The organism is Allobosea sp. GW821-FHT12C12 (genome assembly GCF_058807355.1).
The window spans coordinates 1-54,801 of record NZ_JBXAQP010000018.1; the positions used below are offsets into that span (position 1 = coordinate 1).

Below are 54,801 nucleotides of genomic sequence, written 5' to 3' on the forward strand. Positions count from 1 at the left end.
GGGCCCTGATGTCGAGCAGGCCGAGCTCGAACACCGCAAACAACCCGCACGGACCCGCGCCAACGATCACGACGTCGCACTGGATGATGGTGTCGTTCGTCATCGCCGTCAGGCCTTCCCGATCCGTCGCCGCGCTTCCTGCCGTCGCCAACCGAAGCGCAACCAAGCCCGTCCCTGATTATTGTTAGTATACAAATGAATTTCCGCAAGCGGATTTTGCAGGCACGGCCAGCTCAATCGAGTCGCGCCAGCAGCCCGAGCAGGCGCTCCGCCTCCTCGCGCGAGAGTGGCGCCAGGGTCGCGGCCGAGATCGCCTTGGCCTTGTCGAGCAGCGCGGGCATCGCCTCCTGGCCCCTGGCGCTGAGCCGCACCCGCACCCGGCGCTGGTCGTCCGGGTCGGGCAGGCGCTCGACCAGCCCGCGCTCCTCCAGCCGCGCGATCACGCCCTTGATGGTGGCGGGGTCCATCGCCGTCATGCGTCCGAGCAGATTCTGCGAAATCTCTTCGCCGGCCGCGAGCCTGGCCATCGCGGCGAACTGCGTCGGCGTCGGACCGTCATCGCCCATGATGCGCTGGAAGATCGCGATATGGCGCTGCTGCGCGCGCCGCATCAGGAAGCCGACCTGCTCGTCGAGGACATAGTCGCCGGCCCCGGCGGCGGCAGTCGGGCTCTTGCGTCCGCGCCCGGCCGGGCGCGGACGCTCGTCCACGCCGCTCTCGATCGTCGCCGTCTCGTCCCGCCCCATTGCCAACTGCCGTCTCCCGCCGGGCATCTGGCCTCTTGCCAGCGCCCTTCAGCCTGTCCATGATTGTTATTACACGTTCAATCCAATTATGTCTGCAATCGTCGCCTGTCCCGCAGGCTTTGCTCCGGCGGCGATCCAGCGCGGAGACCGACATGGCAGTCGAGGCGGCGTCAGGCCCGGCCAAGGGCAAGCTCGTCATCCGCAATCTCGGCCTCGTGCTGTCGGGCGACCTGAACCAGCCGGTCCTCGACGCCGACACGATCGTCGCGATCGACGGCCGCATCAGCGCCATCGGCAAGGCGGCCGATCTCGATCGCGAGCGGGCCGACATGGTCATCGACGCGCAAGGGTCGCCGGTCGCGCCGGGCCTGATCGACAGCCATTGCCACCCCGTCTTCGGCGACTGGACGCCGCGGCAGGGCCAGATGGGCTGGATCGATTCCTGCGTGAACGGGGGCGTCACCACCTTCGTCTCGGCCGGCGAGGTGCATCTGCCCGGCCGGCCGAAGGACCCGGTCGGCGTCAAGGCGCTCGCCATCACGGCGCAACGCACCTTCGCGAATTTCCGTCCGACGGGGGCGAAGATCCATGCCGGCGCGCCGATCGCCGAGACCAGCCTGGTCGAGGAGGACTATGCCGAGATGGCGCGCGCCGGCGTCAGGATGATCGGCGAGATCGGGCTCGGCACCGTCAACACCGGCCCCGAGGCGAAGAAGCATGTCGACTGGGCCCGGAAATACGGGCTGGAGACGATCATCCATACCGGCGGCCCCTCGATCGCCGGCTCCAGCCTGATCGACGAGGACATCGTGCTGGAGGCCCAGCCCGACGTGGTCAGCCACATCAACGGCGGCCACACCTCGATCCGCTTCTCCGGCATCTGCCGGCTCTGCGAGGAGGCGAGGGGAGCGATCGAGATCGTCCACAACGGCAACGAGCGCGCCGCTCTGGAGGCGGTGAAGACCGCGGCCGAGCTCAACCTGACCTACAAGGTCATCCTCGGCACCGATGCGCCGGCGGGCTCGGGCGTGCAGCCGCTAGGCATCCTCAGGATGATCGCCTTCCTGTCGAGCCTCGGCGGCGTGCCGCCGGAAGTCGCCTTCTGCATGGCGACCGGCAACACGGCGCGCGTGCGAAAACTCGACGCCGGCTTCATCGCGGTCGGCCAGCCGGCCGATCTCGTCTTCCTCGACAAGCCGCAGCATTCGGCGGGAAAGCATCTGCTCGACGCCGTTTCGCTCGGTGACATTCCAGGCATCGGCATGGTGATGATCGACGGGATCGTCCGCACCGGCCGTTCGCGCAACACGCCGCCGTCGCACACCGCGCCCGTCATCCTCGGGCATTGAGGCCATCATGAGCGAATTGATCGAGATCCGCCGCGTCCAGACCTCGGTCGAGGAGATCTTCCACGAGTTCGGGCCGTCGCCCGGCCGCACCGAGCACATCGCGTCCGTCTGCGCCGTGCTGACCAACCCCTATGCCGGCCGCTACGAGCCCGACATCCTGCCGATGATGGAGGCGCTGAAGCCCGCCGGGCTCGAAATGGCGACGCGTTGCCTGACCGCGCTCGGCGGCGATCCGAAGACGGTCGAAGGCTATGGCAAGGGCGCGATCGTCGGCTCGGCCGGCGAACTGGAGCACGGCGCGCTCTGGCATGTGCCGGGCGGCTACGCCATGCGCGAGATCCTCGGCAATGCGAAAGCGATCGTGCCCTCGACCAAGAAGGTCGCGGGGCCGGGCGCCCGCATCGACATACCTGTCACCCATGTCAATGCCTGTTACGTCCGCAGCCATTTCGGCGCGGTCGAGATCGGCATCCCAGGCTCGCCCTGGGCCGACGAGCTGGTCTTCTTGCTGGTGATGACGACCGGCGCGCGCATCCATGAGCGGGTCGGCGGCTTGCGGGCCGACCAGATCAGCGTCTGGGACGGGCAGCGATGATCGCTCGTTTCACCATATCCTCACCGTCATGCCCGCCCTTGTGGCGAGCATCCGCGTCTTGACCACGCGCCTCGCTGAGGAAAGACGTGGATGGCCGGCACAAGGCCGGCCATGAGGTGAAAGTTTCGCAAGCCGCTTGCCTGGAGCCATCCCGCCATGTCCGCCAATATCCGCAAGATCCTGACCCAGGTCGATGAAACTCTTGTCGAATCCGGCAAGGCCGTCAGCCCGGCGACGCGCCGCGCCGTCGCGGTCGCGGTGATCGCGAACCCCTTCGCCGGACGCTATCAGGAAGACCTCTCCGAACTCGCCGAAATCGGCGTCGAACTCGGCGACCTTCTGACGAAGCGCTGCCTGACGGCGCTCGGCATCGGCCCCGACAGCGCCGAGAGCTTCGGCAAGGCCGCGATCGTCGGCGAGGGCGGCGAGCTGGAGCACGCCGCCGCCATACTCCATCCCAAGATGGGCGCGCCGGTGCGGGCCGCGCTCGGCAAGGGCCCGGCGCTGATTCCGTCCGCCAAGAAGCGCGGCGGGCTCGGCACCCCGATCGACGTGCCGCTCGGCCACAAGGACGCGGCCTTCGTGCGCTCGCATTTCGACGCCGTCGAGGTCCGCGTCACGGACGCGCCGCGAACAGGCGAAATCCTGGTCGCGATCGCGATCACCGATTCAGGTCGGCCGCTGCCGCGCATCGGCGGGCTGACCAAGGATCAGATCAAGGGCGAGGACGGCTTGCGCTGACGCTTGACGCACGACCAATAAGCTGGACGTCATGCGGCATGATCAGACCGCCCGGCACCCGACCCCGTTTCATCCCGCGCCGCGCGGCGCATAGCCGGCTCGGGCCCGCGCGATGAACAAGACCGACCATCTCGCCGCCTTCCTCAAGAAGCTGGAGAGCATCACCGAACTGTCGGGTGACGAGCGCCAGGCCATCCTGGACCTGCCGGTGAGCCTGAAGCGGTTCGAGGCCTATACCGACATCGTCGGCGAGGGCGAGGTCACGAAGCAGTGCTGCCTCGTGCTGGAAGGGCTGGTCTGTCGCTACAAGCTCGTCAACAGCGGCGAACGCCAGATCATGTCGCTGCATATTCCCGGCGACATCCCGGATCTCCATTCGCTCCATATCGAGAAGATGGATCACAGCCTCGGCACGCTGACGCCGGCTCTGGTCGGCTTCATCCCGCATGAGGCCGTCCGGCGCATGACGCGGGCTTCCTACAAGCTGTCCGAGGCGTTCTGGCGCGAGGCGCTGATCGACGCCGCGATCTTCCGCGAATGGATGGTCGGCATCGGCCGCCGCTCGGCGCCGAGCCGGCTGGCGCATTTCCTCTGCGAGTTCATCACCAAGATGGAGGCGGTCGGCCTGTCCGACGGCGTCGTCTGCGAGCTGCCGATGACGCAGACCGAGATCGGCGATGCGCTCGGCCTCTCGACGGTCCACACCAACAAGAAGCTGCGCGAGCTGCGTCAGGCGCGGCTGGTCGAGCTGCGCGGCCGGCGGCTCAAGGTGCTCGACTGGGCGGGGCTCTGCGAACTCGGCGAGTTCGATCCGACCTATCTGCATCTGCGCAAATAGGGCTCCCCCGCACGTTCTTGCCTGAGCGGGATCAGGCTGCCCCTCCGAAATCCGACGATTTCTTCATTTTCGGGGAACAGAAGCGCGCGAGACGGATTACCGGAAAATGACGCGCTTTTACTTCGACACCCATGAGGGCGACAGGACGGAACGCGATACGGAGGGTGTCGAACTCCCGGACGAGGGGGCGGCGCGCGCCGAGGCCAAGGCCGCCTTGACGGACATGGCCCGCGACCATCTTCCGAACGGAAACCACATGGATTTCCGGGTCACCGTCCGCGACGAGGCCGGTCAGGAGATCTATTCGGCCAGCCTCGTCATGGATGCGCGGCTGGCGCCCGGACGACAGCGCCAGCCCTGATCGTCCTCCCGGCCGTCAGGCGGCATCGTCAGCCGCCGAGCGACATCCGCAGCGGCGGCCTGACCTCGGGCGGCAGCGGCGAGACGTAGCCGGCCTTGCCGAGCTTGGCCTTGTGGTCGGCCTTTGCCGCCGCCATCAGGGCCGGATCGCTGAGCACCGCCGCGCCCGCCGCCGCCATCGCCTTGGCGACCTGCACCAGCGCCTTGTGCGCGGCCGGCTGCTTGCCCTGCGCCACGATCTGCCAGGTGTGGAACGGCGTGCCGATCGCGACCGTTGGCGCATGCGCCTGCACGGTCGGCACCGCCCAGGAGACGTCGCCGACATCGGTCGAGCCGATCGCGGGATTGCGGGGCGCATCGAGCGGCACGGTGAAATCAGCGAGCGCCGCGTCGGTCTCCGGCAGACCGATCGAGCGCCAGACGGCGGCGATCTCCTGCGGCGACAGGGTCTTGCGGATATCCTGCGCGAAGGCCTTGTCCGCATCGTCGAAATGCGGCGGGCCGAGCTCTTCCATGATGCCCTGCAGCGCCTTCTCCAGCGGGTCGTTGCCGAGGACGTTGGAGACGGCCGAGACGATCCTCATCTCCATCGCGGTCTCGGTCATCAGCGCCGCGCCCTCGGCGATCTTCCTGACGCGCTGGACGAGTTCGAGCATGCCCGGCAGGTCGCGGGCGCGGATCGAGTAGCGCACCCTGGCATGGGCCTGCACGACGTTGGGCGCGATGCCGCCGGTGTCGAGCAGGGCGTAGTGCACGCGCGCGTCGCTCGGCATGTGCTCGCGCATGTAGTTGACGCCGACGCTCATCAGCTCGACCGCGTCGAGCGCGCTTCGGCCGAGTTCGGGCGAGGCCGCGGCATGGGCCGCGCGGCCGGTGAAGATGAAGTCGGCCCGCGTGTTGGCGAGCGAGAGCGGCGGCGTCACCTCCCAGAAGCTCGAGGGGTGCCAGGAGATCGCGACATCGGCGTCGTCGAACGCCCCGGCGCGGACCATGAACGCCTTCGCGGCCCCGCCTTCCTCGGCCGGGCAGCCGTAATAGCGCACGCGCCCCGGAATCCTGTTCTCGGCGAGCCAGTCCTTCATCGCGGTGGCGGCGAGCAGCGCGGCCGAGCCGAGCAGGTTGTGGCCGCAGCCATGACCGTGGCCGCCGGCCTCGATCGGCGCATGCTCGGACTTTCCGGCTTCCTGCGACAGGCCGGGCAGGGCGTCGTATTCGCCAAGGAACGCGATCACCGGCCCGCCTTCGCCGGCCTCGCCGATCACGGCGGTGGGAATGTCGGCGATATCTTTCGTGACCTTGAAGCCCTGGTGCTCAAGCTCCGCGACATGCTCGGCGCAGGAGCGCTCCTCGGTGTAGCAGACCTCGGGCATGGCCCAGACGCGGTCGCTGAGCTCGATGAAGCGCTGCTTGCTGGCGTCGACATGGCGCCAGAGGTCGTTTCGGTTGTCCATGGTGGCTCTTCGGTGTTGCGGAGGTCGCGATATATGAGACCTGCGCGGCGGCGGCGTCCAGTTGCCGGACGCATGGCCGGCGCCAGCGGACGCCGCGTCATGCCTCCGCCGTCATCCCTGTCTGTGGCTGATTTCGTGGATTTGGGCGAGGACGGGATGACGAAGAAGGTGCAAGTCTCGCAAATCCTTCCTCACGGATGCTTGTGGATCGGGTCGACCCAATAGACCGCCTCCGGCTTCTCGACCGGGTCGACATCGGTGATGTTGACCACCACCGCCTCGTTGTCGGAGCGCACCAGTACGCATTCCAGCGCCTCGTCGGGGCTGGCGTTGATCTCCTGATGCGGCACGAAGGGCGGCACGTAGATGAAATCGCCCGGCCCCGCCTCGGCGACGAATTCGAGCCGCTCGCCCCAGCGCATGCGCGCCTTGCCGCGCACGACATAGATCACGCTTTCCAGCTCGCCATGGTGATGCACGCCGGTCTTGGCGTCCGGCTGGATCGAGACCGTGCCGGCCCAGATTTTTTGCGCGCCGACGCGGGCATGGTTGATCGCGGCCTGCCGGAACATGCCCGGCGTCTGCGCCGTGTTGGGATCGAGCTTGTCGCCGGTGATGACGCGCACGCCGTCATGCTTCCAGCGCGGCTCGTGGTCGTGGTCGTGCGGATGGGGGTGGTCGTGGTCGGCCATGGGACGCTCCTGTCGGAGGCGAAGGCTATAAGAGGCCGCCGCGTCGGGGAAGCGCGCGCAAAGCGGGGCGGCCCGCCTCAGCGCGCCACCATGGCCGCCAGCATGGCGTCGATGCCGTCCTCCATCCGGGTGTGCGGGACATAGCCCAGCGCCGCCTCCAGCCCGTCATTGGCGAAGCTCCAGGCCGATGGCGGGGTGACGTCGGGCTGTGGCGTGAGCCTGAGGCCCGGAAAGCGCGTCGCGAGATGCGCCGCCGCCTCGCGCATCAGGCGCTTGTCGCCGGCGACGTTGAAGACGTGGCGGCCGGCAAGCGAGGCGGTCGCGGCTCGGGCCGTCACCTCGGCCGCATCGCCGATCCAGGTCCAGTCGATCGGCTCGGGAAAGTCGGGGAAGGCGAGTTCGGGCGCGCCGCTCGCCGCCTGCTCGACCAGCGTCTGGATGGCGCGCCAGCCGCGCGCCCGGCCGGGGCCGTAAACCGAGCCGAAGCGCAGGCCGATCAGCGCTAGCTCCGGATGACCGGCGGCGAAGGCCCGCGCGAGATGCTCGCCATAGGCCTTTGTCGCGCCGTAGACGCTGGCCGGCCGGGGCACGGCGGCATCGCCGGCGGAGGTGTCGGCGTCTCCGAGCGCCGCGACCGAGCTGGCATGGACGATGCGCCTTGCCCCGCCGGCCTGCGCGGCGGCGAAGACATGGGCCGTGCCGAGCGCGTTGACCCGCGTCGCCGCGACGATGTCGGCCTTGGCGTCGAGCGTCAGCAGGGCGGCAAGATGGATGACTGTGTCCGGTCGGAACGCCGCGAAGGCCGAGGCGACATCGTCCTGCTCGGCGACATCGCAGGCGCGAAAGGCGATGTCGGGGCGGGCAGGGGGCGCGAAGCGATCGAGCGCCAGCACCTCATGGCCGTCGCCGGCGAGCCTGATGGCCGAAGCCAGCCCGAGAAAACCCGCGCCGCCAGTGATCGCGATGCGCATGCGGGCCGGCGCGTCAGTACTTGATCACGCCGAAGCGCCTAAACGCGTCGTGGATGCGGTCCGCATAGGCGTTGAAGCTGGGGTAGTCGCCGAGATGGGCCGGGCGCGGGCGCGGCAGTTCGATCGCGATCTCGTCGACGACGCGGCCGGGCGTCGGCGACATCACCAGTACACGGTCCGACAACCCGATCGCCTCCTCGATCGAATGGGTTATGAAGACCACGGTCTTGCCCGTCTCCAGCCAAAGCATTTCGAGGTCGTGCCGGATCTGCGTGCGGGTGATCGCGTCGAGCGCCCCGAAGGGCTCGTCCATCATCAACACGGACGGATCGTGGATCAGCGCGCGCGCGATCGAGACGCGCTGGCGCATGCCGCCCGAGAGCTGCTTCGGATAGCGGTCGGCGGCATGGCCTATGCCGAGCTTGCCGAAGAGCTCGAGCGCGCGCGTCTTGGCCGGTCCGAGCGGCAGGCCGCGGATCTCGGCCTGCAGCATGACGTTCTCCAGCGCCGTTCTGAACTCCAGCAGGAGATGGTCCTGAAAGACGATGCCGATATCGGTCAGCGGCGAGGTCAGCGCCTTGCCGTCGACCAGGAGTTCGCCGGAGGAAACCGGGATCAGCCCCGCCGCCATCAGCATGAAGGTGCTCTTGCCGCAGCCCGACGGGCCGATCAGGCTGACGAACTCGCCCGACCGGATGTCGAGCGTCAGGCCGTCGACGGCGGTGAAGCCGCCGAAGGTCTTGACGATGCCGCGCCCGGCGATGGCTGCTGCGACTGAGGGCATGCTCATGTCCTTGGTGAAAACACGCTGTCGCCCCGGGCGTAGCGAAGCGAAGACCCGGGGCCCATTCCGGAACGGTTCAGGAATGGAGCCAGGGCCTCTTTTTGGTCGCCCGGGACGGACGCGCTTTTGTCGACCGATGTCCGATCCCGACGACTACGAGCACGCCGCCGCCGAGGCCGGCAGCAGTTCGGTGGTGTAGTAGTCGGTGATCGGCTTGTCCTTGGGCAGGCCGAGATATTGCGTCAGCAGGTCGTAGCTGACGGTCCAGTTCTTCTCCGGCACCTTGCCGAGCGCGGTCGCGCCCGGCGCGCAGAGCAGCTTGTTGACGACCTCGAACTGCGCCAGCACCTGCGCTTTCTTCACGGCCGGGAACTGCGCGACGACGGCGTCGGCCGCCGCGTCGGGGTTCTTCCGCGCGGCGTCCCAGCCCTGCAGGCTCGCCTCGACGAACTTTTTGTAGAGCTCGGCGTCGGCCTTGATCCTGTCGTCGCGCGCGATCATCGACAGGCCGACGGTCGGCACGCCGACATCGCGATAGAAGATGTCGCGGACCTTGAAGCCGCGCTCGCGGATCTGGATCGAGTGGAAATCGGCGCCGCCCAGAATGGCGTCGACCTTCTTCTCCAGCAGCGCGCCGACGAAGGCGCCGGGATCGATCGCGATCACGTCGACCTTGGCCTTGTCGATCTGGTTGCCGGCGAGGATCGCCTCCAGCAGCGTCGTCTGCGCCGTTCCGGGCTGGACCGCGAGCTTCTTGCCGACGAGGTCCTTCGGCGAGGCGATGCCGCTGTCCTCCAGCGCGATGATGGCGAAGCCGTTGGTCTGGAGCACGGGCGCGATGATCTTCACCGGCGCGCCCTTGGTGCGCAGCTGCATCGCGGCCGGAGCGTCGGCGAAGCCGATATCGGTCTGTCCCGTGGCGACCATCTGGGCCGTGGTGCCCGAGCCCTTGCCCTCCTCGATCGTCAGGGCGATGCCGGCCTTCTCGTAGAGCCCCAGCTGCTTGGCCATCATGAAGCCGGCATTGGGAGCGGCGGCGAGGAAGTTCAGCGTGATCTTCATCGGCTTGCCGCCGGCCTGTGCGAAGGCTGAGGTCGCGCTCAGCGCCAGCACGGCGGCGGCGGTCAGAAGCGTGCGTCGGTTCATGGTCTCGATTCTCCCTGGATACGCCCGGTTGAGCCCGGCTCGATGGTTCGCGGTCGCGAAATTCAGCCCTTGCGCCGCCACGGCATCAGCAGCACCTCGAGTCCGTCGACGAGGTAGCTGAACAGGATGCCGACGACGCTGAGCGCGACGAGGCAGGCGAAGATCAGCGGCATGTCGAGGAAGCTCGTGCCGCGCAGCAGCAGGTAGCCCAGGCCGGCATTGGCCCCGACGAACTCGCCGACGATCGCCCCTGTGGCGGCGAAGACGGCCGAGACCTTCAGGCCGGAGAAGATGTAGGTCAGCGCGGCCGGCACCCTGACATGGCGGAAGGTCTGCCAGGCGCTCGCGCCCATCGAGCGGGTCAGGTAGAGCACGCGCTCGTCCAGCGCCCTGAAGCCGGTCATGCTGGCGACCAGCGTGGGGAAGAAGCAGAGCAGGAAGGTCAGCAGGACCTTCGGAAACAGCCCGAAGCCGAACCAGACCACGAAGAGCGGCGCGATCGCGATCTTCGGCACGAGCTGGAAGAAGACGATGACCGGATAGACCGCCTTCTCCAGGATGCGCACCGAGACGATGATGTAGCCGAGCGGGATCGAGATCACCGCCGCCATCAGGAAGCCGAGCACGATCTCGTTGGCCGTCACCAGCGTGTTCTGGAAGATCAGCGCGCGGTCGGTCCAGAGACGTTCGAAGAAGGCGCTCGGCACGGGCAGGATGTATTCCGGCACCCCGGCCAGCGGCACCAGCCACTCCCAGGCCAGCAGCAGCACGGCGAAGCTCGCCAGCGGCCAGGCGATGGCCGAGGCCCATTGCGCGGTCTTGCCGGCGCCGGCGTCCTGCGCGGCCGGCGTCCGCGTCGTCGCGGTGGCGGCGTCGTCGGTCATGCCGGCGTTCCTGCAAGCGCGGGATGGGTCTGGCCGTTTCGGGCCCGCGGCGCGAGCGCGCGGATCTGGCGGCGGCGCAGCGACCAGATCGACGCCATCTCGTCCGCGGCGCGGCGCAGAGCGTCTACGATGACGTCGCGACGGTCCTCCCTCATGCGCGGCGAGGGGCCGGCGACGCTGAGCGTGCCGGCGACGGGCGCGCCGGCATCGGGACCGGAGCGGAAGGTCGTGGCCAGCGCGACGGTGCCGATCTCGCCTTCCTCGACGGCGAGCGCGACGCCGCGCCGGCGGGTCTCGGCGAGATTGGCGCGCAGCGTCTCGACATCCGAAAGCGCGTTGGGGCCGGTGCGGCCCTGCGCGTCGAAACCGCGCGCGCAGACGATGCGCAGCGCCTCGCCCTCGGGAAGCGAGGCGAGCCAGGCCTTGCCGGTCGCGGTCGCGTGCAGGACGATCTCCGTGCCCATCGGCGGCTCGTAGCGCAGGCCCGCCGTCGCGCCCTGGGCGCGGGCGATCCAGACCAGGTTCCCGTCCTCGACCACGGCGAGGCGGCAATATTCGCGCGTGGCGCGGGCGAGGTCGTCGAGCACGATCTGACCGGCATCGGGCAAAGCGCGCAGATCGAGATTGCGGAAGGCGAGCTGCGACAGCTTCAGCGTCAGCCCATAGGCGCCGCTCGCCGCGTCCTGCGCGACGAAGCCGCGCTCGGTGAGGGTCGCGAGGAGACGATGGGTCGCGCTCGCCGGCAGGTCGAGCCGTTCGGCGAGCAGGCCGAGATCGACGCCGTCGGGCTCGCCCGCCAGCGCCTCCAGCATCTTGAACGCCCGCTCCACCGCCGCGATCGTCACCGTTTCGTCCCTGTCGCTTTATTTTTGGAATTGAATTCCAATTCGGAATTGAGTTCCATATAGAAGCGTTCAGAGGCGGAGTCAACGCGCCCCGTCGCAGGCTGGCCGGGAGGATTTCAGTGAGCTTATCGGGAGAGGGGGCGGTCGCGATCTGGCACGACATCGCGCCGGAAGGGCGCGCGAATTTCTATGCCTGGCACGGGCAGGAGCATATGCCGGAACGCGTCGGCATTCCCGGCTTCCTGCGCGGGCGGCGCTATGCCGCGATCGAGGCCGATCTCGAATTCTTCAATCTTTACGAAGCCTTGAGCGTCGAAGTTCTCAAGAGCCAGGACTATGCGGCCCGCGTCGACGCGCCCACGCCCTGGACTCTCGACGCGGTCAAGGCGTTCCGCTCGGTCGCGCGCTCGATCTGCCGCGTCGCCCACAGCGCCGGGCCGGCCTCGGGCGGGCTGATGGCGACCCTGCGCTACGACGTCCCCGACGGGAACGCGGCCGCGCACAAGGCGACGCTGCTGCGACGGACCATCCCGGATCTGCTCGCCACGCCCGGCGTCGCCGGCGTGCATCTCCTGACCGCCGACGCCGAGGCGAGCGGCGTCGCCACCGCCGAGCAGAAGGCGCGCGGCGTCGCCAATGCGGTGCCGCGCTGGGTCCTGCTGCTGGAAGGCTGGGGCGACGAGGCCGATTTTGTCGCGCTCGCGAAGGCCGGACTGGCGGCCGGAAATCTCGACGCGGTCGGCGGGCGCGGGCCCTATTCGCTCGGGCTCTACCGGCACCAGATCACCCGGACCAAGACCGCCTGGAGCGCCGGCTGATGGGCGCGCGCTACGATCTGTCTGGCCGCGCCGCCATCGTCACCGGCGGAGCCGGCGGGCTCGGGCGCGGCATCGCGCGGGCGCTGCTGGAGGCCGGCGCGACCGTCGAACTCTGGGACGCGAATGCTGCCGCGCTGGCGGAAGCGACGAGCGAACTCGGCGCGCGGACGCAGGCGCGCCAGCTCGACATCACCGAGGCGGCGGCGGTGGATACCGCCGCCGAAGCCGCCTTCGCGGCGCATGGCCGGGTCGACATCCTGATCAACAATGCCGGCGTGCTCGGCGAGGTGAAGCCGGTCTGGGAAACGACGCCCGAGAATTTCCAGCGCGTGCTGCAGGTCAACCTGTTCGGCTCCTATCTCGTCACCCGCGCCATCGTCGGGCGCATGCGCCGGCAGGAGGCGCGGCCGGCCGGTGCGACGCCGCATCCCTTGCGCGGCCATGTCGTCAACATCGCCTCGATCCAGGGCAAGGAGGGCATGGCGCTGGCCGCCGCCTATTCCGCCTCGAAGGCCGGCCTGATCGCGCTGACCAAGAGCGTCGCCAAGGAATGCGCCCGCGACGGCATCATCGTCACCGCCGTGACGCCGGCCGCCGCCGAGACGGCGATGGCGAAGGAAATCTCGGGCGAGCGCCGCGCCGACATCCTTGGCCGCATCCCGATGGGCCGCTTCGTCGAGATCGACGAGGTGGCGCGGCTGGTGCTGTGGCTGTCGAGCGACGAATGCTCGTTCTCGACAGGGGGCGTGTTCGATCTGTCGGGGGGCCGGGCGAGCTATTGAGATTGCCTCACCCGCTCTTCGCAGGCCCGGTCGCCAGCGGCCTGTCGCTCGTGCCCCATTCGGCCCAGGAGCCGTCATAGATCGCGCGCGGCGGCTTGCCGATCGTCTCCAGCGCGGCCGACAGGATCGCGGCCGAGACGCCGGAGCCGCAGCTCGTGATCATCGGCCGGTCGAGATCGACGCCGGCCTCCCTGAAGGCGGCCGCGATCGCCTCGGGCGACTTGAGCTGGCCCTCCCGCATGATCGCCGGGAAGGGCAGATTGAGCGAGCCGGGGATGTGGCCGGAGCGCACGCCGGGACGGGGCTCGGGCGCCTCGCCGCGGAAACGGTCGGCCGGGCGCGCATCGACGACCTGCACCGTCCCGCCCGCCAGCGCCTTGGCGACGTCGTCGGCGTCGGCGACGGCCGAATGGTCGAGCCTTGCCGTGAAGGTTCTCGCCGCCCGGGCGCGTGGCGGGCCTTCCTCGACCGGGCGGCCTTCGGCCCGCCATTTTGGAAAGCCGCCTTCCAGGATGACGACGTCGCGCGCGCCGAAAGTCTTGAAGGTCCAGCGCACGCGCGGCGCGGAGAACAAGCCCAGGCCGTCATAGACGACGATGCGCATGCCGTCGCCGACGCCCATCGCCCCGACAGCCGCCGCGAACACCTCCGGCCGGGGCAGCATGTGCGGCAGGCTGGAGTTCGCGTCCTTGACCGCGTCGATGTCGAAATGGACCGCGCCCGGAATCCGGCGCTCGGCATATTCGGCATGAGGGTCCTTGTCGTGCGCCGGCAGATACCATGAGCCGTCGACGACCACGACATCGGGCGCGTTCAGGCGCTCGGCCAGCCATTCGGTCGAGACGAAGACGTTGTCCTTGGCCATGTGCGTTCCTCGGGCGTTTCGGCCGCCCTGCCGGCGGCCGATGATGACGATCAGGCGAGCGCGATGCGGACGCGCCGGTTCTGCTTGCCCTTCTTCTCGATATCGGTGACCGCGACAAGGCCGATCTCGGCCGTGTTGCGGACATGGGTGCCGCCGCAGGGCTGGAGATCGATCTCGCCGATCGCCACCAGCCGGACCCGGCCCGAGCCGCGCGGCGGCGCGACCCGCATCGTCTTGACGAGGCCCGGATTGGCGTCGAGTTCGGCGTCGGTAATCCAGCGCTCGGTCACCTCGGCCCTGCCGGCGATGAGCCGGTTCAGCGCCTCCGCGATCCCGGCCTTGTCGAGCCCGCCTTCGGGAATGTCGAAATCGAGCCGCCCGTCGCCGTCGCCGATCGCGCCGCCGGTGACAGGGTAGGACAGCACGACGCTGAGCAGATGCAGCGCGGTGTGGATGCGCATGCGCTTCAGGCGCCGGTCCCAGTCGAGCCGCGCCGTCACCGTCTCGCCGGCTTCCGGCGGCGCCTGTCCTTCGAGCGGGACATGCAGCACGCGGCTCCTGTCGTCGGGATCGTGGATCGCGACGCCGATCGCGATCTCGCGGCCGTTTGTCGTGACGAGCGTGCCGGCGTCGCCGGGCTGGCCGCCGCCGGTCGCGTAGAACACCGTCCTGTCGAGCACGATCGCGCCGCGGTCGGTCACGGCCTCGACGGTCGCGATCGCCTCGCGCAGATAGGCATCCTGGCGGAACAGCAGTTCGGTCGGCATCGGTGGGGGTCTCGTGCGGTTCGAGGCCGGCGGTCGTCCGGCGCGACCGGGAGATTGCACGGAACGGCGACGGTTCGCCATGACCGGCCGCGCGGAAGCGCCATGAGCGGGCGTGGCGGCCGCGCCTCCACCGAATGTCCGAATGCCTCACGCGATCTTGATCCAGACGAAAGGAAACTGCGTAGATCCTTCGCTGGACCGGAAGCCATCGTCGCGATGGCCGGCTGACGAGGATGACGCACCTTGAATCTGCATCGGGTCGAGACACCGCGAGCGCGCCCGATCGACGCCCTGCTCGCCGCCTATGCCGGTGGCGGCCTGAACGCGCCGCTGCATGCGCTGGTCGGCTCGCATCTCGCGCTGTCGCCGGAGAACCGGGGCTTCGTCGCGGCGCTGGAGGATCTGGCCGCGCTCGATCTGTCGGCTGCTGTCGCGCAGCCGCTCGCGAACCGCGAGCGCATGCTGGAGGCGATCCTGTCCGGCAGCGGGGCGGATAATCCTACCGTGCCGAAAGAGATCGCCGCCGACGTGCTGCCCGCGCCGCTGCAGCGCCTGATCGGCCGCGGCGCGCAGGACATCGCCTGGCGCCTCAAGCTGCCCGGCATCAGGGAATACCGCGTCGCCGAGACCGAGGCCGGCGAGGCGGTGCTCTACTGGGTCAAGGCCGGGCGGCGGCTGCCGCAGCACACCCATGAGGGCGACGAGGTCACGCTGCTGCTCAAGGGCGGCTTCACCGACCCGCTCGGGCACTACCGCCGCGGCGACATCGCCATCGCGGACGCCGAGCTCGACCACACCCCCGTCGCCGATGCGGACGAGGACTGCATCTGCTTCGCCGTAACCGACGCGCCGCTGAAATTGACCGGCCCGGTGATGCGCCTGCTGCGCAGGGTCTTCCGCCACTAGGGCGCCGGACCGAAAAGTGGAATCCGCTTTTCGGAAAAATCCGATGATTAAACAAGGAGATAGGTCGTCACTTTGCATCCGATGGGACGCAGGGCGATCTAGCAAGGCCTTCCGCCACTGCGCCGCCGCGCCTAGATTGGAACGGCCGCATCCCGCCGGCTCGCTTTCCGGAGATCCCATGGCACCGCCACGCATGCAGCCGCAGGACGGCGTCGCCTGGATCACGGGCGCGAGTTCCGGCATCGGCGAGGCGGTGGCGCTGGAACTGGCGCGGCGCGGCTGGACGGTGGCGATCACCGCGCGCCGGCTCGAGCAACTGGAGGAGATCGCCAGACGCGCCGAGGGTTTGTCAGGCCGCATCGTCGCCCATGCCGGCGACGTGACCGACACCGCCTCGATGCGGCAGGTCGTCGACGGCATCGAGAGCGTGCACGGGCCGATCGCGCTCGCCTTTCTCAACGCCGGAATCGCGCCCTATACGCGTGCGGGCTCGCTCGATGTCGAAGCCTTCGAGAAGGCCTTCGCCGTCAACACGCTCGGCGTCGCGCGCGGCATGGCCGCCGTGCTGGAGCGGATGACGGAACGCAAGCGCGGCCAGATCGCCGTCAACGCCTCGACCGCCGGCTATGGCGGCCTGCCCAGGGCCGCGGCCTATGGCGCTTCCAAGGCCGCCGCGATCCATCTCTGCCAGGCGCTGAAGTTCGACTGCGACAGGCTCGGCATCCGGCTGCAGGTGGTCAATCCGGGCTTCATCGACACGCCGCTGACGCGCAAGAACGACTTTCCGATGCCGTTCCTGATGAAGACGGACGAAGCGGCGCGCCGCACGGTCGACGGCTTCGAACGCGGCGGTTTCGAGATCACCTTCCCGCGCCGATTGTCCTTCATCGTCAAGGCGGTGAACCTGTTGCCTTATCCTGCCTATTTCTGGCTGGTGGCCAAGGCGACCGGCTGGGACAAGCGGAAGGATTGAGCGGCCTCCGGCAGCACATGCCCGGCCTCGCCGCCGGTGCTTGTGGCCGCCACGCTCACGCTCCCCGATGTTGGCCGTGACGTTTTGCGCCGCCGCACCGAGGCCTGTGCCGCTCAGGTCCGTCGGGTTGCGATCTTCGCCGCGACTTCGCCCATCGCCGCGCGGTCGAGCGGGAAATTCCAGACCAGCGCGATCGCGCCGAGCTTGAGCAGGCAGGGCAGGCCGGCATAAAGCAGGCCGAGCATCATCAGCCCGGCCGCCGTCTTCGCGCCCGCCGCCGGGTCGAAGCCGGCCAAGCCGAGCAGCGGAAAGGCGAGGCCGACCGCACCCGCGAAGGCGAGCTTGGTCGCCAGCGCCCAGAGGCCGAGATAGAGCCCGGCGCGTTCCGAGCCGGTCCGCGCCGTGTCGATGTCGATGACGTCGGCCTGGATCGAGGCCGGCAGCACGACGTCGGCGCCGAGCGCCAGTCCCGTCAGCACGCAGACGATGCCGAAGACGAGGACGTCGCCCTCGCGCAGGACGGTCGCGCCAGCGAAGCAGGCGACCGCGAGCAGCATGCCCCAGGCCCAGGCGCGGTGCTTCGAGGTTCGTCCGGCGAGCCAGAGCCAGAACGGCACGCCGAGCACCCCGCAGAGGAAGTACAGCACCAAAAGCGGCCCGGCCGCGTCGCGATTGCCGAGCCGCTCGGCGACGAAGAACAGGAACAGCGTCGCCGGCAGGCCGTTGGCGAAGCTGTTGATGAAGAAGGCCGCGAGCAGCCGCCGGAACGGTCGGTTGGCCAGGATGCCGTCGAGCCCCTCGCGCCAGAGCAGCGCCGCGCGCGAGCGCTCGACCGGCTCGGGCGTGCGCCACACCGCGATCAGCGCGAGCACCGGCAGCGACAGGCCGATCAGCGCGGCCAGCGCCAGCAGGCCGGCGCGCGCGTCGCCGCCGCGGCTCTGGATCAACGCAGGCACGACCAGCGCCAGCAGCGTGCCGATGACGGTGGCGCTTTCGCGAAAGGCCGCGACGCGGGTGCGCCCGGCATAGGAGCGCGAGAGTTCCGCTCCCCAGGCCTGATAGGGCACCTGCGCCGCCGTCCAGGCGAGGGAGAGCAGGCTGGCCCAGAGCAGGAGATAGGCCGCCGTGGCGTCGGCAGGCGGCGCGAGCACGAACCAGGCCGAGAGCGCGACCAGCGGCGCGGAGGCCGCGACCCAGAGCCGGCGGCGACCGAAGCCGGGGCGCCAGCGGTCGGCGAGCCAGCCGGCGAGCGGGTCGCTGGCCGCGTCGAGCAGGCGCACCAGCAGAAGGCTATAGCCGACGATCGCGATCGGCAGGCCGATGTCGCGGGCGTAGAACTCCGGCACCATCACGTAAAAGGGCAGGCTCAGCGCCGCCAGCGGCAGCGCCGGCAGCGCATAGGCCAGCAGCACCGGCCAGCGCTGCTCCGCCGGCTCCGCCTTCGGCGCGATGGTCGTCTCCGTCACGAGGCCTTCGCGAAGACCATCTGGCGGACGTCGATGTTGCCGGTGCGGAAGCCGGCCTCGCAATAGGCGAGGTAGTATTCCCACATTCGGCGGAAGCGCTCGTCGAAACCCATCGGGATCAGTTGCGGCCAGGCGGCGCGGAAGCTGTCGCGCCAGCTCGCCAGCGTGTTGGCGTAGTCGAGCCCGAAGATGCGCTCATGCGTCAGCGGCACTCCGAATTTCGCGCCGAGCCCCTTCATGATCGAGGGCGTCGGCAGCATGCCGCCGGGGAAGATGTAGGCGCGGATGAAGTCGAGCTCGCTGCGGTAGACCTTGAAGCTCTCGTCCCGGATGGTGATGACCTGGAGGCCGGCGGTGCCGCCGGGCCTGAGCCGGTCGTGCAACTGCTCGAAATAGGCCGGCCAGAACGCCTCGCCGACGGCCTCGAACATCTCGATCGAGGCGATCCGGTCATAGGTGCCGGTCTCGTCGCGATAGTCCTGCAGCTTGAAGGTGACGCGGTCGGAGAGGCCGGCATCCGCGATGCGCTTCTGGGCGAAGTCGAACTGCTCCCGGCTTATCGTCAGGCCGGTGACCCTGCAGCCGATCTCGCGCGCGGCGTATTCGGCGAAGCCGCCCCAGCCGCAGCCGATCTCCAGCACATGGTCGCCGGCCCTGATCCCGGTCTGCTCGGCAAGCGCCTTGTATTTTCGGGTCTGGCCGGCTTCGAGATCGGTGCAGCCGGGCGAGAAGATCGCCGAGGAATAGGTCATCGTCCGGTCGAGCCAGGCGCCGTAGAAGCTGTTCCCGAGGTCGTAATGGGCGTGGATGTTCCTGCGCGCCTGCGACCGGGTGTTGCGGCGGCGGAAATGCCGGAACATCTGCCAGAGCCGGACCAGCGGCTTGCCGGCGAGCAGGGTCTGGATCACCGGATAGTTCGCCGCGAACAGTTCGAGGAACCTGGCGAGGTCGGGCGTGTCCCATTCGCGACGCAGATAGGCTTCCGCGATGCCGAGATCGCCGCCGCCCGAGAGTCGCGAGGCGAAGCGGAAATCATGGACCTCGATCTGCGCATGCGGGCCGGGTTCGCTGCCCTGGAACAGCAGGTTGCGCCCGTCCGGCAGCGTCACCGTCAGCGCGCCGCGCGTCAGCCGCGCCGCGAGCTTCAGCGCCTGGCGCGTGGCGAAGGACAGGCCCTTCGAGACCTCGGCGACGTTGGCCGTGGTGACCAGCAGGGCGGCCGGTCCGGTTTCGGCGGGGTCGGCGATCATCGCGTTCATGGCGGCTCTCATCTGCTGTCGACAGCGGTCAAGGGCCTGTGTTGCGTCCAGGCGGCGGGTGGTTGCGGAGGCGGGGCGACGTAGCTGACGGGGGCGGGCGGGGCGGGTCGCGCGACGATGCGCACGCCCTTGAGCCAGAGTTTCAGCGCCTCCCAATGGATGCCGGCCACGACCTTGAGCGTCATGAAGGGAATCGCGGCGCATAGTCCGAGAAGCGCCGCGCCGGTCAGGTCCCGCCGCGCGCCGGTGAAGGTCGCGGCGAGGATCGGGCCGTCGGCGTCTGTTTCCAGAATGCGCAACCGCACCTCGTCGGTCGGCGGCAGCAGCCGGAAATGGTAGCGCAGCGCCATGTCGAGGAAGGGCGAGACGTAAAACAGCTTGTCGCGCTCCTGCCGCAGGCCGGCCTCGCTCAGTTCGCCCGGCAGCACCGGCGCGACATAGGAGTGCATCTCGCCGAAGGTGTTGCGGACCTCGTAGATCACGGCCGCGAGCGCGCCCCGCGCATCGTAGCAGTGGTAGACCGAGATCGGATTGAAGACGAAGCCGAGGATGCGCGGATAGCACAGCAGCAGCACGCGTCCGCCGGCGATGTCGACGCCCGTCGGCTGGAGCAGCCGCTCGACATAGGCGCGCAGCGACGTCTTGCCGTCGCCATGGTCGCTCTCGCGGAAGGAGGCGAGCGCGAAACCCGGCCCGACGCGGAAGAGCCGGCTGGCGCGCCCTGCCTCGGCCAGGCGGTCGAGGTCGATCAGCAGGTTGAAGACGCGGTAGCTGAAGCGATGGGCCTTCGGCTTCATGCGCGCATGCATCACCGTTCCCGGCACGAGCGAGACGGCGCTCGCCGGGGCCGGAAACCGGGCCGCGATGTCGCGAGCCTGCGTCATTCGGCGGCCTCCGCCAGCGGTGCGGCCGGGCTGCGCCAGGGGATCGTCGCGCCGAGCGCCTCGGCCGCGTTCAGCCCCGCCTTCAGCCCGTCCTCGTGGAAGCCATGGCCCGCCCACGCGCCGGCGAACCAGATCCGGTCGCGGCCCTGGATGCCGGCGAGCCTGCCTTGAGCCGCGATCGCGGCCCGGTCGTATTGCGGGTGGCTGTAAGTGTAGCGCCCGAAGGTGAGGTCCGGTTTCGGCGGCGCCGGCGGGTTCAGCGTGACGAATACGGGCTTGGCCTTGTCGATGCCCTGCAGCGCGTTCATCCAGTAGGTCAGCGTCAGCTCGGCTTGCGGATCGTCGCCGGCCAGCACGTTCCAGGCGGCCCAGGCCGCCTTGCGGCGCGGCATCAGGCTCTCGTCGCGGTGCAGCCAGACGTCGTTGGGGCGATAGCCGATATCGCCGAGCACGCCGCGCTCCTCGGCCGAGGCATTGGCGAGCATGGCGAGCGCCTGGTCGGAATGGGCCGCGATCACGACCTGGTCGAAGCGTTCGGTCCCGCTCGCGTCCGTCACATCAACGCCGCCGGCATCGCGGCTGATCGCGGTCACCGCGCAGCCGAGCCGGATGCGGTCGCGGAACGGCGCGGTCAGCATCCCGACATAGACGCGGGAGCCGCCGGTCACGGTGCGCCAGCTCGGCCGGTCCCAGTGCAGCAGGCGGTGGTTCTCGAAGAAGGCGATGAAGCTCGCCGCCGGGAAGCCGAGCAGTTTCGACCGCGGCATCGACCAGATCGCCGCGCCCATCGGCGCGAGATAGTCGTCGCGGAAGGTCGACGAATAACGGCCGGCCGCCAGATATTCGCCGATCGTCACGCCGCCGAGCCGGTTGGCGTGGTGGTCGGCGCTGGCCGCCCTGTTGAAGCGGAACATCTCCGCGATCATCCTGTAGTGCGAGAACGAGACGATGTTGCGCCGCCTCGCGAACAGGCCGTCGATCATGCCCTCGCCGCGCCCGGCCCATTCGCGCCGTCCGCCGTCGGCCGAGACGGCGAAGCCCATGTCGGAGCTTCGGGTCGGCACGCCGAGATGCGCGAACAGCGCCGTCAGGTTCGGGTAGTTCAGTTCGTTGTAGACGATGAAGCCGGTATCGACCGGAATGCGCGTCCCGCCATGGTCGATCTCGACCGTCGCCGAGTGGCCGCCGAGCCGGTCGTCCTTCTCGTAGAGGACGATCTCGTGCGGCGAGCCGGTGGCCAGGGCCCAGGCTGCGGCGTTTCCGGCGATGCCGGAGCCGATGACGGCGATGCGCATCTGGGGCGAGGTCCTCAGCAGTTTGTCTCTCGATCTACTACGTCGAGAAAATCAAACTGGTTTCAACGTCGCCAGCGCTTCGAGCGCCCTTTGACGCCCCACGTCGAGCCCGATCAGCGGTTTCGGGTAGGTCTCGCCCAACACGATTCCGGCATCGCGCAGCTCGGCGGCCGAGGCGGCCGAAGGCTGGTGGATCAGCGCATCGTCAAGTCTGGCGAGTTCCGGGCACCAGCGCCGGACGTAATCGCCCTTCGGATCGAATTTTTCGCCCTGGGTGACGGGGTTGAAGATGCGGTAATAGGGCGCGGCGTCCGCGCCGGAGCCCGCGACCCATTGCCAGCTCGCGGCATTGTTGGCGGGGTCCGCGTCGACGAGCGTGTCCCAGAACCAGCGTTCGCCCTCGCGCCAGTCGAGCAGCAGGTGCTTGATCAGGAAGGAGGCGACGATCATGCGGACGCGGTTGTGCATCCAGCCGGTGGTCCAGAGCTCGCGCAGGCCGGCGTCGACGACAGGATAGCCGGTCAGGCCGCGCCGCCAGGCCTTCAGCGCCTTCGCGTTCGCCTTCCAGGGAAAGTCGTCGAAGCGACGGTTGTAGTTCCGCGTCGCGAGATCGGGATTATGGAACAGCAGGTGATAGGAGAACTCGCGCCAGCCGACCTCGGACAGGAATTTCTCCGCGTCGCTCTCGCTGCCGGCGGCCTCGCCGCTGGCGACCGCGGCTTGCGTCGCGTGCCAGATCTGGCGCGGGCCGATCTCGCCGAAGCGCAGATGCGGCGAGAGCTTCGAGGTCGAGAGATGGTCGGGCCGGTTGCGGCCTTCGGCGTAGCCCTGCAAGGTGGCGCCGAGGAAATCGTCCAGCCGCGCGCGCGCGCCGGCCTCGCCCGGCGTCCATTCGGCCCGCATGCCGCCGGCCCAGTCGGGCTTGGTCGGCTCGAGGTCGAGATCGGCCAGCGTCAGCGCCTGCCTGGCCAGCGCTTTCGGCAAGGGCGGCGCGTCGATCTTTTTCGGCGCGGGTTGTGGCGGCGTCGGCTCGCCGCGCGCGCGCGCCGCGCGCCAATAGGGCGTGAACACCTTCATCCAGTCACCGGACTTGCCCTTGACCTGCCAGGGCTCGTTCAGCAGCGCGGCGTTGAAGCTCCCGACCGTGACGCCGGCGGCGCCCAATGTCTCCTTCAGGCCCTTGTCGAGCGCGATCGTCGCCGCCTCGTAGCGCCGGTTCCAGGTCACATGGTCGATCTTCGCCGCCTCGACGATCTCGGGGATGAGCTTGGCGGGATCGCCGCGCATCAGCACGAACTCGCCGCCTTTCTTTTCGATCTCCGCCGCGAGCGCGGCCAGCGAGCGCGACAGCCACCAGCGCGCCGCGCCGCCGAGCGGCCGGCGATCCCCGCCCTCGTCGAGAATGTAGAGGCAGAGCGTCGGCCCATGGGCCAGCGCCGAGGCCAAGGCGGGATTGTCGGCGAGCCTGAGGTCGTCGCGAAACCAGAAGAGCGAGGCGGTCATGGCCCCAAGCTAGGGCGCGGCGCGGCGGCTGGCCAGCGGGTCATCCGGCTAGCGCGGAGCCTTTCCGGCCGCCGGTTTCTTGCCGGCACGGTCGGGCAGGGCGTCGATCGCCTCGGCGGCGCCGCGCTTCCTGCCGGTCACGCCTTCCTGGAGAACCTTGGTCGCCGCGGCCTGCTTGGCCTTGGGCGAGGTCGCGACGGGCTTTGTCTCGGGCGTCGCCTCGAGCCCGATCTCCTTCGGCTTGCGGCCGGCATTGCGCGCGGTCGCGGCGAATGTCGCCAGCGCCTCGGGCTGTCCCGCTTTCCTGGGTGATGTCGCCATGATGTCCTCCCATGGGTGATTGCGGGGACAACGGCGCTGGCGTCGCGCTGTTCCGGGAACCTTGGCCGGAATCGAAAGGGCCGCCGCGCCTGTCGGCGCGGCGGCCCTGTTTGGCGGTCGTCAGGCTGCCGACGGCAACAGCCTCGGCCCTTTCAAACAGACATCTTGTCAGGCGGCCGTCTTGGGCTTGGGCCCGCGCTTGCCCCTGGGCGCGGGAGCGGCGGCCTCGCTGACGGAAACGGCGGGCTTGCGGCCGAGCCCGATCGACTTCGCCATGGCGGAGCGGCGCTCGGCATAGGCCGGCGCGACCATCGGATAATCGGAGGGCAGGCCCCATTTGGCGCGGTACTGGTCGGCCGAGAGCCCGAACTTGGTGTTGAGGTGGCGCTTCAGCGATTTGAACTTCAGCCCGTCCTCGAGGCAGATCAGATAGTCCGGCGTGATCGACTTCTTGATCGAGACCGCCGGCACCAGCGGGGCGGCGGGCGCGGCCGCCGGTTCGTTGCGGAGGCCGACCAGCGCGGCATGGACGTTCTCGATCAGCGACGGCAGGTCGGCGCGGGTGACATTGTTGTGGCCGACATAGGCCGCCACGACCATGGCCGAGAGTTCGACCAGTTCGACATTGTTCTCAGACATGAGGGCTCCGGGAGATGAAAAAGGCGACGACGACCAGCGGGCAGACCCTGCATCGCCAAAGCTCGGCGAGTTATCTCCCGTTCAGTTCTAGAGATTACAGCGTGGCTTGTGCTCGCCGCAAGCTCAAACCTTGCCATTTCAACGTCGAGCCATGTTTTCCGAGATTTTTCTATTGAATCCGGCCTGTCGCCAAGCCGAACTGCGCTGCCCTGGCCGTCTCATGACAAGACGAAGCATGCGAATCGGCTGCCTGATCGAGCCGGAGCCGGGCGTTCGATCGGGACATGATGCAATCGTCATTGCATCTGAGCTTGATGATCGCTGCGAACATTCGCGCCGCGAGCCGGCCAGCCGCATGACCGACACGGCAAAAAAGCCCGGACGCGGCTGCATCCGGGCTCTTTGAAAGACGCTGGCTCCCGGAGCAGGATTCGAACCTGCGACCAATCGATTAACAGTCGATTGCTCTACCGCTGAGCTATCCGGGATCGTGGCCGCGTATACCCACGCCACCTGGCGGGCGCAACCCCTTTCACATGCCGGCGGCGGGACAAAGCCGCCTCTCCGGCGATCGCGTCCCGGCCCGCGCCCGCTACCCGGCCGCCTGCGCGCCGCCGCCGGCCCAGGCCGCCATCTCCGCCTTGGCGCGCGCCGTCAGGGCATGCTTGCGCGCGACGCTCCTGGCCGGGCCCTTCAGCTTCTTGCCGTCGGGGCCATGCGTCGCCTGGCCCTCGATATGCGGGAACAGGCCGAAGTTGATGTTCATCGGCTGGAAGGAGCGCGGACCCTCGTCGATCGTGAGGATGTGCCCGCCGGTGATGTGGTTGACGAGCGCGCCCAGCGCCGTGGTCGCGGGCGGCGGCGCGAGCGGCCGGCCGAGCCGTTCCGCCGCCGCCATGCGCCCCGCCAGAAGCCCGATCGCGGCGCTTTCGACATAGCCTTCGCAGCCGGTGATCTGGCCGGCGAAGCGCAGGCGCGGATCGGCCTTGAGCCGCAGGCGCCCGTCCAGCAGCTTCGGCGAGTTCAGATAGGTGTTGCGGTGGATGCCGCCGAGGCGGGCGAACTCGGCCTGCTCGAGACCGGGGATCATCCGGAAGATCGCTCCTTGAGCGCCGTATTTCAGCTTGGTCTGGAAGCCGGTCATGTTGAACAGCGTGCCGAGCGCGTTGTCCTGCCGGAGCTGGACCACCGCATGGGCCTTGACGGTGGGGTTGTGCCTGTTGGTCAGCCCGACCGGCTTCATCGGCCCCCAGCGCAGCGTCTCGCGGCCGCGCTCAGCCATCACCTCGATCGGCAGGCAGCCGTCGAAATAGGGCGTGCCCTCCCATTCCTTGAACTCGGTCGTCTCGGCGGCGAGCAGCGCGTCGACGAAGGCCTCGTACTGGTCGCGGTCGAGCGGGCAGTTGATGTAGTCGGCGCCGGTGCCGCCGGGGCCCGCCTTGTCGTAGCGCGACTGGAACCAGGCCTTGCCCATGTCGACCGAGTCGAAATGGACGATCGGCGCGATCGCGTCGAAGAAGGCGAGTTCGCTCTCGCCGGTCAGCGCCTTCAGGCCCTCGGCGAGCGCGGGCGAGGTGAGGGGGCCGGTCGCGACGATGACGTTGTCCCATTCCGCCGGCGGCAGGCCCGCGATCTCGCCCCGGTCGATCGTCACCAGCGGATGGGCCTCGAGCGCCTGCGTCACGCCTCGCGAGAACCCGTCGCGATCGACCGCGAGCGCGCCGCCGGCCGGCACCTGATGGGCGTCGCCCTCGGCCATGATCAGCGAGCCGAGCCGGCGCATCTCCCAATGCAGCTGGCCGACGGCGTTGCCGAGCGAATCGTCGGAGCGGAACGAGTTCGAGCAGACGAGTTCGGCGAGGCCGCCGGTCTTGTGCGCGTCGGTGCCGCGCACGGGGCGCATCTCGTGCAGGACGACGGGAACGCCGGCCTCCGCGATCTGCCAGGCGGCCTCGGAGCCGGCGAGACCGCCGCCGACGATGTGAACGGGGTTTTGCGTCATCCGTGGCATGTGTCCGCGGCAGGCGCGCAGGTCAAGGGAGCGCGCGTCGCGCAGGCGCCCTGAAACGCAAAATGCCCGCCTTGCGGCGGGCATTCGCTCTCAGAACCGGGCTTTCGAGGGGAGGGCGCGAAAACCCGGGAGAACTACCGTTGGAGCGGATACGCTCAGACGGCGGCGTGGGTCCGCGCGACGAAGGGGATCTCCGAGCGCGACAAGCCGAGATCGTCGAGCTCGCGGTCGGTCAGACGGGAGAGCTCGCGGACGGTCTCGCGATAGCGCAGGTAGGAGCGGATCTTGGCGGCGATCATGGTGACGAACATGGAGGTGGTCCCTTGGTTATTCCGGCTCGGGTCGGCGCCCACAGCGATGAATTCGTTGTGCACTGCATATAAGTGAACCGGCCTGCCCCTCACAGAGGCGCGCGTTCAATTCCGTCATGCATTTTATGCATGCGATTATATGATTCTGTTAACATTTGCCGCTAGCCTTGCTCTGAGCGGTTAACGTCAAGTGAAAAAGCTTGAAAATATGCACATGATTTAGGCACTCGGCCGCTGGCGTCCGCCTGGGACGGCGATCCGCCCAACGCCTGGGCTGATTTCGCACTTGCGAGATAATCTGCGCGCGCGGGGTCGAATCCGGTTAACCCCCGCTTAGCATTTCGTTTCCGAAATTCCTGAAAAGGGCGGCTCTTTTCATTGGCGCCCGCGTTCGCTTGATGCGGTCGTTTGCGAAGCGATACCCGTCGGACGAAATCGGGTTTGGCGCCTGCTCAACGCCATCGTGCCGGCGCGACGCCGCGCGCCGGGATCGGCCATCGCCCGAACGGCGCGGGCGAGGACGCCCGAACCGGGGCATGACGATGCCCGGTGGCTTGCGGGCGCGGCCGGCATGTGGTTAGACGCCGGTCTCGACGACGCAGCGCTCCGCCGGCGCGGCGTTCGGGACGGCCTCGTGGCGGAGTGGTTACGCAGAGGACTGCAAATCCTTGCACCCCGGTTCGATTCCGGGCGAGGCCTCCAAATTTCCGAACCTGCGATCGTCTTGAAATCCTCGCGCCGCGCAAAGCCTCCGACCTTGCCTTTTCGGCTACCGTCGAACATGAAGCAGGACGTGATGGCGGCGGCGTTTCCGGGTTTGCGATAGTTCGCCATCGCCGCAGCGACGGGAATTCTCGAGATGGACAGCTTCGCCGAATTGCGCCGCATGATGGTGGATTGCCAGTTGCGGACCTACGACGTCACCGACCGGGCCATGCTCGCCGCCGCCGACCAGGTTGCGCGCGAGGCCTTCCTGCCCGCGGCGCTGTCGCATCTGGCCTATCTCGACCAGTCCGTGCCGCTGCCGGGCACCGGCCGGGCGCTGATGGCGCCGATGGTGATCGCTCGGATGATCCAGGCCCTGGATCTGCAGCCGGGCGAGCGCGCGCTCGAATTCGGCGGCGGCTCCGGATACGGCGCGGCGCTGATGGCCGCGATGGGCGCGGCGGCGACGCTCTGGGAGCCCGATGCCGCGGCTCTCGCGCTGGGCGCCGGCGCGCTCGCCGACAGCGGCGCGGCGGCGACGGGAGAGCGCCCGGCCCCCGAATCGTTCGACGCGATCCTGGTCAGCGGCGCCTGCGAGGAGCCGCCGGAGGATCTGTTTTCCCTGCTGGCGAGCGAGGGGCGGCTTATCGCGGTCGAGGGACTGGGCCGCGCCGCCCGCGTCAGGCTTTACCGAAAATCGGGGCAGACCGTGTCCGGACGGCCCGTTTTCGATGCGGCGGCGCCGGCCTTGGCCGAGTTCCGCCGACCTCCCGCCTTCGTCTTCTGAGCGCGGGTGTCGCATTTTTGTGGCACTGCGGCACCGAAACCTGAACGGGTGTTAACGCGGCGTTGGCGCGGCGGCGCGGGAGGGCTATGTATCGTGCCGTTATCGTATGCCGAGGCTGGGGCGATGCCTGGGCGTGACATGAGTCCGCACATGAGGCGTCCAGTGAAACGACATTTCTTCGATGGCAAGACGGCCGGATTCGGGCTCGCCGCACTGGCGGCGATCGGGGTCTGGAATGCCGGCGCGACCACGGCGTCGGCCCAGACGATGGAGGCGGCGCTCGGGCGCGCCTATGCCGGCAATCCGACGCTGAACGCCCAGCGCGCCGCGGTGCGCGTCACCAACGAGAACGTGCCGCAGGCGCTCTCCGGCTATCGCCCCAGGATCAACGCCTCTGCCGATATCGGCGCCAGCCTCATCGAGGCCGATACGCCGGCAAGCGCCACCCAGCGCGGCGTGCATTCGACCCAGATCGCGCGTCTCGCGCCGCGCGGCGCGGGCGTCACCATCGACCAGAACATCTTCGACGGCGGCAAAACGCGCAATTCCGTCAGCCAGGCCGAATCGCAGGTGCTCGGCGCGCGCGCCACGCTGCGCAACACCGAGCAGAACGTCCTGCTCGACGCCGCGACGTCCTATATGAACGTGCTGCGCGACACCGCGATCCTCAATCTCAACCGCAACAACGTCGAGGTTCTGGAAGAGCAGCTGCGCCAGACGCGCGACCGCTTCCAGGTCGGCGAGGTCACGCGCACCGACGTCGCCCAGGCCGAGGCGCGGCTGTCGCAGTCGCAGTCGCAGGCGATCCTGGCCGAATCGAATCTGAAGACCTCGATCGCGCGCTACCGCCAGAATGTCGGCATCGAGCCCCGCGCGCTGGCCCCCGGCCGACCGGTCGAGAACCTCCTGCCGAAATCCCTGCCGACCGCGCTGGAGACGGCCCTGTCCGGACATCCGGCGATCATCGCCTCGCTGCACGGGGTCGATGCCGCCGAGCTGCAGGTCAAGGTCACCGAGGCCGATCTCTACCCGGTGCTGGGCGTGCGCGGCACGGTGCAGCAGCGCTATGATTCGACCGCCTTCGGCGACAACCGCGCCTCGGCCAGCGTCGTCGGCACGCTGACGATCCCGATCTACGAGGGCGGCCAAGTCTATTCGCGCACGCGTCAGGCCAAGGAGACGGCCGGGCAGCGCCGGATCGAGGTCGATACGCAGCGCGACACGGTGCGCGCTGCGGTGGTCTCGGCCTGGGGCGGGCTCGAGGCCGCCAAGGCGCAGATCGTGGCGGCCCAAGCCCAGGTCCAGGCGGCCGAGACGGCGCTTGCGGGCGTGCGCGAGGAGGCCAAGGTCGGCCAGCGCACCACGCTCGACGTGCTGAACGCCCAGCAGGAGCTGGTCAGCGCCCGCTCGACGCTGGTGACGGCGCAGCGCGACCGGGTCGTCGCCTCCTATTCGGTGCTCTCCTCGGTCGGCCGGCTCTCGGCCGACACGCTTAAGCTCAAGACCGAACCCTACGATGCGCGTCGCCATTACGACCAGGTCAAGACCCTGCTCTGGGGCACGCAGACCCCGGACGGGCGCTGAGCCAGGCACGCCGCGGCCCCTGGGCAAGGGCGGTTTTCGGGCAACAGCACGGATTTCTCCTGTGGGCGGCCCGAAAGCCGCCTTGCCTGACCGAGTCCGCGTGAAATACTCAGGACTTAGCGGCGTTGATTCTGTCGCCTCTAGTGCTGCGGACCCCAAATGAACGCGCAAGCGAAGCCCGCCGAACCGTCGATGGAGGAGATTCTCGCCTCGATCCGGCGGATCATCGCGGATGACGAGGTCAAGCCGGCCGAGGAGCCGGCCTCCGAGGCTGCGCCGGTCGCTGTCGAGGCTGCGCCCGCCGCCGCGCCGGTCGATCTCGACGAGGATGTGCTCGATCTCGGGACCGAGGCCGATCTGATCGCGGCGCCGGCGCCGGCCGTTGCCGCCGCGCCGGTCGAGCCGGAACCCGCGCCGCCTGCCGATGAGGCGGCCGGCGACATCGATTTCCTCGATCACGCCGAGCCCGAACCCGCGCCGCAGCCCGTCGCGCCGCCGCCGCAGGCCTTCGTGCCGCCGCAGATGCCGGCCTTCGCCGCGCCGCCCGAGCCCGCTCCTGCGGCGGCCACGCCATTCGACATGGCGCAGCTTCTATCCGACCAGACCAGTTCGGCCGTCAACAACGCGTTCGGCCAGCTCGCCCATACGGTGCTGAGCAACAATGCCCGCACGCTCGAGGATCTGGTCAAGGACATGCTGAAGCCGATGCTCAAGACTTGGCTCGACGACAACCTGCCGACCATGGTCGAGCGGCTGGTCCGGGCCGAGATCGAGCGCGTCGCCCGCGGCGGGCGTCACTGACGCAAGGCTGGCGCAAGCCAGACAGGCCCGCCGAAGCGAGCCTGCCCTCACTCCAAGCGGCGCCTGACCCCTGAACGCGCCCGCGTGATCAGCGCCGCGTCGTGCGCCGCCGGGCGGGTGCTGTCTGGAGCCGCTCGAAAGCGCCCTCATCGCGCAGCTTCTTGTAGGCGAGGCCGGCGAGCGTCAGCACCGCAGTCGGCGCGCCCAGCCGCGAGACCAGCATGGCGATGCCGACCGCGACGGGGCGCGGATAGCGGCCCGACGCGGCTTCGGTCGCGAACCAGGCTCCGAGCGCGTGAACGAGAATATTCATGGGATTGTCCTGTCCTTGACGTTGGGTCGATCGGCGGCGCTCAGAGCAGGACCTTGCGGTTCTCGCCCAGCGAAGGCTTCGATCCGGTGATGGCGGCGGTCGCCATCTTGACGGTGGAAACGATCTTGCCGGGGCTGTCCCAGAACTCGGCCTGCGACGGCCTCACCTTCAGCACGCGGATGTTGGGATCGTCCTTGCCGTCCCAGAACGCCTTGTTGTCGGGCGTCCAGAGCTCGTGGACCTTGCGGCGGTCGTCGAGCACGTTGGCGGTGCCGGTCACGGAGACGAAACGCCAGCCGCCATTGTCGGCGAAGGTCAGGCAGACATTGTCGTTGATCTCGACCTCGTCGTCCTTGTGGCTGCGGATGTCGGTGAGGAAATAGATCGCGTCCTCCTCGCGGGCGGCATGGGCGTCCATCGGGCGGGCGCGAAGCTGGTCGCCGGACCCGTCATGGGTCACCAGCATGCACATGCCGATCTGCTCGATCATCTCCCAGGCGCGGTCTTGGTCGGTGTTGTGGGTCATGGCGGCTCCTCTCGGGTTGCAGGCTCAACCAGCGGAGGACGCGCTGGTTCCGCCTTACGCCCAGAAACGCGCCGAGGGGAACGCGCGCCGGCCTCATGCGTAGTTGGCGGTTAGGACGGCCGCGCCGCGCCGCCTCGCAACCGCCACGCCCGAAGGTGAGATCATGAAGACGCCAGCGCCCAAGACCGCCGCGAAATCGGCCGCCTCCAGCAAGATCGTCCGCTCCAGCAAGGTCGACCTGACCTCGAACGCCAAGGCCGAGATCGCCGGCCTGCTCAATGCGAGGCTCGCCGACGGCATCGACCTCGCGCTGCTGACCAAGCAGGCGCACTGGAACGTCAAGGGGCCGGGCTTCATCGGCATCCATCTGATGCTCGACGGTTTCCGCGGCGAGCTCGACAAGCATGTCGACGAGGTCGCGGAGCGGATCGTCCAGCTCGGCGGCGTCGCGCTCGGCACGACGCAGACCACGGCGAAGGCGACGAGCCTGAAAGCCTACCCGGCCGAGACCATCGCGATCCGGGAGCACCTCAACGCCCTGATCGAGCGCTATGCCGCCGCCGCCAATCTGGTGCGCGAGGCGATCGACGCCGCCGACGAGGCGGGCGACGCAGGTACAGCCGACATGCTGACCGCCTATTCGCAGACGCTCGACAAGTCGCTCTGGTTTCTCCAGTCCAATCTGGCGGACTGAGCCGGCATCGCCATATCGGGCGCCCGGCAGGTAGCCGTTGACGGGTGGGCCCCGCATGGGCTCTTAGGTCTCCCGACCTTTTCGGCCTCTGATTTTTCGCGGCCGGGGTGCTCCCCCGGCCGCTTTTTCGTTCGAGCGAAGCGATGATGGACAAGACATTCGAGCCCGTGGCCGTCGAGGCGCGCGTCAGCGCAGCCTGGGAGAAGGCGGAGGCCTTCAAGGCCGGTCGCGGCGCGGCCCCCGGCGCCGAGCCCTATTGCATCGTCATCCCGCCGCCGAACGTCACCGGCTCGCTGCATATGGGCCATGCGCTCAACAACACGCTGCAGGACGCGCTCTGCCGCTTAGAGCGCATGCGCGGCAAGGACGTGCTCTGGCAGCCCGGCACCGACCATGCCGGCATCGCGACGCAGATGGTGGTCGAGCGCAAGCTCGCCGCCGAGCGCAACGTCTCGCGCCGCGACATGAGCCGCGAGGACTTCCTCAGGGAGGTCTGGGCCTGGAAGGAGGAATCCGGCGGGACGATCGTCAACCAGCTCAAGCGGCTCGGCGCGTCCTGCGACTGGTCGCGCGAGCGCTTCACCATGGACGAGGGGCTCTCGGCCGCCGTCCTCAAGGTGTTCGTCGCCCTGCACAAGCAGGGCCTGATCTACCGCGCCAAAAGGCTGGTCAACTGGGACCCGAAGTTCCAGACCGCGATCTCCGACCTCGAGGTCGTGCAGGTCGAGAAGACCGGTTCGTTCAAATGGAAGCGCGGCGGGGAGGAGGCGTTCGACGCCGCGAAACTGGAAAAGGTGCTGAACCGCGATCCCGGCGGGCATCTGTATTATTTCAACTATCCGCTCGAAGGCGCGACCTACGACGCCGACGATCCGTCCACCTATGTCCAGGTCGCGACGACGCGGCCGGAGACGATGCTGGGCGACACCGGCGTCGCGATCCATCCGGAGAACGAAAAGCTGGGGCACCTGATCGGCCGCAATGCGGTGCTGCCGCTGGTCGGGCGCGTCATCCCGCTGGTCGGCGACGACTATGCCGATCCCGAGAAGGGCACCGGCGCGGTCAAGATCACGCCGGCGCACGACTTCAACGACTTCGATGTCGGCAAGCGCCAGAAGCTGCGCATCGTCAACATGCTGGACGGCGAGGCTCGCATCCTGATTCAGGACAATGCCGACTTTCTCGAGGGCGCCTCGCCGGACGCGGAGACGATGGCGCTGCACGGGCAGGACCGTTTCGCGGCGCGCAAGCGCGTCGTCGCGCTGATGGCCGAGCGCGGCTTCCTCGCCAGGATCGAGCCGAACACCAACACCGTCCCGCATGGCGACCGCTCGGATGTCGTGATCGAGCCCTGGCTGACCGACCAGTGGTATGTCGACGTCAAGCCGCTGGCCGAGCGCGCCTTGGCGGCGGTCAGGGACGGCCGCACGACGATCACGCCCGGGAGCTGGAACAAGGTCTATTTCGACTGGCTGGAGAACATCGAGCCGTGGTGCGTCTCGCGCCAGCTCTGGTGGGGCCATCAGATCCCGGCCTGGTACGGGCCCGACGGCGAGGTCTTCGTCGCCGAATCGGAAGCCGCCGCGCAGGCGCTGGCGATGGGCCACTATGGCGGGCCGGTCCAGCTCACCCGCGACGAGGACGTGCTCGACACCTGGTTCTCGTCGGCGCTGTGGCCGTTCTCGACGCTGGGCTGGCCGGAGGAGACGGCGGAGCTGAAGCGCTACTACCCGACCGCGACGCTGGTCACGGCGTTCGACATCATCTTCTTCTGGGTCGCCCGGATGATGATGATGGGCCTCAACTTCATGGACGAGGCGCCGTTCAGGGACGTCTACATCCACGCCATCGTTCGCGACGAGAAGGGCGCGAAGATGTCGAAGTCGAAGGGCAACGTCATCGACCCGCTGGTCCTGATCGACCAGTACGGGGCGGACGCGTTGCGCTTCACGCTGATGTCCATGGCCGCGCAGGGGCGCGACATCAAGCTCGCGACCAACCGCGTCGAGGGCTATCGCAACTTCGCGACCAAGATCTGGAACGCGGCGCGCTTCGCCGAGCTGAACGGCTGCGCCCGCGTCGCGGATTTCGATCCGTCGGCCGTTATGCAGCCGCTCAATCGCTGGATCCTGAGCGAGGCGGCGAGCGCCGCCGACGAGATCGCCGCCGGCATCCCGAGCTTCAGGTTCAACGAGGCGGCGGGCGCGGCCTATCGCTTCGTCTGGGGCCAGTTCTGCGACTGGTATCTCGAACTCGCCAAGCCTGTGCTGCAGGGCGAGAGCGTCGATCCGGCCGTGAAAGCCGAGACGCAGGCGACGATCGCCTTTTGTCTCGACCTGATCTGCCAGCTGCTGCATCCCTTCATGCCGTTCCTGACGGAAGAACTCTGGGCGCAGAAGGCGGGCGAGGGCGCGCCGCGCAAGCTGGCTTCGGGCGACGACGCGCTGGTCTGCCTGACGCATTGGCCGGAGCTCGCCGCCTTGCGCGACGCGCAAGCGGAGGCCGAGATCGGCTTCGTCGTCGACCTGGTCTCCGAGATCCGTTCGGTCCGCTCCGAGATCAACCTTCCCGCCGGGACGCAATCATCGCTGGTGCTGGTCAATGCTCAGCCCGCGACGCGGGCCGCGATCGAGGCCTGGGCCCCGATGATCGAGCGGCTGGCGCGGGTCTCCGGGATCGCCTTCAGCGAGACCGCGCCGGCGCAGTCGGCCCAGATCATCGTGCGCGGCGAGGTCGCGGCGCTGCCGCTGGCCGGCATCATCGACCTCGATGTCGAGCGGTCGCGGCTTGAGAAGGAACTGGTCAAGCTCGACCAGGACATCGCGGTCGTCGACAGGAAGCTCGGCAATCCCGATTTCATGGCGCGCGCGCCCGAAGAGGTCGTCGAGGAGAACCGCGAGCGCAAGGCGGCCGCGGAAGCCCGCAAGCGCAAGATCGAGGAGGCGCTGGCGCGCCTCGGCTAAGCGCCCGATCGCCTTGCGTCCCATCGGACGCAATATGGCGATCGATCTTCTTGATATGCATCGGATTGTTCCGAAAAGTGGTTTCCACTTTCCGGTCCGATCGTCACGCCGGCGTCGCGGAAAGTCTGGTAGCGTTCCAGTCTTCCAGAGGGAGCCTTCGCCATGTTCGCCCGCAACGCCTTCGGCCGCTTCCCGATCGACGACTTCGTCACGCAGGCCGGCACGCCCTCGCGGCGCGAGCTGGTGCGGGGGCTGGTCGCCTCGGGCCTGCTGTTGACCGGCGGCGGCGCGCTCGACCAGCGCGTCTGGGCCAAGCCCGTCTTCGCGACCTATCCGTTCTCGCTCGGCGTCGCCTCCGGCGATCCCGCGCCCGACGGCTTCGTGATCTGGACGAAGCTCGCGCCGCTGCCGCTGGCCGATAACGGCGGCATGCCTATGAAGGCGGTCGAGGTCGAGTGGGCGGTCGCGACGGAGTCGAACATGCGCCGCGTCGTCCAGCGCGGCACGGCGCTGGCGCGGCCGGAACTCGGCCATGCGGTCCATGTCGAGGTCGCGGGGCTGGAGCCGAACCGGGACTATTTCTATCGCTTCACCTGCGGCGACGAGCGCAGCGTCACCGGCCGCAGCCGCACCTTCCCGGCGGCGGACGCGCCGGTCGAGCAGGTGAATTTCGGCGTGCTCGGCTGCCAGCGCTACGAGGACGGTTTCTTCACGGCGTTCGCGCATGCGGCGGCCGAGCGCTTCGACTTCATCTACCACTATGGCGACTACATCTACGAGTATCGCGTCGTGCGTCCCGGGGAGCGGCCCCTGCACGTCGCCAGGGTGATGCCCGGCGAGCCGGCCGAGATCTACGCGCTGTCGGACTATCGCCGGCGCTACGCGCTCTACAAGACCGATCCGGACCTGCAGGCGGCCCATGCCTCGGCCCCGTGGCTCGTCTCCTTCGACGACCACGAGATCGACAACAACTGGGCCGGCTTCGTCTCGGAAGAGGAGGGCGTGCCGCCCGAGATCTTCGCGCTGCGCCGCGCCGCCGGCTTCCAGGCCTGGTACGAGCACATGCCGCTGCGTCGCTCGGCGATGCCGCAGGGGCCGAATATCCAGGCCTATCGCCGCTTCCATTATGGCGACCTCGCCCAGATCGACGTGCTCGACACGCGCCAGTATCGCAGCGACCAACCCTGCGGCGACGGCTCTCACGCCGCCTGCGCCGACGCTCTGAAGCCCGAGAACACCATGCTCGGCGAGCGCCAGGAGGCTTGGCTCGGCGAGGGCTTCCGCGCCTCGAAGGCGCGCTGGAACGTGCTGGCGCAGCAGGTCATGGTGATGCGCCACGACCGCGATCCCGATCCCGCCGCGATCGGCTACAACATGGACAAATGGGACGGCGCGGTCGCGGCGCGCCAGCGCCTGTTCGAGGCGATCGAGGGCTCGCGCCTGTCGAACCCGGTCGTCCTGACCGGCGACATCCACCAGAACTGGGCCGGCGAGCTGAAGGCCAATTTCGACGATTTGAGCTCGAAGACGCTCGGCGTCGAGTTCGTCGCGACCTCGATCACCTCCGGCGGCGACGGCGCCGAGATGACGCGGGCCGGCAAGGTCGGGCTGCAGAAGAACCCGCATATCGGCTATTTCAACAACCAGCGCGGCTATATGCGCCACAGCGTCCGGCGCGAGCGCTGGCAGGCCGACTACCGCTTGCTCGACAAGGTCTCGCAGGCCGGCGCGCCGGTCGCAACCAAGGCCAGCTTCGTCGTCGAATCCGGCCGGCCGGGAATGAAGCCCGCATGAGGCGGCCAGGTCACCGCCGGCCGCCACCTCGACGCCACGCCATCGTCTTCAAATTGACGTTGACGTAACCGATCGCTGGCATTCTCCATCAAATTCGCTTAGATGCACTCCATGCAGCCCAGCCATGCGCGCATCCAGATCGATAACCCAGGATCGGTTGTTCAAGACCCATGCTCAAGCGAGCCTATGACTGGTGCGTATCCTACGCGTCCCACCCCGGCGCCCCCTGGCTCCTGTTCGCGCTGACCTTCGTCGAAAGCTCGTTCAGTCCGCTGCCGCCGATCCCGCTGCTGCTGCCGATGTGCATCGCCAGGCCCGATCGTGCCTGGTTCTATGCCGGAATCTGCTCGCTCGGAGCGGTGCTGGGCGGCTATCTCGGCTATGCGATCGGCGCTTTCCTGTACGAGTCGGTCGGCATCTGGCTGATCAGCATCTACGGCCTGCAGGACAAGGCGGCGCAGCTGATCTCGACCTCGCAGGATTTCTGGTTCTGGGTTCTGGTCACCAAGGGGCTGACCCCGATCCCGTTCAAGATCGTCACGATCATGTCCGGTTTCCTGCATTTCGACATCTGGAAGTTCACCATCGGCATGGTGGTCTCGCGGGTCACCTTCTTCATGATGATCGCGGTGGCGTTGCGCTACTATGGCGACGACATCCGCATCTTCATCGAGAAGCACCTGCCGATGACGGCGCTGGCGCTGCTCGTCGTGGTGGTCGGCGGCTTCTTCGTCCTGCCGATGGTGCTGTAAGACCCGGCGTCGCCCTGCTTTTGTGACATCGTCGCAACAGTTCCGCGCATTGCCGCGCACCGGCCCCATGGCGAGGCGATTGCCGCGATGCCGCCACAAAGCGGCCTCAGCAGTGAGGCGCGATAAGCGACTGAGATATAGAAGAATTAAAGTCTGTGCGGCAGGATGGCGCAGGTTAACCTTGCTTGCTGTCGGCTTGCTAGTGACGTTGCGCCCGGTTCGGCCCTCATGGCACATCCCCCATGCGTGACGAGTGCCGGGCGGAGCGGGGAAAAGACGATGGATGCGCGCGTTTTCGACAAGTCCACGCTGCCCAGCCGGCATGTGAGCGTCGGCCCGGCCCGCGCGCCGCATCGCTCCTACTACTACGCGATGGGCATGACCTCGCGGCAGATTTCGCAGCCCTTCGTCGGCGTCGCCTCGTGCTGGAACGAGGCCGCGCCCTGCAACATCGCGCTGATGCGCCAGGCCCAGGCCGTCAAGAAGGGCGTCGCCTCGGCCAACGGCACGCCGCGCGAGTTCTGCACCATCACCGTGACCGACGGCATCGCCATGGGCCACCAGGGCATGAAGTCCTCGCTCGCCTCGCGCGAGGTCATCGCCGACTCGGTTGAATTGACCATGCGCGGCCATTGCTACGACGCGCTCGTCGGCCTCGCCGGCTGCGACAAGTCGCTGCCCGGCATGATGATGGCGATGGTGCGCCTCAACGTGCCGTCGATCTTCATCTATGGCGGTTCGATCCTGCCCGGCCGCTTCAAGGGCCGGCCGGTCACCGTCCAGGACGTGTTCGAGGCGGTCGGCAAGCATTCGGTCGGCGCGATGTCGGACGAGGACCTGAAGGAGCTGGAGGAGGCGGCCTGCCCGTCGTCGGGGTCCTGCGGCGCGCAGTTCACCGCCAACACCATGGCGACGGTCGCCGAGGCGATCGGCCTGGCGCTGCCCTATTCCTGCGGCGCGCCGGCGCCCTACGACGTGCGCGACACCTTCTGCTACACCGCTGGCGAGATGGTGATGGAGCTGATCGCCCGCAACATCCGTCCGCGCGACATTGTAACGCTCAAGGCGCTCGAGAACGCGGCGACGGTCGTCGCGGCCTCGGGCGGCTCGACCAACGCGGCGCTGCACCTGCCGGCGATCGCGCATGAATGCGGCATCGCCTTCGACCTGTTCGACGTCGCCGAGATCTTCAGGAAGACGCCCTACATCGCCGATCTCAAGCCCGGCGGAAAATACGTCGCCAAGGACATGTTCGAGGTCGGCGGCATCCCGCTGCTGATGAAGACGCTGCTCGACCACGGTTTCCTGCATGGCGACTGCATGACCGTGACCGGCCGCACCATCGCCGAGAACATGGCTAGCGTGAAATGGAACGGCGACCAGGACGTGGTGCGCGCCGCCAACGCCCCGCTCTCGCCCAATGGCGGCGTCGTCGGCCTGCGCGGCAATCTCGCGCCCGAGGGCGCGATCGTGAAGGTCGCCGGCATGACCACCGAGCAGCTCGTGTTTTCGGGCCCGGCGCGCTGCTTCGATTGCGAGGAGGACGCCTTCGCGGCCGTCAGCCAGAAGCGCTACGAGGTCGGCGACGTGCTGGTGATCCGTTACGAGGGCCCCAAGGGCGGTCCCGGCATGCGCGAGATGCTCTCGACCACCGCCGCGCTCTACGGCCAGGGCATGGGCGACAAGGTCGCGCTGATCACGGACGGGCGCTTTTCCGGCGCGACGCGCGGCTTCTGCGTCGGCCATGTCGGGCCTGAAGCCGCGGTCGGAGGCCCGATCGCGTTGATCCGCGACGGCGACATTATCGAGCTCGACGCGATCACAGGAAAGCTCGCAGTCCGCCTTTCTGATGCCGAACTTGGAGAGCGTCGTAAGGAATGGACACCGCGCAAGACCGATTACGCATCGGGCGCGCTGTGGAAATACGCGCAAACGGTCGGTTCCGCGAAAGGTGGGGCCGTGACCCACCCGGGAGGGGCAGCCGAGACCCATTGCTATGCGGATATCTGACGCATCCTTCGTAGCCCTGTTCCTGATCCTTGGCGGCCCCTGCGCCGCCTGGGCGCAGGATGTCGCGCCCGGCCGGGCCGCGCCCGTGCCGCCGCGGCCGATTCCGGGCGTGGCGCTGCCGGAGCCGGGGCTCGGCGCCGGGGGGGGAAGCGCGGCTTTGAGCACGCGTTCGATCGCGCCCGCGCCCAGCGGCCCCGCCGCCCACATGGCGCTGCCGATGGCGCCCTTCGCCAATGCCCGCGACGCGATCAAGGCCTGGATGCGCGATTCGACCGCCGGCGACCAGGCCGGCGCCGTGCGCGCGCTCGAATATGTCGCGGCGCAGGGCAACCTCGCGGCGCAGTTCAAGCTCGGCCGCGCCTATGCCAGCGGCGAGGGCGTGCCCGCCAACGATCTCAAGGCCTTCGAGTATTTCTCCAAGATCGCGGACGAGAACGCCGACGCCATTCCGGGCACGGCCGACGGACGCATCGTCGGCAGGGCCTTCGTGGCGCTCGGCGGCTATTTCAGCGACGGCATCAAGGGCTCCTATGTGAAGCCCAACGCCGACCGCGCCTTCGACATGTTCCACTACGCCGCCTCCTATTTCGGCGATCCGGACGGACAGTACAATCTGGCGCGGCTCTACATGACCGGGCAGGGCACGCAGAAGGACGGGCGTCAGGCGGCGCGCTGGATGAAGCTCGCCGCCGAGAAGGGCCATGCGCCCGCGCGCGCCGTCTTCGGCGACATGCTGATCCGCGGCGGCGACGGCGTGCCGCGCTCCGCCGTGACGGGCCTGATGTGGCTCTCGCTGGCGCGCGAGGGCGCGGACCCGATTCGCGAGAGCTGGATCCTGGAGCGCCACGACGCGGCGTTCGCCGCGGCCAGCGAGAACGACCGCTACGCCGCGCAGGCGCTTGTCGAGCGCCAGCAGTTCGCGGGACGCGCCACGCCGCGCTGAGGCTGCATCCGGGCCGCCGGCTCCCGCGTAGTCGAACGCAGAGCCACCCGGAGCCCCTGCCATGCGCGACCCGGCATCCTTCTCCTTCATCGCGGCCTTCGCCGCGCTCGCCGTCTTCAGCGCCGCGGCGCAGGAGAATTTCGAGGCGTGGGCGCCGCTGAAGGATCCGTTTCCCAGCACGGGCGGCGGCGGCATCATGATCCACGACTACGACCCGGTCGTCGTCGCCGGCAAATGCACCACCAATTTCCGCGCGATCGAACAGAACGGCACGGTCTACCGCAACGCGATCGTCTTCGACGCGGTCGAGACGCAGGGCGGCGTACTCTGCACCAACGGCAAATGGCGCTCGCTCGACAGTGATGCGACCGGGACGACGCCGTTTCGGGTGTTCATCAAGGACGGGGTGAAGCGGGGCAGCGCTGATTAAGCCGCCGCCCGCAGCCGCACCATCACCGGGACATGGTCGGACGGCTTTTCCCAGCCGCGGACATGCTTGACGATCTGGACGCCTGCGAGCCGGTCCGCGGCCTGCGACGACAGCAAGAGGTGGTCGATGCGGATGCCGTTGTTGCGCTGCCAGGCGCCGGCCTGATAGTCCCAGAAGGTGTAGTGCCCGCCGGCCTCCGTCGTGGCGCGCAGCGCCTCGGTCAGGCCGAGATTGAGCAGGCCGCGAAAGGCCATGCGGGTCGGGGGCAGAAACAGTGCGTCGTTGATCCAGGCGGCCGGCTCGCGGGCGTCGCGCGGCTCGGGGATGACGTTGTAGTCGCCCGCCAGCACCAGCGGCTCCTCATGGGCGAGCAGCGCCCGCGCATGGTTGGTCAGCCGCTGCATCCAGCCGAGCTTGTAGGGATATTTTTCCGTGTTCGGCGGGTTGCCGTTGGGCAGGTAGATCGAGGCGAGCCGGACCACGCCCTTGCCGAGCGGCAGCACGCCCTCGAGATAGCGCGCCTGCTCGTCGGCTTCGTCTCCGGGCAGGCCGCGCCGGACGTCCTCCAGCCTCAACCGCGACAGGATCGCGACGCCGTTGAAGCCCTTCTGGCCATGGGTCTCGACCTGCCACCCGGCCGCCTCGATCTCGGCGCGCGGAAAATCGGCGTCGGTGCACTTGATCTCCTGCAGGCAGAGCGCGTCGGGCTCCTCCTGTTTCAGGACATCGAGCAGATGGCCGAGCCGCTGGCGGACGGAGTTGACGTTCCAGGTGGCGATCTTCAACGCGGGGCTCCTTCAGAAGAGCGACAGGATAAGCGGCGCCAGCGCCGCCGTGACAAGCCCGTTCAGGCCCATGGCGATGCCCGCGAAGGCGCCGGCCACCGGATTGACCTGGAACGCCCGCGCCGTGCCGATGCCGTGGGCGGCCAGGCCGGCCGCGAAACCGCGCGCCCGCCAGTCGGTGAACCTGAACAGCACCATCAGCGGCGTCACCATCACCGCGCCGAGAATGCCGGTCGCGATCACCAGCGTCGCGGTCAGCGAGGGCTCGCCGCCGATGCCGCGCGCCACGCCCATGGCGATCGCCGCCGTGACCGATTTCGGCGCGAGCGCCGCCAGCACCGGATAGGGCGCGCCGAACAGGGCGGCGATCCCGACCGCGCTGACCACCGCCGTCAGCGCGCCAGCCAGGAGCGCGGCCAGGATCGGCAGCGCCGCCTTGCGCAAGATCGGCCAGTGCCGGTGCAGCGGCGCCGCGAGCGCGACCGTCGCCGGGCCGAGCAGGAAATGCACGAACTGCGCGCCCTGGAAATAAGTCTCGAACGGCGTCTTGGTGGCGAGCAGGATCGCGGCGAGGAAGGCGACCGCGATCAGCACGGGATTGGCGAGCGGATGCCGCCCGAGCGCGGCCGAGATCCGGTCGGCGGCGACATAGGCGATCAGCGTCACGGTGAGCCAGAGCAGGGGGTCGGCGGCGAGATAGACCCAGAGCGTCTCGACGCGGGCAAGATCGAGACGGGCAAGATCGAGCGGCGTCATCGCTCAGGCCTCGGGCCGGCTGCCGACCAGCGCCGCCACCCTGACGAAGACGAAGGCCGTGACGACGAGCGTCAGCGCCGTCGAGACCAGAAGCGCCGCGATCAGGCCGGGGCCATGGGCGATCAGCGCGCCGGCATGGCGCACGATGCCGGCTCCCGCCGGGACGAAGAGCAGGGACAGATGCGCCAGCAGCACGCCGCAGACCGCACCGAGCGGCAGTTCGTCGACCGGGACGGCTTCGGGACGCCAGGCCCGGCGGGCCTGCAGGCCGAGGAAAAGCAGCGCCAGGCCGATCACCGGGCCGGGAACCGGCAGGGCGAGCAGGCGCGCCAGCGCCTCGCCGGTAAGCTGGCAGGCGAGCAGCAGGGTCAATGCGGCGATCATGGCATGGTCCGGGTCGAGCGGTGCGAACGGCATCGTAGATAACGTTGATTTCGCACGGAAACACTTCGTCATCCCGGGCTTGACCCGGAATCCATCCTGCAGTGCCGCCTATCCCCTATGACGGATCCCGGATCGGCGCGGCTTCGCGGCTTGCCCGGTATGACGCGGGCGGCTCCGAGCGAAATCATCCCTCCAGCGCCGCCGGGCCAAGCCGGGACACATGACCGGCAGCCATGGAAGCACGAGAAACCTCGCTGCATCGCTGCAGCGAGGTTGCGCTGGTCGCCCGTCAGGCGCTGTCAGCTATCCTGTCAGGGACAGGCGCGGACCACGCCGCCGGCGGCGATATAGGTGCCGGTCTCGGGGTCGTAGCTGCGGAAGCGGCGCGAGCAATAGGCGACGGCGTCGACATCGGACGGGCCGTAGCCATAGGCGCGCGGGGCGTAGACCGGCGCGGGCGCGACATAGACCGGCGCGGGCGCAGCATAGACCGGGCCGGGAGCGAGCAGGGCGCCGGCGGCCAGGGCGCCGATCGCACCCGCCGCGATGCCGGCGCCGACGGCCGCGCCGCGACCGCCGCGATAACCGTAGCGCGGACCGCCGCGGTAACCGTAGCGCGGGCCGCCGCGATAACCGCCATAATGGCGATACTGCACGGTCTGGACGAGATCCTTGGCGCTGTCGGCCAGGGCGAGCGCCGCGCCGGAGGTCGCGCTCATCGGCGCGGCCGAAGCCGGAGCCGCGAGCAGGGTCGCGCCCACGAGCGCGGCAGTGATCGTCAGAGCCTTGATCATGAGGAATTCCTTTCCTGCCCAGACGGCGAGAGGACCATGATGGCTCCCCCGACTATCGCCGAATTTATCTGCGTCTAATGTGGCATGAAAGCGCCGATTGTCTAAGATGAAGAAAATTTCCATGTTGCGTTGACGCAGCGTTGCAGCCGGACAAGGCTTCTGCGGTCGCGAATACGATGTCTCCGCTCGCGCTCGCGCGGCATTCGTCCCAGCCAGCAGCGGCGTTTGACGCATCGCAGCCTTCACTTCCGGGCCCCGGACCTGACCCATGTGCAATCCTTGGGATCGCTTCGCGACGCCCGCAATGACGGCGAGGGTTCAAGACCGCCAGAACCGGTGGCCCTTGGCTGTCAGCCCCTGAGCCCGCGCGGCATTCCGGCGAAGCGCGGCACGGCCAGACCCGGCCCCGTCTCCAGTCCGAGCGTGGGCAAGGCGAGCCTGCGCTGGCCCCGGAAATCGACATGGGCGACGAGCAGGCCGCGCTCCTCGATATAGCCGAGCAGCCGGCGCGCGCGGCTCGGACTGTGGCTGCCATAGATCGCGGCGAGTTCGGCGTCGCCGGGGCAGGGCCCGCCCTCGATCGCGATCCGCACGATCGCGAGGAAAAGCGACTGCAGATCCTCCGGCAGCGCGCCCGCCGCATCCAGCGCCCGCCGCCAGGCCGGCTGGCCGGCGACCTCGTCGCTCGCGCCGGCGCGGGCCGCGGCGAGCCTGCGGCGGAACTCGTCGAGGCCGAGACTGCCCGAGCCGAGTCCGCGCATCCGGCAGCGCACGGTGAAGTCCTGATAGAGCACCGCGACCTGCCGCGCGCGCGTCTCCGGATCGGCCATCAGATCCGACAGGATCGCGGCCATCGCCGCCTCGCGCTCGGCCGGGTCGATCGGCGTTTCCGGTTCGGCTCCGGGAACCGGCGTCGGCCGCCAGCTTTCGATCCGGCGCAACGCGTCATTCGCCGGCGGGCGCGGACGCGGGGCAGGGCGGGCGAGGCGGGCGGCGGGCGCGGGCTCGTCGGGGCCCGCGGTGAAGATCAGCTTGCCGGCCTCTTCCGGGCCCTGCGCGGGCAGCGGCGTCAGGCCCGGCGCGCCGCCGCGATCGACGGACGAGGCCGGGCCGATCCTGAGCGGCAGCGGGCGCTTCGACAGGGCAGGGCCGAGCGCGACGAACTGGCCGCGCTCGAGGTCGCGGAACATCTCGGCCTGCCTCCTGTCCATGCCGAGCAGATCGGCGGCGCGGGCCATGTCGATGTCGAGAAAGGTGCGGCCCATCAGGAAGTTCGAGGCCTCGGCCGCGACGTTCTTGGCGAGCTTGGCGAGCCGCTGCGTCGCGATCACGCCGGCGAGCCCGCGCTTGCGGCCCCGGCACATCAGGTTCGTCATCGCCCCCAGCGAGAGCCGGCGCGCCTCGTCGGAGGCCTCGCCGGCCATCACGGGGGCGAAAAGCTGCGCCTCGTCGACCACGACCAGCATCGGGAACCACAGCGCGCGCTCGACATCGAAGAGCCCGCCGAGGAAGGCGGCGGCGGCGCGCAGCTGATCCTCGGCATCGAGGTTCTCGAGATTCAGCACCACCGGGACGCGGTGCTGGCGCACGCGCAGCGCGACGCGCTGGAGTTCGGCCTCGCCGCATTCGGCGTCGACCACGACATGGCCGAACTGCTCGGCGAGGCTGACGAAATCGCCCTCCGGATCGATCACCGCCTGCTGCACCAGCGGCGCGCTCTGCTCCAGCAGGCGGCGCAGCAGATGCGATTTGCCCGAGCCGGAATTGCCCTGGACCAGAAGCCGCGTCGCCAGCAGTTCGGCAAGGTCGAGCCAGGCCGGCTGGCCGGCCGTGGTCAGGCCCATATCGATGGCGCTGGTCATGCTGTGCTTTTAGGTCGCCTGGCTTCAGCCGTTCAGGCCGGCGGTTCTAGCATGCGCGCCCGGCACGGCGCGGCAGGAGCCCGCCGCCTTCCACAGCAAATGCGCAGGCGATCCGCCTCGGCGCGGGCAGGGCGGCCGTGACCCGTGCGAGGGCGGCCTCGGACCGGTCCCGGATGCCGGCGACCGCGACGAGGCCGGGCTTCAGCCGCGCTCGCCCATGATGCCGGCGCCGATGATGCCGATGGCGAGGGGAGCGGTCATGGCGGGCGGTTCCGGATTCGCGTCGCCCGGCATGGCGACCTCTCCGTCGCCGGAGCAACGGCGCGTCCAGTAACCAGAGCGCTTTCGCTTGCCTCTGCGATGAAAGCCCGCTCTAGCATCGGGCATGACGATGGAAGCGCATGGCGGGACGGGATCGTGACGGCGGACATCGCGTCGTCGCTGGCCGGGCTGGGCTGGTCGGCGTTCTTCGCCGATCAGTGCGAGGCCGACGAGGCGGGGCTGATCCCGGCGCGGATCGCGACCGTGCATCGCGCCCGGATCTCGGCGATCTCGCCGGCCGGGCCGATCCGGCCGGTGCTGCCGGTCCATGCCAGGACCGGCGACTACACCGTCGGCGACTGGGTGCTGGTCGAGCCCGGCAGCGGCCTGCTGGTCCGCAGGCTGGAGCGCAGGACGGTGCTGGCGCGCCGTGTCGAGGGCAGCGCCGCGCCGCAGCTCGCCGGGGCCAATATCGACACGCTCTTCGTCGTCGCCTCCTGCAACGGCGATTTCAACGCCGCCCGGCTGGAGCGCTATCTGGCGCTGGCCAACGAGAGCGGGGCGCGGCCCGTGATCCTGCTGACCAAGGCCGATCTCGTCGACGACGCGCAGGGCTTTTACGACGAGGCGGCTGGGCTCCAGCGCGGATTGCCGGTCGCGATCGTCAATCCGCTTGCGCCGGATGCCGCCGCCGTGCTCGCGCCCTGGTGCGGGCCGGGCCGCACGGTCGCGCTGGTCGGCTCGTCGGGCGTCGGCAAGTCGAGCCTGGTCAATGCGCTGACCGGGGCGGCCGACGACGCGCAGGAGACCGGCGACATCCGCGCCCGCGACGACAAGGGCCGCCACACCACGACCGCGCGCTCCCTCCACGCCGTCGCCGGCGGCGGCTGGGTGATCGATACGCCCGGCATGCGCACGCTCCATGTCAGCGACGCGGCCTCCGGGCTGGAGACTTTGTTCGCCGAGATCGCCGAGCTTGCGCCGAATTGCCGCTTCCGCGACTGCACGCATGAGCACGAGCCCGGCTGCGCGGTGCGGTCGGCGGTCGCGAGCGGCGCGGTCATGCCCGAGCGGCTGGCGCGCTGGCGCAAGCTCGATGCGGAGAACCGGGCGAAGACGCCGGCGGCGGGCGGGGCGAGGGGGCGGCGGCGTTAGGCGCGCGCCAAAAGCCCCGCCGGCTTCTCGCCGCGAGGGTTTCGGGTCTTGCTCCTGCGTATTCCCGAGGGGATGCGCGGGGCCGGGTGGCGTCGCAGCCTTTGCCGCGTGCCGATGTCGAAGTCGATGTCGATGTGTCGAGGCAGCGCCGTCCGGCGCCGCCCGACCCCGCGCGCGGTTCTCTTAGGGTTCGTCGTCGATGGGAGCCCGGCTGAGGACCCGGACCTGCCTGTTCGGTCCGGCCGACGAACGACGCCTCCATGGCCTTAAGCCCGCAACGGCTTGCTGCCATGAACACCGCCATCCCACCCGGCCGCACGACGCCTCGCGACAGCCCCCTTGGTCGGGTGGAACGGGAGGGTTATGGCATGGGTTTGTGGGGGTGGGGATTAAGGGGCTGGCAGGGGCCGACGCCTCTTCCTTCTCCCGGATGGGAGAAGGTGGCCCGGAGGGCCGGATGAGGGCCTGCCGTTACAATTTTCAGGAACAACGGCTCCGTGTCGTTTCAACAAGCAACGGCGGTCCCTCACTCCTGCCCCTCTCCCATCCGGAGAGGGGTTCTTCCAGCGCCATTGTCGTCATGCTCGGGCTCGTCCCGACCACCCACGTCTTGACCCCGCCTCGACAGGACGTAAGCGTCGGAAGGCTCGCAAACCATCAGCGACGCAAGACGTGGATGGTCGCCACAAGGGCGACCATGACGGGGGAGCGATTTTGCTGCGCTTGTCGTTCGCGTCAGCTTGCGGCCCCGTCGCGCGTGAAGAACGATAGCAGATTTGCGTAGCCACGCGCGTCGTCGATGGCGCGATGGGTGTGTTCAACCGATCCCAGCCACTCGGGAGGATAGCGGTCCACGTCGCAATCCCATTGCCCGCGCCCGGTCTTGCCTGCGACGAACGACATGAGACAGAGCGTTGGATGCTTGAAGAGCCGCCCTGCAATCCAGGGCCCCTCTAACAAGGGATGTCCGGCGAAGCACCGCAGATAATGGTCGAACCAAGGTCCATCGACTGCCAAGGGATGCGCCGTGAAGATCGGCTCGCCGTCGAACGACCGAATCCAGGCAACAAATCGCCGAATGATTTCGTCAGGCGGTTCCGCGTCGGCTGTCGCCGCCTCCCAAGCCTGTGGATGCCTGGCCCAGAACGCCATTGTGACATCGTCTCGTCCGGCTCCCGGAAGTGGCTCCAGAACTGCCTCGAATTCGTCGAGCACGGTACCGGCAACAGAGACTGCGACGGAGCCGAATGACAGCATCGAATTCGCGCCCGGCGTCGGTCCGTCGAACTCGCAATCCGTGACGATATAGAGAGGTTGCATGCTTGGGTCGCTCGGCTGCTGTATCGACATCGATACGATGGCGCGTGTGCTTGCCCCGTGCAGCGCTGTTGATCAAGCCAACCGCAGACAGCAGAACGGCCGGAGAAGCTCCGGCCGCCTTGCCTGCAATCGACTGGGCGTCGATTTCACGAACACCCCGTCGTGCTCCCGCAGGTATTGCACTTCAGACACGTGCCGTTCCGCACGAGCGTGAAGTTGCCGCACTCGCCGCACGAGTCCCCGACATAGCCCTTCATGATCGCTTCCGCCCGGCGCTCGGACGCGCTCGGCTGGGCCGCCGGAGCGGCGAAGCCGAGCCTGGCCATTTCGGCCTCGCCATAGGCCTGCGGTTCCTCCTTCAGCGCCGTCGCGCCCGCCGTGGCGAAGGCGGTGACGTTGCTGCCGCCGCGCGCGACCGGCTCGGGGCTGAGGCCCGCGCCGCCCTGGATGGCGTGGAAGTTCATCGGCTTGCCGCGGCGGAAGCCCGTCGAGGCCAGCGGCGAGGTGGTGATCGGGGCCGTGACCTCCGGGGCCCTGTCCTGATCGACGCCGCCGCCGAGCACGTCGTGGCCGATCTCGCTCGGGTCGATATGGGCGAGCTCGTGCCGGCCGAGATAGCTGATCGCGAGCTCGCGGAAGACGTAGTCGAGGATCGAGGTCGCGTTCTTGATCGACTGGTTGCCCTGCACGAAGCCCGAGGGCTCGAAGCGCGTGAAGGTGAAGGCCTCGACATACTCCTCCAGCGGCACGCCGTATTGCAGGCCGAGCGAGACCGCGATGGCGAAGTTGTTCATCATCGCCCGGAAGGCCGCGCCCTCCTTGTGCATGTCGATGAAGATCTCGCCGAGGCGTCCGTCGGCATATTCGCCGGTGTGGACATAGACCTTGTGGCCGCCGACGACCGCCTTCTGGATGTAGCCGGTGCGGCGGCTCGGCATCTTCTCACGCTCGCGCACGACCTTCTCGACGATGCGCTCGACGATCTTCTCGGTGAGCTGCGTCGTGCGCGCCGCCATCGGCATCTGGTGATGCGCCTCGACCGCCTCGTCCTCGTCGTCCTCGTCGGCGATCAGGGCCGAGTTCAGCGGCTGGGAGAGCTTCGAGCCGTCGCGGTAGAGGGCGTTGGCCTTCAGCGCCAGCTTCCAGGACAGCATGTAGGCGCTCTTGCAGTCCTCGACGGTGGCGTCGTTGGGCATGTTGATGGTCTTCGAGATCGCCCCCGAGATGAAGGGCTGGGCCGCCGCCATCATGCGGATATGGCTCTCGACCGAGAGATAGCGCTTGCCGATGCGCCCGCAGGGATTGGCGCAGTCGAAGACGGCGTAGTGCTCGAGCTTGAGGTGCGGCGCGCCCTCCAGCGTCATCGCCCCGCAGACATGGACGTTGGCGGCCTCGATCTCGGCCTTGGAGAAGCCGAGGAAGGGCAGCAGCTCGAAGGCGGGATCGGCCAGCTTCTCGGCCGGGACCTTCAGCGTGTCGAGGAGGAAATCCTCGCCCAGCGTCCACTTGTTGAAGACGAACTTGATGTCGAAGGCGGCCTTCAGATCCTTCTCGACCGCGTCGATCCTGTCCTGCGGGAAGCCCCTGGCGCGAAGCGAGCCGTGGTTGACGCCGGGCGCCTGGGCCATCGAGCCGTGGCCGACGGCATAGGCCTCGATCTCGGCGATCTCGCTCTCGCGATAGCCGAGCGCGCGCAGCGCGTCGGGAGCGGCCGCGTTGATGATCTTGAAATAGCCGCCGCCTGCGAGCTTCTTGAACTTCACCAGCGCGAAATCGGGCTCGATGCCGGTGGTGTCGCAATCCATGACGAGCCCGATCGTGCCGGTCGGCGCGATCACGGTCGCCTGGGCGTTGCGGTAGCCGTGCTGTTCGCCGAGCGCCAGCGCCTGGTCCCAGGTGGCTTTGGCGCGCTCGGACAGGATCGCTGAGGAGCCGCCGAGCCTTGCCAGCGTGCCGTGGTCGAGCGGGACGGGTGTGACTTCCAGCCCCTCATAGCCCGTGGCCATGCCATGCGCCGCGACGCGGTGGTTGCGGATGACGCGCAGCATGTGGCTCGCGTTCTTCCTGTAGCCCGGGAAGGGGCCGAGCTCGCCCGCCATCTCGGCCGAGGTCGCATAGGAGACGCCGGTCATCACGGCGGTCAGCGCGCCGGCGAGCGCGCGGCCCTCGTCCGAATCGTAGCCGAGGCCCATGGTCATCAAGAGGCCGCCGATATTGGCGTAGCCGAGGCCGAGCGTGCGGTACTCGTAGGAGAGCTCGGCGATCTCGCGGCTCGGGAACTGCGCCATCGTCACCGAGATCTCGAGCACGACGGTCCAGAGCCGGCAGAGATGCTCGTAGGCCGCGACGTCGAAGGCCTTCGCCTCGCGGTCGTAGAACTGCAGCAGGTTGGCCGAGGCCAGGTTGCAGGCGGTGTCGTCGAGGAACATGTATTCCGAGCAGGGATTGGACGCGCGGATGCGCCCCGACGCCTTGCAGGTGTGCCAGTCGTTCATCGTGGTGTTGAAGTGCAGGCCCGGATCGGCCGAGGCCCAGGCGGCGTAGCCGATCTTCTCCCAGAGGTCGCGGGCCTTCAGGGTCTTGGTGACCTTGCCGGTGGTGCGGCCGGTCAGGTTCCAGTCGCCGTCGGTCTCGACGGCGCGCAGGAAGTCGTCGGTGAGCGAGACCGAGTTGTTCGAGTTCTGGCCGGAGACGGTGAGATAGGCCTCCGAATCCCAGTCGGTGTCGTAGATGTCGAACCGGATCTCGGTATAGCCCTGCCGGGCGAACTGGATCACGCGCCTGATGTAGTTGTCCGGCACCATCGCCTTGCGGGCGAGCTTGACCTCGCGCTTGAGGGCGGGGTTCTTGTCCGGGTCGAAGCAGGCGTCGGGCTTGGAACCATCCGGGCCTTCGCAGTTCACGCAGGCCTTCATCACGGCCTTCATGTGCTTCTGCACGGTCTTGGAGCCGGTGACGAGAGCGGCGACCTTCTGCTCCTCGCGGACCTTCCAGTCGATATAGGTCTCGATGTCGGGGTGGTCGACATCAACCACGACCATCTTGGCGGCGCGCCGCGTCGTGCCGCCCGACTTGATCGCGCCGGCCGCCCGGTCGCCGATCTTGAGGAAGGACATCAGGCCGGACGAGCGGCCGCCGCCGGCGAGCTTCTCGCCCTCGCCGCGCAGCAGCGAGAAGTTCGAGCCGGTGCCGGAGCCGTATTTGAACAGGCGCGCCTCGCGGACCCAGAGGTCCATGATGCCGCCCTCGTTGACGAGGTCGTCCTGCACGCCCTGGATGAAGCAGGCATGGGGCTGCGGGTGCTCGTAGCTCGACTTCGACTTGGTGAGCTTGCCGGTCTTGAAGTCGACGTAGAAATGGCCCTGGCTCGGCCCGTCGATGCCATAGGCCCAGTGCAGGCCGGTGTTGAACCATTGCGGCGAGTTCGGCGCGACCATCTGCATGGCGAGCATGAAGCGCAATTCGTCATGGAAGGCCTGCGCGTCCTCCTCGGAGGAGAAATAGCCGCCCTTCCAGCCCCAATAGGTCCAGCAGCCGGCGAGCCGGTCGAACACCTGCCTGGAGGAGATCTCGGAGCCGTAGCGTTCCTTCTCGGGCAGCCGGGCGAGCGCCGCCTCGTCCGGCACGCAGCGCCACAGGAATGAGGGGACGTCGTTCTCCTCGACCTTCTTCAGCGCGGCCGGCACGCCGGCCTTGCGGAAATACTTCTGCGCGAGCACGTCGCTGGCGACCTGCGACCAGGCCTCCGGCACCTCGATGCCCTCGAGGCGGAACACCACCGAGCCGTCGGGATTGCGGATCTCGCTGATCGCCGAGCGGAACGGGATCGCCGAGTAAGGCGACTGGCCTGGGGAGGTGTAACGGCGCTCGATGCGCATAACTGTAATTCCCTCGCATTGCCGCGGACGCGAAAAGCGCCCCGCGCGGCCGGTTGATCCCCGGCTCCTGATGTCAGCCCAACTCGGTTTGATGCCCCATGGACGCCAGCGCGGTTCGTGCCGCCCTGTATCGTCCGGTTGCGGCCAGCGCGGCCGCAGACACGTCTTCGCCGCCACTCTCGCGAGTGCGCTGCGGTGACCGCTTCGACCCCTCCGGAAACTCTTTTGCGGGTGTCGATTGGGCGTTTCCGCCAGCCGTCACGCGACCGTCAAAAACTAGTCCCGAATGGGCGGTCACGTCAAGGATTAGTGCGCGGCGATCGCTGTGGACACGACATCTGGTAGGGATGTGTGGGTTATGGGGATAAGTTTCAAGGCCCGGGCCAAGCCACGGGAATCGCGTGCGGAATCCCCTGTCGCTGTCGAGCGTGACACATCACGCGGACAGGGACAGTGGCAAAAATGCCATCTGTCATGGTTTCCGTTCGGTCAATGCCGGCGACCTAACGGCAGCTCGCGCAACCGATCTCTGCGGCGCGAGGGTCAAGTACTTGAAACGGCGCGGTCTTGGCGCTCGCGGCCCGATTGCCGGGGCGTTTCCGAATCGCGGCCGAATCGTGGCGGGATTTCGGCGCGGCCGGGTCGGGCGTCGTCAGGCTGGACAGGGTGCCAGCCCGGCTTCATAAGACGCGCAAGGCAACCGACCGCGACGGGCAGGACTTATGAAGCCTTTGCTGCTGCAGATCTTCACCTGGTGGAACGGCCAGACCATCGGCACGCGCTTCCACACCTGGCGCTTCGGCGAGCGCGTCGGCGAGGACGAGTTCGGCAACGTCTATTACCGCACCAGGGGCGGGGCGAAGGACAAGGCGCTCGGCCTCCAGCGCCGCTGGGTCGTCTACAATGGCGAGGCCGAGGCCTCGCGCATACCGCCGGGCTGGAACGGTTGGCTGCACCACACCGTCGACATCGCCCCCTCGGAGGAGCGCTACCAGCCGCGCGCTTGGCAGGAGCCGCACCAGCAGAACTGGACCGGCACGGCGCTGGCCTGGCGCCCGCAGGGCTCGACGCTGGCCGAGGGCGAGCGCCCGGCCGCGACGGGGGATTACGAGGCATGGACGCCGGGGCGGTGAGTCAGTCCTTGAAGAGCAGCGCGGGATAGCCGCGCGCTGTGGATGATGCGGACGATTTCGACCTTGTCCGCGCTGACACGACAGAAGATCAGGTAGCCGGCGTGCAGACGCTTGCGCAGCCCATCGGCGCGGCATCTACCCCGCCGCGCCGCAATCTTCGTCACATATCGCACTTCGTCACATATCGCCGCTGCCGGTGATCATCTTGCTGTTGCGCGGGACGCCGAGCGTGATCAGCACGCCGTCGATCAGGATGGCTCCGTTCTTGCGCAGCAGGATCTCGGAGCGATCCACCTTGATCCTCAGCCCTTCGGCACGGGCTCGATGTATGCTCGAGCCGCTCGATGCGCCGCCACAGCGCCTGAATGTGCTTCTTGTGGTTTGCGATCTCAGCCGCCTGCGATGCGTTCACATGCATGTTGAGCGAATTCAGCTGCAAGGAGGCCCCGATGGCGGCATCCTGCTTGTTGTCTCGCGTGGTCATGGCGATCCCCTCATCGTGCCGAGCGCGGATGACGCCGGTTACGGAACCGGCCCAACGCCGTCGAGTCGCGGCGCCATACCCCCCACCGACGCCCTTTTTCCGCTGCGATTGGCGTGTTACTGCGCTCGCGGCGCGGCTTTGCCGCCTCACGATTCCCGGCCGCCGAAACGAAGCGCTTGATCCGCATGTCCTCGCACAGCAGACACTCCGTCCTCGCGCTCGCAGGCGCGGTCCTCGCGACGCTGGCGCTGGCCGGCCCGGCGCAGGCCGACCGCATCCGCAATCCGACCGCCGTCTTCGCGGGGCTGGACAAGATCACCGGGCGGATCATCTCCTTCGAGGTGGCGATCGACGAGACGGTGCAGTTCGGCGCGCTGCAGTTGACGCCGCGCGTCTGCTGGACCAGGCCGCCGACCGATGCGCCGCAGACCACGAGCTTCACCGAGGTCGACGAGGTGACGTTCTCGAACGAATACCGGCGCATCTTCACCGGCTGGATGTATGCGGCGAGCCCCGGCCTGCACGGCGTCGAGCACGCGATCTACGACGTCTGGCTGACCGATTGCAAAGGCGGCACCGAACTGGTGGTCGATCCCAAGGAGCCCGAGGCTCCGGTCGCCGAGGAGCCGCGCCGGCCGCCGCGCACGCAGCCGGCGCGCGACGTCAACCAGCCGCCGCCGGGTCCGCCGGCGCCCGGCGGGCGCATCGACGTGCTGCCGCAGCAGGGCGTGCCGGTCGCGCCGCGCCAGGCGCCGTCGCAGCGCTTCTTCCCGACCAATCCGGCCGGCGGCCGCGATCCCACGGGCGGCAACTGAGCGTCTCGATCAGGGCGCGAGCTCGGCCAGCGCCTGCGCGCCGTTCGGGCTCGTCCCGCGCGGCCAGCACCACCAGTCGCCCGGGTTCCTGACCGCCGCCTCCAGCAGGCGCTGATAGGCCAGGCGCGGCACCTCCATCGTGCCGAACTGGGCGAGGTGGCTGGTCTGGAACTGCGCATCCAATAGCGAGAAGCCGCCGCGCCTCAGCCGCGCCACGAGATGGACCAAGGCCACCTTCGAGGCGTCGGTCTCGCGGTGGAACATGGATTCGCCGAAGAAGGCGCCGCCCAGCGCCAGGCCGTAGAGCCCGCCGACGAGGCGGTGGTCGCGCCAGCACTCGACGGTATGGGCATGGCCGAGCCGGAACAGCCCGCCGAAGATCTCGCGGATGCGTCCGTTGATCCAGGTCTCGCGCCGGTCGGCCTTGGCCTCGGCGCAGGCCGCGATGACGTGCTCGAACTCGCTGTCGACCCTGATCTCGAAACGGTCGGCGCGCACGGTCCGGGCCAGCCGCGACGGCAGATGGAACCGTTCCAGCGGGACGACGCCGCGCAGTTCCGGCTCGACCCAGAACAGGCCTGGATCGTCGGCGCTCTCGGCCATCGGGAAGATGCCTGCGGAATAGGCGCGCAGCATCACCTCGGGCGTGATGACCGGCGAGCGGATCGGG

The 54,801-nt window shown here is 68.6% G+C and carries 52 protein-coding genes and 2 tRNA genes (1 of these 54 only partly in view); 24 read left to right on the plus strand and 30 right to left on the minus strand.

The features are described from left to right. Positions 1-233: 233 nt before the first annotated feature. Entirely contained in the window at positions 234-746 is a 513-nt protein-coding gene (locus AC1RRW_RS20250) for a MarR family winged helix-turn-helix transcriptional regulator (RefSeq protein WP_492903373.1), read from the minus strand. Between the two features lie 152 nt (positions 747-898). On the opposite strand from AC1RRW_RS20250, the gene AC1RRW_RS20255 reads away from it, so the two are divergent. From AC1RRW_RS20255 to AC1RRW_RS20275, 5 genes are all read left to right on the plus strand, one after another. Next, positions 899-2,095: an amidohydrolase family protein gene (locus AC1RRW_RS20255; RefSeq protein WP_492903233.1), complete on the plus strand. Its 1,197-nt coding sequence runs from the start codon at positions 899-901 to the stop codon at positions 2,093-2,095. A gap of 7 nt (positions 2,096-2,102) precedes the next feature. After that, the gene (locus AC1RRW_RS20260) at positions 2,103-2,690 is read left to right on the plus strand and encodes an amino acid synthesis family protein (RefSeq protein WP_492903234.1); all 588 of its coding nucleotides are present in this window, start codon (positions 2,103-2,105) and stop codon (positions 2,688-2,690) included. Positions 2,691-2,846: 156 nt separating this feature from the next. After that, complete coding sequence (locus AC1RRW_RS20265; protein WP_492903236.1) at positions 2,847-3,431, plus strand: amino acid synthesis family protein; 585 nt, start codon at positions 2,847-2,849, stop codon at positions 3,429-3,431. Between the two features lie 112 nt (positions 3,432-3,543). Further along, on the plus strand, positions 3,544-4,269 hold the full coding sequence (locus AC1RRW_RS20270; RefSeq protein ID WP_492903238.1) for a Crp/Fnr family transcriptional regulator: 726 nt from the start codon (positions 3,544-3,546) through the stop codon (positions 4,267-4,269). 106 nt (positions 4,270-4,375) lie between these two features. Continuing rightward, positions 4,376-4,630, plus strand: coding sequence for a DUF6894 family protein (locus tag AC1RRW_RS20275; RefSeq protein ID WP_492903240.1), 255 nt, complete (start codon positions 4,376-4,378; stop codon positions 4,628-4,630). A gap of 28 nt (positions 4,631-4,658) precedes the next feature. Here AC1RRW_RS20275 and AC1RRW_RS20280 read toward each other — a convergent pair whose 3' ends face one another. From AC1RRW_RS20280 to AC1RRW_RS20310, 7 genes are all read right to left on the minus strand, one after another. Continuing rightward, on the minus strand, positions 4,659-6,080 hold the full coding sequence (locus AC1RRW_RS20280; protein WP_492903242.1) for an amidohydrolase: 1,422 nt from the start codon (positions 6,078-6,080) through the stop codon (positions 4,659-4,661). Positions 6,081-6,271: 191 nt separating this feature from the next. Further along, positions 6,272-6,772, minus strand: coding sequence for a cupin domain-containing protein (locus tag AC1RRW_RS20285; RefSeq protein ID WP_492903244.1), 501 nt, complete (start codon positions 6,770-6,772; stop codon positions 6,272-6,274). Between the two features lie 77 nt (positions 6,773-6,849). Then, on the minus strand, positions 6,850-7,743 hold the full coding sequence (locus tag AC1RRW_RS20290) for an NAD-dependent epimerase/dehydratase family protein (RefSeq protein ID WP_492903246.1): 894 nt from the start codon (positions 7,741-7,743) through the stop codon (positions 6,850-6,852). A gap of 13 nt (positions 7,744-7,756) precedes the next feature. Then, positions 7,757-8,527 (minus strand): ABC transporter ATP-binding protein, encoded by a 771-nt coding sequence (locus AC1RRW_RS20295; protein ID WP_492903248.1) that lies wholly within the window; start codon positions 8,525-8,527, stop codon positions 7,757-7,759. Positions 8,528-8,680: 153 nt separating this feature from the next. Then, positions 8,681-9,673 carry an ABC transporter substrate-binding protein gene (locus tag AC1RRW_RS20300; RefSeq protein WP_492903250.1) on the minus strand — a complete coding sequence of 331 codons (993 nt, stop codon included), beginning with the start codon at positions 9,671-9,673 and terminating at the stop codon, positions 8,681-8,683. Between the two features lie 62 nt (positions 9,674-9,735). Beyond that, the gene (locus AC1RRW_RS20305; protein WP_492903252.1) at positions 9,736-10,557 is read right to left on the minus strand and encodes an ABC transporter permease; all 822 of its coding nucleotides are present in this window, start codon (positions 10,555-10,557) and stop codon (positions 9,736-9,738) included. Further along, positions 10,554-11,402 (minus strand): IclR family transcriptional regulator, encoded by an 849-nt coding sequence (locus AC1RRW_RS20310; RefSeq protein WP_492903254.1) that lies wholly within the window; start codon positions 11,400-11,402, stop codon positions 10,554-10,556. Before AC1RRW_RS20310 ends, AC1RRW_RS20305 begins: the two co-directional genes overlap by 4 nt. 119 nt (positions 11,403-11,521) lie before the next feature. On the opposite strand from AC1RRW_RS20310, the gene AC1RRW_RS20315 reads away from it, so the two are divergent. Together AC1RRW_RS20315 and AC1RRW_RS20320 are read left to right on the plus strand one after the other, a co-directional pair. Beyond that, positions 11,522-12,220, plus strand: coding sequence for a hypothetical protein (locus tag AC1RRW_RS20315; RefSeq protein WP_492903256.1), 699 nt, complete (start codon positions 11,522-11,524; stop codon positions 12,218-12,220). Continuing rightward, complete coding sequence (locus AC1RRW_RS20320; protein WP_492903258.1) at positions 12,220-13,002, plus strand: SDR family NAD(P)-dependent oxidoreductase; 783 nt, start codon at positions 12,220-12,222, stop codon at positions 13,000-13,002. Before AC1RRW_RS20315 ends, AC1RRW_RS20320 begins: the two co-directional genes overlap by 1 nt. 7 nt (positions 13,003-13,009) lie before the next feature. On the opposite strand, the gene sseA is transcribed toward AC1RRW_RS20320, so the two are convergent. Then, complete coding sequence (sseA, locus tag AC1RRW_RS20325; RefSeq protein WP_492903260.1) at positions 13,010-13,867, minus strand: 3-mercaptopyruvate sulfurtransferase; 858 nt, start codon at positions 13,865-13,867, stop codon at positions 13,010-13,012. A gap of 50 nt (positions 13,868-13,917) precedes the next feature. Beyond that, the gene (locus AC1RRW_RS20330; protein ID WP_492903262.1) at positions 13,918-14,634 is read right to left on the minus strand and encodes an alanyl-tRNA editing protein; all 717 of its coding nucleotides are present in this window, start codon (positions 14,632-14,634) and stop codon (positions 13,918-13,920) included. A gap of 243 nt (positions 14,635-14,877) precedes the next feature. Between AC1RRW_RS20330 and AC1RRW_RS20335 the strand changes: the two genes are divergently transcribed. Next, on the plus strand, positions 14,878-15,540 hold the full coding sequence (locus tag AC1RRW_RS20335; RefSeq protein ID WP_492903264.1) for a ChrR family anti-sigma-E factor: 663 nt from the start codon (positions 14,878-14,880) through the stop codon (positions 15,538-15,540). A gap of 178 nt (positions 15,541-15,718) precedes the next feature. Next, positions 15,719-16,513, plus strand: a complete 795-nt coding sequence (locus AC1RRW_RS20340; RefSeq protein WP_492903266.1) for an SDR family NAD(P)-dependent oxidoreductase — start codon at positions 15,719-15,721, stop codon at positions 16,511-16,513. Between the two features lie 113 nt (positions 16,514-16,626). On the opposite strand, the gene AC1RRW_RS20345 is transcribed toward AC1RRW_RS20340, so the two are convergent. The 7 genes from AC1RRW_RS20345 to AC1RRW_RS20375 form a co-directional block, all read right to left on the minus strand. Next, positions 16,627-17,979 carry an MFS transporter gene (locus AC1RRW_RS20345; RefSeq protein ID WP_492903267.1) on the minus strand — a complete coding sequence of 451 codons (1,353 nt, stop codon included), beginning with the start codon at positions 17,977-17,979 and terminating at the stop codon, positions 16,627-16,629. After that, positions 17,976-19,238: a class I SAM-dependent methyltransferase gene (locus AC1RRW_RS20350; RefSeq protein WP_492903268.1), complete on the minus strand. Its 1,263-nt coding sequence runs from the start codon at positions 19,236-19,238 to the stop codon at positions 17,976-17,978. Before AC1RRW_RS20350 ends, AC1RRW_RS20345 begins: the two co-directional genes overlap by 4 nt. Positions 19,239-19,246: 8 nt before the next feature. After that, positions 19,247-20,122, minus strand: coding sequence for a DUF1365 domain-containing protein (locus AC1RRW_RS20355; RefSeq protein ID WP_492903270.1), 876 nt, complete (start codon positions 20,120-20,122; stop codon positions 19,247-19,249). Continuing rightward, complete coding sequence (locus tag AC1RRW_RS20360) at positions 20,119-21,417, minus strand: NAD(P)/FAD-dependent oxidoreductase (protein WP_492903272.1); 1,299 nt, start codon at positions 21,415-21,417, stop codon at positions 20,119-20,121. The genes AC1RRW_RS20355 and AC1RRW_RS20360 overlap by 4 nt, the downstream gene beginning before the upstream one ends. A 51-nt stretch (positions 21,418-21,468) precedes the next feature. Then, the gene (locus tag AC1RRW_RS20365) at positions 21,469-22,920 is read right to left on the minus strand and encodes a cryptochrome/photolyase family protein (protein ID WP_492903274.1); all 1,452 of its coding nucleotides are present in this window, start codon (positions 22,918-22,920) and stop codon (positions 21,469-21,471) included. Positions 22,921-22,968: 48 nt separating this feature from the next. Further along, positions 22,969-23,241: a hypothetical protein gene (locus AC1RRW_RS20370; protein WP_492903276.1), complete on the minus strand. Its 273-nt coding sequence runs from the start codon at positions 23,239-23,241 to the stop codon at positions 22,969-22,971. Positions 23,242-23,409: 168 nt separating this feature from the next. Beyond that, positions 23,410-23,880 carry a Ros/MucR family transcriptional regulator gene (locus AC1RRW_RS20375; RefSeq protein ID WP_492903277.1) on the minus strand — a complete coding sequence of 157 codons (471 nt, stop codon included), beginning with the start codon at positions 23,878-23,880 and terminating at the stop codon, positions 23,410-23,412. A 151-nt stretch (positions 23,881-24,031) separates the two neighbouring features. Here AC1RRW_RS20375 and AC1RRW_RS20380 point away from each other — a divergent pair, with 151 nt between their 5' ends. Then, entirely contained in the window at positions 24,032-24,286 is a 255-nt protein-coding gene (locus AC1RRW_RS20380; protein WP_492903279.1) for a hypothetical protein, read from the plus strand. A gap of 7 nt (positions 24,287-24,293) precedes the next feature. Here the strand turns inward: AC1RRW_RS20380 and AC1RRW_RS20385 are convergent. The 3 genes from AC1RRW_RS20385 to AC1RRW_RS20395 form a co-directional block, all read right to left on the minus strand. After that, positions 24,294-24,368 (minus strand) — tRNA-Asn (locus AC1RRW_RS20385). 104 nt (positions 24,369-24,472) lie between these two features. Then, positions 24,473-25,882 carry a methylenetetrahydrofolate--tRNA-(uracil(54)-C(5))-methyltransferase (FADH(2)-oxidizing) TrmFO gene (gene trmFO / locus AC1RRW_RS20390; RefSeq protein WP_492903281.1) on the minus strand — a complete coding sequence of 470 codons (1,410 nt, stop codon included), beginning with the start codon at positions 25,880-25,882 and terminating at the stop codon, positions 24,473-24,475. Positions 25,883-26,046: 164 nt separating this feature from the next. Then, a complete protein-coding gene (locus AC1RRW_RS20395) occupies positions 26,047-26,202 on the minus strand; it encodes a DUF1127 domain-containing protein (RefSeq protein ID WP_156448891.1) in 156 nt (51 codons plus the stop codon). A gap of 628 nt (positions 26,203-26,830) precedes the next feature. Between AC1RRW_RS20395 and AC1RRW_RS20400 the strand changes: the two genes are divergently transcribed. The 4 genes from AC1RRW_RS20400 to AC1RRW_RS20415 all read left to right on the plus strand — a co-directional run bounded on the left by AC1RRW_RS20400 (position 26,831) and on the right by AC1RRW_RS20415 (position 30,079). Further along, positions 26,831-26,904: transfer RNA gene (locus AC1RRW_RS20400), tRNA-Cys, on the plus strand. Positions 26,905-27,061: 157 nt separating this feature from the next. Beyond that, entirely contained in the window at positions 27,062-27,694 is a 633-nt protein-coding gene (locus AC1RRW_RS20405) for a protein-L-isoaspartate O-methyltransferase family protein (RefSeq protein WP_492903283.1), read from the plus strand. Between the two features lie 162 nt (positions 27,695-27,856). Beyond that, positions 27,857-29,278, plus strand: a complete 1,422-nt coding sequence (locus AC1RRW_RS20410; protein ID WP_492903285.1) for a TolC family outer membrane protein — start codon at positions 27,857-27,859, stop codon at positions 29,276-29,278. 192 nt (positions 29,279-29,470) lie between these two features. After that, complete coding sequence (locus tag AC1RRW_RS20415; protein ID WP_492903375.1) at positions 29,471-30,079, plus strand: PopZ family protein; 609 nt, start codon at positions 29,471-29,473, stop codon at positions 30,077-30,079. A gap of 88 nt (positions 30,080-30,167) precedes the next feature. Here the strand turns inward: AC1RRW_RS20415 and AC1RRW_RS20420 are convergent, their stop codons facing one another. Then, positions 30,168-30,392 carry a hypothetical protein gene (locus AC1RRW_RS20420; RefSeq protein ID WP_492903286.1) on the minus strand — a complete coding sequence of 75 codons (225 nt, stop codon included), beginning with the start codon at positions 30,390-30,392 and terminating at the stop codon, positions 30,168-30,170. 40 nt (positions 30,393-30,432) lie between these two features. Next, entirely contained in the window at positions 30,433-30,918 is a 486-nt protein-coding gene (locus tag AC1RRW_RS20425) for a pyridoxamine 5'-phosphate oxidase family protein (protein ID WP_492903288.1), read from the minus strand. Between the two features lie 163 nt (positions 30,919-31,081). Here AC1RRW_RS20425 and dps point away from each other — a divergent pair, with 163 nt between their 5' ends. The 7 genes from dps to AC1RRW_RS20460 all read left to right on the plus strand — a co-directional run bounded on the left by dps (position 31,082) and on the right by AC1RRW_RS20460 (position 40,504). Next, positions 31,082-31,612 (plus strand): DNA starvation/stationary phase protection protein Dps, encoded by a 531-nt coding sequence (gene dps / locus AC1RRW_RS20430; protein WP_492903290.1) that lies wholly within the window; start codon positions 31,082-31,084, stop codon positions 31,610-31,612. A 143-nt stretch (positions 31,613-31,755) separates the two neighbouring features. Next, the gene (locus AC1RRW_RS20435; protein ID WP_492903291.1) at positions 31,756-34,575 is read left to right on the plus strand and encodes a valine--tRNA ligase; all 2,820 of its coding nucleotides are present in this window, start codon (positions 31,756-31,758) and stop codon (positions 34,573-34,575) included. Positions 34,576-34,737: 162 nt separating this feature from the next. After that, positions 34,738-36,369 carry an alkaline phosphatase D family protein gene (locus AC1RRW_RS20440; RefSeq protein WP_492903293.1) on the plus strand — a complete coding sequence of 544 codons (1,632 nt, stop codon included), beginning with the start codon at positions 34,738-34,740 and terminating at the stop codon, positions 36,367-36,369. A gap of 170 nt (positions 36,370-36,539) precedes the next feature. Further along, entirely contained in the window at positions 36,540-37,121 is a 582-nt protein-coding gene (locus tag AC1RRW_RS20445; protein WP_492903295.1) for a YqaA family protein, read from the plus strand. Positions 37,122-37,400: 279 nt separating this feature from the next. Continuing rightward, positions 37,401-39,131 (plus strand): dihydroxy-acid dehydratase, encoded by a 1,731-nt coding sequence (gene ilvD / locus AC1RRW_RS20450; RefSeq protein WP_492903297.1) that lies wholly within the window; start codon positions 37,401-37,403, stop codon positions 39,129-39,131. Beyond that, on the plus strand, positions 39,118-40,074 hold the full coding sequence (locus AC1RRW_RS20455) for a tetratricopeptide repeat protein (RefSeq protein WP_492903299.1): 957 nt from the start codon (positions 39,118-39,120) through the stop codon (positions 40,072-40,074). The genes ilvD and AC1RRW_RS20455 overlap by 14 nt, the downstream gene beginning before the upstream one ends. A 61-nt stretch (positions 40,075-40,135) precedes the next feature. Further along, entirely contained in the window at positions 40,136-40,504 is a 369-nt protein-coding gene (locus tag AC1RRW_RS20460) for a hypothetical protein (protein ID WP_492903300.1), read from the plus strand. Here the strand turns inward: AC1RRW_RS20460 and xth are convergent. The 5 genes from xth to AC1RRW_RS20485 form a co-directional block, all read right to left on the minus strand. Then, positions 40,501-41,289, minus strand: a complete 789-nt coding sequence (xth, locus tag AC1RRW_RS20465; RefSeq protein ID WP_492903302.1) for an exodeoxyribonuclease III — start codon at positions 41,287-41,289, stop codon at positions 40,501-40,503. The two genes, AC1RRW_RS20460 and xth, sit on opposite strands and share 4 nt — an antisense overlap. 12 nt (positions 41,290-41,301) lie before the next feature. Beyond that, on the minus strand, positions 41,302-42,045 hold the full coding sequence (locus AC1RRW_RS20470; protein ID WP_492903304.1) for an LrgB family protein: 744 nt from the start codon (positions 42,043-42,045) through the stop codon (positions 41,302-41,304). Between the two features lie 3 nt (positions 42,046-42,048). Beyond that, a complete protein-coding gene (locus AC1RRW_RS20475; protein ID WP_492903306.1) occupies positions 42,049-42,462 on the minus strand; it encodes a CidA/LrgA family protein in 414 nt (137 codons plus the stop codon). A 278-nt stretch (positions 42,463-42,740) separates the two neighbouring features. Next, positions 42,741-43,223 carry a BA14K family protein gene (locus tag AC1RRW_RS20480; protein ID WP_492903308.1) on the minus strand — a complete coding sequence of 161 codons (483 nt, stop codon included), beginning with the start codon at positions 43,221-43,223 and terminating at the stop codon, positions 42,741-42,743. A 350-nt stretch (positions 43,224-43,573) separates the two neighbouring features. After that, positions 43,574-45,085 (minus strand): helicase HerA domain-containing protein, encoded by a 1,512-nt coding sequence (locus AC1RRW_RS20485; RefSeq protein WP_492903310.1) that lies wholly within the window; start codon positions 45,083-45,085, stop codon positions 43,574-43,576. A 417-nt stretch (positions 45,086-45,502) separates the two neighbouring features. Here AC1RRW_RS20485 and rsgA point away from each other — a divergent pair, with 417 nt between their 5' ends. Then, entirely contained in the window at positions 45,503-46,501 is a 999-nt protein-coding gene (rsgA, locus tag AC1RRW_RS20490; protein ID WP_492903311.1) for a ribosome small subunit-dependent GTPase A, read from the plus strand. A 735-nt stretch (positions 46,502-47,236) separates the two neighbouring features. Here rsgA and AC1RRW_RS20495 read toward each other — a convergent pair. Both AC1RRW_RS20495 and AC1RRW_RS20500 read right to left on the minus strand, forming a co-directional pair. Then, positions 47,237-47,821 carry a DNA polymerase III subunit epsilon gene (locus AC1RRW_RS20495; protein ID WP_492903313.1) on the minus strand — a complete coding sequence of 195 codons (585 nt, stop codon included), beginning with the start codon at positions 47,819-47,821 and terminating at the stop codon, positions 47,237-47,239. Between the two features lie 146 nt (positions 47,822-47,967). Next, the gene (locus tag AC1RRW_RS20500) at positions 47,968-51,699 is read right to left on the minus strand and encodes a vitamin B12-dependent ribonucleotide reductase (RefSeq protein WP_492903314.1); all 3,732 of its coding nucleotides are present in this window, start codon (positions 51,697-51,699) and stop codon (positions 47,968-47,970) included. A gap of 722 nt (positions 51,700-52,421) precedes the next feature. On the opposite strand from AC1RRW_RS20500, the gene AC1RRW_RS20505 reads away from it, so the two are divergent. Both AC1RRW_RS20505 and AC1RRW_RS20510 read left to right on the plus strand, forming a co-directional pair. After that, positions 52,422-52,832 (plus strand): NADH:ubiquinone oxidoreductase subunit NDUFA12, encoded by a 411-nt coding sequence (locus AC1RRW_RS20505; RefSeq protein WP_492903316.1) that lies wholly within the window; start codon positions 52,422-52,424, stop codon positions 52,830-52,832. 669 nt (positions 52,833-53,501) lie between these two features. Further along, positions 53,502-54,131 (plus strand): DUF2155 domain-containing protein, encoded by a 630-nt coding sequence (locus AC1RRW_RS20510; RefSeq protein ID WP_492903318.1) that lies wholly within the window; start codon positions 53,502-53,504, stop codon positions 54,129-54,131. A gap of 9 nt (positions 54,132-54,140) precedes the next feature. On the opposite strand, the gene aat is transcribed toward AC1RRW_RS20510, so the two are convergent. Beyond that, positions 54,141-54,801 carry the 3' portion of a leucyl/phenylalanyl-tRNA--protein transferase gene (gene aat / locus AC1RRW_RS20515; RefSeq protein ID WP_492903319.1) on the minus strand. The gene runs 17 nt beyond the window's last position, so only the last 661 of its 678 coding nucleotides appear in the window; the start codon falls outside the window, past its right edge — the gene reads right to left on this strand; it ends in the stop codon at positions 54,141-54,143.

What these genes read in the sequence shown, in the direction of transcription:
- AC1RRW_RS20480 (WP_492903308.1), bottom strand. Translation starts at nt 43,223, where the DNA reads ATGATCAAGGCTCTGACGATCACTGCCGCGCTCGTGGGCGCGACCCTG.
- AC1RRW_RS20495 (WP_492903313.1), bottom strand. Translation starts at nt 47,821, where the DNA reads ATGCAACCTCTCTATATCGTCACGGATTGCGAGTTCGACGGACCGACG.
- AC1RRW_RS20270 (WP_492903238.1), top strand. Translation starts at nt 3,544, where the DNA reads ATGAACAAGACCGACCATCTCGCCGCCTTCCTCAAGAAGCTGGAGAGC.
- AC1RRW_RS20510 (WP_492903318.1), top strand. Translation starts at nt 53,502, where the DNA reads ATGTCCTCGCACAGCAGACACTCCGTCCTCGCGCTCGCAGGCGCGGTC.
- AC1RRW_RS20320 (WP_492903258.1), top strand. Translation starts at nt 12,220, where the DNA reads ATGGGCGCGCGCTACGATCTGTCTGGCCGCGCCGCCATCGTCACCGGC.
- AC1RRW_RS20380 (WP_492903279.1), top strand. Translation starts at nt 24,032, where the DNA reads ATGTTTTCCGAGATTTTTCTATTGAATCCGGCCTGTCGCCAAGCCGAA.
- AC1RRW_RS20265 (WP_492903236.1), top strand. Translation starts at nt 2,847, where the DNA reads ATGTCCGCCAATATCCGCAAGATCCTGACCCAGGTCGATGAAACTCTT.
- AC1RRW_RS20255 (WP_492903233.1), top strand. Translation starts at nt 899, where the DNA reads ATGGCAGTCGAGGCGGCGTCAGGCCCGGCCAAGGGCAAGCTCGTCATC.
- AC1RRW_RS20460 (WP_492903300.1), top strand. Translation starts at nt 40,136, where the DNA reads ATGCGCGACCCGGCATCCTTCTCCTTCATCGCGGCCTTCGCCGCGCTC.
- AC1RRW_RS20260 (WP_492903234.1), top strand. Translation starts at nt 2,103, where the DNA reads ATGAGCGAATTGATCGAGATCCGCCGCGTCCAGACCTCGGTCGAGGAG.
- AC1RRW_RS20445 (WP_492903295.1), top strand. Translation starts at nt 36,540, where the DNA reads ATGCTCAAGCGAGCCTATGACTGGTGCGTATCCTACGCGTCCCACCCC.
- AC1RRW_RS20365 (WP_492903274.1), bottom strand. Translation starts at nt 22,920, where the DNA reads ATGACCGCCTCGCTCTTCTGGTTTCGCGACGACCTCAGGCTCGCCGAC.
- AC1RRW_RS20295 (WP_492903248.1), bottom strand. Translation starts at nt 8,527, where the DNA reads ATGCCCTCAGTCGCAGCAGCCATCGCCGGGCGCGGCATCGTCAAGACC.
- AC1RRW_RS20470 (WP_492903304.1), bottom strand. Translation starts at nt 42,045, where the DNA reads ATGACGCCGCTCGATCTTGCCCGTCTCGATCTTGCCCGCGTCGAGACG.
- ilvD (WP_492903297.1), top strand. Translation starts at nt 37,401, where the DNA reads ATGGATGCGCGCGTTTTCGACAAGTCCACGCTGCCCAGCCGGCATGTG.
- AC1RRW_RS20485 (WP_492903310.1), bottom strand. Translation starts at nt 45,085, where the DNA reads ATGACCAGCGCCATCGATATGGGCCTGACCACGGCCGGCCAGCCGGCC.
- AC1RRW_RS20300 (WP_492903250.1), bottom strand. Translation starts at nt 9,673, where the DNA reads ATGAACCGACGCACGCTTCTGACCGCCGCCGCCGTGCTGGCGCTGAGC.
- AC1RRW_RS20405 (WP_492903283.1), top strand. Translation starts at nt 27,062, where the DNA reads ATGGACAGCTTCGCCGAATTGCGCCGCATGATGGTGGATTGCCAGTTG.
- AC1RRW_RS20360 (WP_492903272.1), bottom strand. Translation starts at nt 21,417, where the DNA reads ATGCGCATCGCCGTCATCGGCTCCGGCATCGCCGGAAACGCCGCAGCC.
- AC1RRW_RS20275 (WP_492903240.1), top strand. Translation starts at nt 4,376, where the DNA reads ATGACGCGCTTTTACTTCGACACCCATGAGGGCGACAGGACGGAACGC.
- AC1RRW_RS20455 (WP_492903299.1), top strand. Translation starts at nt 39,118, where the DNA reads ATGCGGATATCTGACGCATCCTTCGTAGCCCTGTTCCTGATCCTTGGC.
- AC1RRW_RS20250 (WP_492903373.1), bottom strand. Translation starts at nt 746, where the DNA reads ATGGGGCGGGACGAGACGGCGACGATCGAGAGCGGCGTGGACGAGCGT.
- AC1RRW_RS20355 (WP_492903270.1), bottom strand. Translation starts at nt 20,122, where the DNA reads ATGACGCAGGCTCGCGACATCGCGGCCCGGTTTCCGGCCCCGGCGAGC.
- trmFO (WP_492903281.1), bottom strand. Translation starts at nt 25,882, where the DNA reads ATGACGCAAAACCCCGTTCACATCGTCGGCGGCGGTCTCGCCGGCTCC.
- AC1RRW_RS20290 (WP_492903246.1), bottom strand. Translation starts at nt 7,743, where the DNA reads ATGCGCATCGCGATCACTGGCGGCGCGGGTTTTCTCGGGCTGGCTTCG.
- AC1RRW_RS20440 (WP_492903293.1), top strand. Translation starts at nt 34,738, where the DNA reads ATGTTCGCCCGCAACGCCTTCGGCCGCTTCCCGATCGACGACTTCGTC.
- AC1RRW_RS20475 (WP_492903306.1), bottom strand. Translation starts at nt 42,462, where the DNA reads ATGCCGTTCGCACCGCTCGACCCGGACCATGCCATGATCGCCGCATTG.
- AC1RRW_RS20305 (WP_492903252.1), bottom strand. Translation starts at nt 10,557, where the DNA reads ATGACCGACGACGCCGCCACCGCGACGACGCGGACGCCGGCCGCGCAG.
- AC1RRW_RS20375 (WP_492903277.1), bottom strand. Translation starts at nt 23,880, where the DNA reads ATGTCTGAGAACAATGTCGAACTGGTCGAACTCTCGGCCATGGTCGTG.
- AC1RRW_RS20420 (WP_492903286.1), bottom strand. Translation starts at nt 30,392, where the DNA reads ATGAATATTCTCGTTCACGCGCTCGGAGCCTGGTTCGCGACCGAAGCC.
- AC1RRW_RS20415 (WP_492903375.1), top strand. Translation starts at nt 29,471, where the DNA reads ATGGAGGAGATTCTCGCCTCGATCCGGCGGATCATCGCGGATGACGAG.
- AC1RRW_RS20340 (WP_492903266.1), top strand. Translation starts at nt 15,719, where the DNA reads ATGGCACCGCCACGCATGCAGCCGCAGGACGGCGTCGCCTGGATCACG.
- AC1RRW_RS20435 (WP_492903291.1), top strand. Translation starts at nt 31,756, where the DNA reads ATGATGGACAAGACATTCGAGCCCGTGGCCGTCGAGGCGCGCGTCAGC.
- AC1RRW_RS20505 (WP_492903316.1), top strand. Translation starts at nt 52,422, where the DNA reads ATGAAGCCTTTGCTGCTGCAGATCTTCACCTGGTGGAACGGCCAGACC.
- AC1RRW_RS20285 (WP_492903244.1), bottom strand. Translation starts at nt 6,772, where the DNA reads ATGGCCGACCACGACCACCCCCATCCGCACGACCACGACCACGAGCCG.
- dps (WP_492903290.1), top strand. Translation starts at nt 31,082, where the DNA reads ATGAAGACGCCAGCGCCCAAGACCGCCGCGAAATCGGCCGCCTCCAGC.
- AC1RRW_RS20395 (WP_156448891.1), bottom strand. Translation starts at nt 26,202, where the DNA reads ATGTTCGTCACCATGATCGCCGCCAAGATCCGCTCCTACCTGCGCTAT.
- AC1RRW_RS20280 (WP_492903242.1), bottom strand. Translation starts at nt 6,080, where the DNA reads ATGGACAACCGAAACGACCTCTGGCGCCATGTCGACGCCAGCAAGCAG.
- AC1RRW_RS20370 (WP_492903276.1), bottom strand. Translation starts at nt 23,241, where the DNA reads ATGGCGACATCACCCAGGAAAGCGGGACAGCCCGAGGCGCTGGCGACA.
- AC1RRW_RS20425 (WP_492903288.1), bottom strand. Translation starts at nt 30,918, where the DNA reads ATGACCCACAACACCGACCAAGACCGCGCCTGGGAGATGATCGAGCAG.
- AC1RRW_RS20330 (WP_492903262.1), bottom strand. Translation starts at nt 14,634, where the DNA reads ATGCCGACCGAACTGCTGTTCCGCCAGGATGCCTATCTGCGCGAGGCG.
- AC1RRW_RS20350 (WP_492903268.1), bottom strand. Translation starts at nt 19,238, where the DNA reads ATGAACGCGATGATCGCCGACCCCGCCGAAACCGGACCGGCCGCCCTG.
- AC1RRW_RS20500 (WP_492903314.1), bottom strand. Translation starts at nt 51,699, where the DNA reads ATGCGCATCGAGCGCCGTTACACCTCCCCAGGCCAGTCGCCTTACTCG.
- sseA (WP_492903260.1), bottom strand. Translation starts at nt 13,867, where the DNA reads ATGGCCAAGGACAACGTCTTCGTCTCGACCGAATGGCTGGCCGAGCGC.